This window comes from Spiroplasma endosymbiont of Nephrotoma flavescens, assembly GCF_964030835.1.
Taxonomy (GTDB): domain Bacteria; phylum Bacillota_I; class Bacilli_A; order Mycoplasmatales; family Nriv7; genus Nriv7.
The window spans coordinates 57,672-115,342 of the sequence record NZ_OZ034982.1 but is presented as its reverse complement, the minus strand read 5'-3'; the positions used below and the strand labels follow the sequence as shown (position 1 = coordinate 115,342).

Here is a 57,671-nt window from a genome sequence, read left to right as displayed (position 1 = left end):
AATCGGAGTTTTTTAGTTGCTTCTTCGCGAATTGCTTGGTCTTGCGAATTTTCTTTTAATCATTTTAAAATTTTGGGGTTTTGCATTTTACAAACGATAAATTCAATAATATCAGGATGTCAGTCGGCTAACATAATCATTTGGGCTCCGCGCCGACTGCCACCTTGCTCAACTAAGTGGGTTAGCGAAGATAAGTCGTTTAATCATGATACAGAACCTGATGATTTGCCACCAACACTTTTAGCACCGGTTCCTTTGGGTCTTAAAGTTGAACCGTTGCTACCAACCCCACCACCGTGAGACATAATTTCCATTACTTCTTTACGATGTTCAGAAATACCATTTCTTGAGTCTTTAATCATTGGCATTACAAAGCAATTAAAAAAAGTAACATCAGAGTTGCTTCCTGCACCGTAAAGAATTCTTCCCGCGGGAACAAAGTTAAGATTTTTTAATTGTTCATAAAACTTATTTTGTCATTGCTCTTTGTTGTTAGTTTCAACAGTTGCTAAGTTAGTAGCAACGCGAAAAGCAATTTGTTCATAAAATAATTCTAATGGTTTATCAAGTTCATGTTTTTGTTTAATAACAATATTGTTTATTGCTGAGTTTTGTAAAATATTCGGGTCAATACCGTTAATATATTCGTTTTCAATTAATATTGCATAGTAATTATTTGCTAATTGTTTGTGGACATATCCAATTGCTCGCGTGGGAAATGTGGCATCATCACGAACAATTGTAACTACTAAATCACCAACTTTGAGACTTGCTAATGTTTTGTCTTTTTGGGAATAACGGTCAAGCATTACCATTCGTGACACCCCACTATGAACAATGTTAAATGAATTGTCAATAGTTTTAATATGAGGGAAATATTTTTCAATATCACCATTTAATGAATTAATTAGTTTTTGACTATACATAAATAATTAAATTCCTTTCTTTATTTTATGACTGTATTATTTAGTATAGCGAATTATTTTTATAGTGCGAGATATATTTTAAATTTTTTCTCAAACAAAAACCACTGCTTCTGTTAAAACAAATGTAGATTGGGAAATTAAAGTGATGATTAGGCATTAACATAATAAAAATAAATAATAGTATTATTATGTTGAGGATTGTTATATAATTACTGTTGAATTAATAAATTCCCATATTAATTTCTTGTTCTGTTAAAAGAACCAATAATATTTATTGTCCAGAGGAGGTTGAAGTGATGAATAAGTACGAAATTATGTATATTATTAATCCAGAATGTAAAGATATTAAAGCATTGCAAGAAAAGATGCATAATATTTTAAAACAAACGGAAAAAGTTGAAAGTGTTACTGATTGAGGGTTAAGAGATTTAGCTTATCCAATTAATCATAAAAATAAAGCTTATTATACAATATTAAAAGTTACGGTTAATAAAGAAGCAATTAGTGAGTTTATGCGTGTTGCTAAAATTGAGCAAGATATCTATCGTCATTTAATTATTAATCTTGATACTGAACAAAATTATAGTGATAAAATGATTGCTGACTTAAAGTTAAATACTAATGAAAATGATGAGCGACCAAGTCATTATAACGGTGAAAGAAGACAAAGACCTTATGTACCGCGTGAAACTTATAAAAAACCTGAAAATAAGTAAATACCATAAAGGAATGAATATATTATGTTAAATAAAGTAATTTTAATTGGTAGAATTACTAATGATTTAAATTTACGGTCAGCAAAAAATAATAAATCATTTTTATATTTTACAATAGCCATTAATAATTTTAATAATCAAGCAGATTTTATTAATTGTGTTGCTTGAGAAAAGGTAGCAGACTCAATGTATAATAATCTTCGTAAAGGTTCATTAGTAGCGGTTGAAGGTCGCATTCAATCAAGAAAACAAGAACAAAATGGTGTGCTAACAACGATTACTGATGTTAGAGCGATTAGTGTTAAGTTTTTAGATTCAAGAGGTAGTGGTGCTGGGATTGGGAATTCTCGCAATGCTGCGACGCCGTCATTTGTTAATGATTATAGTTCTCCCGTTGAGAACCAAATTGATGAACAGACATTTAATCTTAATAATATGAATTTTGATTTTGTTAATAATGATGTTGTTGATAATAAGAAACAAGGGGAAAATAACGAAGGTGCAAATTTAACATTTGATAATAATAATAATGATGATGCTATTGCGTGAGGAGAGTAAATTATGGAAAATAAGCGTATAAATATAAATCGGTTTAAAAAGCGAAAAAAACCATGTTTTTTTACAAAAAATAAAGTTAATTACATTAACTATAGAGATGTTGAAGAATTAAAAAAATATATTTCTGCTAATGGACAGATTTTAACAAGAAGAGTTAGTGGTAATTGCTCTTTCCATCAAAGAATGGTGGCAATGGCAATTAAAAGAGCAAGAACCGTGGCTTTATTACCATATCTTGTAAAATAATTAAGGGTTGATTAGCATACTTAATACAAATATTAAGTATGCTTTTTATATTACAATTAGTAAGTAATGTATTATATATAATGCAAAAAATTTGTGATGTGGAGTGTTAACAAGTGAAAGTAATTTTATTGAAAGATTTAAAAAATTATGGTAAGAAAAACGATATTATTACCGTTGCTGATGGATATGCAAAAAACTATTTATTACCACAAAAAATAGCAATTGTGGCTTCAAGTCAAGCTTTAGTGCAGTTAGGAAAACAACAACAAAAATTTGATAATGAAGTTAATGAAAAAAAGCTTGAAAATGAAGCATTAAAATTAGAAATTGAAAAGATAATTTTAAATTTTGATTTGAAAATTAATAAAAATAAGGTATTTGGAACAATTACTAGTAAACAAATTATTGAAAAATTAAGTCAAGAGTATAATATTCAAGTAGATAAAAAACAGTTAGTTAATTATCAAAATATTAATACTATTGGTATTAATGATATTAATATTAAATTATTTAATGATATTTTTGCAATTTTGAAAATTCAAGTTGTGGGTAAAAAGTAATGACTATTACTAATAATTTTTTATTAGAAGATGCTGAAGTTAGTGTTTTAGCGGCAGTTATTAATTCTAAAAATGCTAGTGATGAGGTTGTTGCTCTGCTTAATGAGAATGATTTTATTAATTCCCGTCATAAATTAATTTTTAAAGCCATTATTTCGTTATATAATCATCAATTACCAATTGATTTACCAATTTTAACTGATATGTTAGTTAAACAACAAAGTCTTAATCAGGCTGGCGGGGTGGAATATTTGACTTTGATTACGCAAAGTTATATTAGTGATGCTAATTTAGATGATTATTTAAAAATTATTGTTGAACGGACAATGTTAAGAAATTTGCAAGTAGTAACCCAAGATATTACTAAGAAAATTAATACTGAGATTAGTGTGTGAGAACTTTTAGGAATTGCTGAACGACAGATTTTGGAAATTGCTAATAATCGTAAAAAAAATGAGTTTAAAAGTACTAAGGATGTTGTTGATGCGACATTATCTAAGATTGAAAAGTTGCAAAATAGTGATAATCAATTAACAGGTTCAGATAGTGGTTTTATGCAATTAAATAAGATTACTAATGGCTTTCAAAATGGTGATTTTATTATTTTGGCAGCGCGACCATCAATGGGGAAAACAGCTTTAGCATTAAATTTTGCTGTTAATTGTGCACGAGTTTATAAAGATAGTGCTGTGGTCATTTTTTCTTTAGAAATGCCAACTGAACAACTAATTTTAAGAATTTTAGGTTCAGAAACAAAAATTGGTTCAATGCAAATTAAAACGGGAAAAAATTTAACAAGTCGTAATTGACAAGATTTAACTAGTGTTGGTAGTAAATTAAAGCAAAGTAATATTTTTATTGATGATTCGCCGGGATTACGAGTGATTGAGTTAATTTCTAAATTAAGAAAATTAAGTCGTAATTATGACTTAAAATTGGTTGTTATTGATTATTTACAATTATTAGCTGGTGATGGTGAGAATCGACAACAAGAAATTTCTAATATTTCTCGAAGTTTAAAGGCATTAGCAAGAGAGTTAGAAGTTCCAATTGTTTGTTTGTCACAATTATCGCGAAAAGTGGAATCAAGAGAAGATAAACGACCATTAATGTCTGATTTGCGTGAATCAGGTGCAATTGAACAGGATGCTGACTTAATTATGTTTCTTTATCGTGAAGATTATTATGAAAAGAAAGAAGATAGTTTGAATGAAGAATCACATAAAGCACAATTAATTATTTCTAAGCATCGTAATGGTCCCACTGGCATAGTAGAATTACTTTTTTTACAAAAGTATGGTAATTTTATTGATTATAATAAGACTGTGAATAAAAATGAAAAGAAAGAAGGAACACAATATGAAAAGAATGTTTTCAGTAATTAGTCATTTAATGACTAGTTTTGTAACGGTATTTACTATTGTTGCTTGTAGTATGAAGACTCATCCGATTACGATTAATATTACTAATGCTGCCAGTGAATCAACAATATTTGATAAGATTTTTCGTGCTGAGGCAGTTACGAAGACAATAAATAGTTTATTTTATACTTATAAAAAAACTGGTAAAACAGCGTGAGTAGAAACTAATAAAGAGAAAGTAAAACAATTAAATAGTGAATTAGCAACGCAATTTTATGCTGATTTTTATACAAGGTCAGGAGATACCTATTCATATCAGTTTGATATTAATAATTCGTTTGTTAACGATAAATTAAATTTTAATGGGGCTGAGATTAAAGTAATTGAGGGTATTAAGGCAGAAGTAACCGATGATAAGACAGCACCTAAAGAAATTGCTTTTGATGTTTTCTTTCAAGGTATTGCTCAGAAGTATAAGTTTAGTGGTACTGTTAATTGAAAATATAATATTATGAAACTTAATCCGAAGGAAGAAACAACTGATAAGTTGATATTTTTTTGAGACTATCAGAGTGATTTAGCAGACATTAAGATTAATAATTTTGTAAAAGTAACTTAATTTAATATTTAATTATTATTTCCATAATTCTTTTTAAGAGAAGAGTTATGGAAATTTTCTTAGTTGATGCTAGGTTTGCTTCTTTGTGATAAATATGTTATAATTAACTAGGAAAAGGTATAAACTAGCAATAAATGAGTTACTATTATTTTTAGGTAATTTTAGTTTATATTGAGTAAAAATGAGGTATTTAAAGCGATGAATAAAATAATTAAATTAGTAATAACATTTATTTTAGGTATTGGTGCTGGAGCAGGAATTGGTATTGGAACATTAGTTGCTTGTTCGGGCTCTTGAATTACGGAACAAGAAATAAAAATTGAAGTTCAAGATCAAAAAATTAAGCAACTAATTGCTAATCTTGAAGCAGAAATTAAAATTAAAACAGAACAGTTAGAAGTAGCAATTAATGATTTAAAAGAAAAAGCAATTAATTTAGGATATAAAGAAGTTTTAAAGGATTTAAAAACTTTACAAGAACTTGTTGATGACATTAATCATAAAGATAAAGCGATAATTTCTGATGAGGAAAATGAAATTGTTAATCTTAAAAAAGATATTGATGTCCAAAAAGGTGTCCTTGATCATTTAAAAGAGAAACTTAACGATTTAATGACTATAAAAGGTGATGCTAATGTTTAAGCAATGATTGAATATGTTAGTTGTGACTTTTTTTCGTTAGGAATTGGTACTAATTTAGTTGCTTGTTCTTCACAAACAATGACAAAAGATTTCATTAAGGAAGAAATTACGAATAATCAGTTATTAAATCAGGAAGTCAGTGCTTTAAAAAGAAAAATTACGATTTTAGTAAATGATTTTCAGGAGTTAGCTAAAAAAAAATAATGTGACTAAAGAAAGAATTGAACAATTAGAACAAAAATTGCGAGAAAAAATTGTCCAACAAGAAAGCGAAATCGCGCAATTAATTGAATATGTCAACGAATTAACTAAGTTAGTAAATAGTTTTGGTAGTGCTGAATTAGCAGATATTGCTAAGTTGCTTAAAGATAATGTAACTTTGGAAGATAAACTGCATCATATTAGAACAGAAATGGCAAGATTATTAAATAAAGAAGGATTAATTGGTAAAAATGATGCTTTAAAAGTAAAAATTGTTTCTACATATTTAGAACAATTTAATAACAATAATCGTTTTGATTTAAGGGGATTAAATACTTTACATAAAAGAACTGATGCTCTTAATAAAGTAGAAGAAGCTTTAAAAGTGAAGTTTCCCAAGATTTTTAAACATATTGAAAATCTTCGTGTTTGAGACGAAAATAAATTTTTAAAAGATAAAGGTTTTGATAAATTTCAAGATGGTCAGATCGGATTAAATATTAGTTTTAAAATTGGTAATAAAGAGTCTGATTGAATACGCGTGTATTTTAAAAATATTGAAAAATCTGATGATGATTTGTTTAATGAGGTTAAAAAATATTTAGAACAATTTAATATGGAAAATCCTTTTGCTTTACAAGGTGTGGAATCAACTAGTAAATGAACTGATGTGTTGAAAAGATTAAAGAATAATTTAACTGAAAAATTTGGTGTTGATGCTAAGAGAATTGAATTAACAATTGATAAGCTTTATGATGTTGTAAGTAATGGTTTAAAAGATGGTAAAAATAATAATAATGTTAGTTTTAAAATTGGAAGCAAAGGTTTACAAAATATCCGAATTTATTTTAAAGATATTAAGAAAACTAATATGGATTTAATTAACGAAGTTAAAGAATTTTTAAAGAAATTTAATGAAAAAAATCGATTTGATTTAAAAGGTATTAAATCAACTGATTCTTGAAGTAAAGTGCTTGTTAAAGTAAAAGAAACATTAGATAACGAATTTGGTAATGAAATTCGTGGAATTAATTTCACAATTGATGATTCATCGGCAGAAATTGATGACGGGTCATTAGAAGATGGTGAAAGTGCTGCGTGGATTAGATTTAATATTGGTATTGAAAAGGGAACAGTTGAAGTGTATTTTAAAAATATTGAATAAAATAATAAAAAATTATATTAGCTGAATTATACTTGTAAGTGCAAGTAAATAAAATTGCAAAAGATTTCATATAAAAATTTCATGATGCTAAGTTTATTTTAGAAAAAGTAAATTTAAGGAATTTTTATATGGGATACAAACATCTTGGCATAGATGAAAGAATTTATATTGAGAATCAATTGAAATTTAAAGTAAAAATTAGTGAAATAGCTAAAAATCTTAATCGAAGTATTAGTACTATTAATCGAGAAGTTAATAGAAATAAAGATAATAATCATTATTTTTCATTAATTGCACAAAATAAAGCAGAAAATAGAAAACAATTACATGTTTATTTTCATAAATTTAAAAATAGAGAATTAGTAAAATATGTACAACAAAAATTATTATTAGGTTGATCGCCTGAACAAATTTATGGCAGAATTAAAAATTTTCATCAAGAATGAATTATTAGTTTTAAAACAATTTACAATTGAATTTATTCTGGATTACTTGAAAAGGTTACTAGTAAAAATTTAAGAAGAAAAGGTAAGAAACGAAAATCTCAAGAAAATCGGGGTAAATTTAATGGTAAATCCATTAAAGAACGAAATGTTAATAATCGCATAACTCTTGGCCATTGAGAAGGTGATACTGTAGTATCATCACGAGGTAAAAGTAAATCATGTTTAATAACTTTAGTTGAAAGAACATCAAAATTTACTTTAGCAATATTAGTTGAAAATAGAACTACTAAAGTTATTAACAAAAATATTAGTCATTATTTATCAATTCTTCCAAATAATCTTGTTAAGACTATAACATTTGATAGGGGTAAAGAATTTGCTAATTGACAACAACTTGAAAAAAATTTAAATGTGAAAATTTATTTTGCTGATGCATATTCACCTTGACAAAGAGGTACTAATGAAAATACTAATGGTTTAATTAGAGAAAAATTTCCTAAAAAATTTAATTTTTCAAACACTACTAAAAATGCAGTTCATAAATTTATATTGTCTTTAAACCAAAGACCAAGAAAAATACTAAATTATCTTTCGCCAATCGAATATTTGGTTAGAAAAATAATTTAGTTGCACTTAACTTTACAATTTGGCATTAAAACTTGATGAAGTTTTGTTAATATTTTTTTTATTAGTTATTTTTAAAATTAATATTAAATTTTCTTAATTATATATTTAAATATTTGTTATAATTAAATTTTACACCATTCTTATATTTAAGAATGGTGTGCTTTTGCTTTTTTTAAATTTGTGATATAATTCAAAATATATTTATATTAATTTTTTACGGAAAGGACAGCGTTGTAATGTATATTTTAGTGGAACAACGAGGTTATGTAGTTTATAACCTATATGATCAAGAAGTAGCAATTTTTATGCTAATGCCAGAAGCTATTGCATTTATTAAAAGACAATATCATATGTCACAACAAATAACAATATCACATAAACAACATTATCCTGCTTTACCAATAATAAATAATTATTGTCCAAATCAAAATGCACCAATATTACAAAATCCGTATCATCAACCACCAATCGGTAGACAACATCCATATCCATATGGAACATCAATGGTAAATGGTAATATGTATCCAAATAATAGCAATTTTGTTGTTAATGACCCCCACCTACAACCACAGCAAGGACCTAATCCTAATCTAGTTGTTAGAGAAAAATTTGAACCAACAATTAATATGACTAATAGTATGTTAAATGAGCAGTTATTTAATGAACAAGAATATCGATCACAATTGAATGGTCATAGTTTACAACAATCAGAACAAAAAGTTGATGAGCGAAAACTTAAACTTGATAAGTTTCGTCAACATTTGGATGATGTCGTTAAAAAAAAGCAATCACAGAGTAATGGAACCGAAAATAAGTTGGGGGTAAATAGTAAACCAAGTAGTTTTGTATTTAATAACGCTAAGCAGTCAAAGATTAATTCATCAGGAACTATTGATTTAGAAAAAGCTGATGTTGAACAAAAATTGAAAAGTGGTTTTACTATTAGTAATATGGATGCTTTACAACAAGGTAATGAAGAAGGTTTTATAGATAATAATAAAAAGATTAAAACTTGAGTGTGGGTTGTGCTTATTATTTTGGCAGTGGTCATTGTTGGTTTTGGTATTTTAGGGGTTTTAGTCGGAATAAATGTTGGTGGTATTAGTGATAAAATTAAAGAATTATTTAGTGATTAATTAAAAATATGTTCCAAAATATTCATCCTAGTTGGAAAGATTTTCTTATTAGTCAAACTACTCAACCTTATTTTATTGAATTAGTTAGCAAAGTATCATTAGCATATAAAAATAATCAATGTTATCCACAGTCACAAGATATTTTAAGGTTATTAAAAATTGTTAGTTTTAATGATATTAAAGTAGTTATTTTAGGACAAGATCCGTATCATCAACCAAACCAAGCTAATGGTTTGGCTTTTGGTGTTAATCAAGGTGTTAAGTTGCCACCAAGTTTAAAAAATATTTTTGTAGAATTGGAAAATGATTTAGGAATTATTGTACAAAATGGTGATTTAACTAAATGAGTCCGAAGTGGTGTTTTTCTTTTAAATACTGTTTTAACAGTACAAAAAGATCAACCATTTTCACATGCTAATTTTAATTGGCAACAATTTACTGATAATCTCATAAAATATATTGACAATTATCATAATAATGATATTTTTGTTTTATGAGGTAAAAAAGCACAAGCAAAGATTAATTTAATTAATGACCAAAAGCATCTTATTCTTATGGGAGCACATTATGGGTTTTTTAATCAAAAGTATTTTAGTAAGATTAATGAATACTTGATAAAGCATAATAAGAAGCCGATTGATTGGCAGTTATAGTTTTTCTTTAGAAAGGAAACTAGATTAATGATTTTCTTTAATAGTAATAAAAATGGTTTGTCGTTATTTGATATTAGAACAGCGTATATTGTTGCGGGAGCATTAGTTTTAGCAGCATTGTCTTATATTTTAATGACAGGGCTTTCAATGTTTATAAAAAAAGAACGATATCGTGGACTTCGTTTAACAACGAAAAATATTGCTTATATTGCGATGTTATCAACGGTATCGGTAGTAACAACTGTTGTTATTGCATTGTATATGCCAGCAGCGGTTTTACCGCCGATTAGAATAGCTATTGAAGGTTTGATGATTAAGATTACGGGTTATATTTTTGGTCCCGTAATTGGTATTTTGTGTGCTTTGATTACTGATATTTTAGTAATGATGTTTGTTCCGTCATATATTCATCCTGCGTATATTGTGACGGTTATTGGTTTTGGTTTTATTTCTGGTATTGCTGGTGATTTGCGGCGAATGTTTCATCAAAAGTCATGAATTTTAATTTTAATAACTAATATTTTTATTATTGGTTTTGGAACCGCTGCTTTAGTAATGACTTATTATGCTCCGCAATTTGCTGATTTTGCTGTTGATGAAGTTCCTTTTACAAAAAATGTTCCGATTAAGAAATGAATTATGATGCTAATTATTAGTATTGGGACAGTTTTAATTTTAGTTGTTGTTTGGGCAACTTGAATGTATTTTCGTTTTATAAAAAAGGATACAAAAGGTTTTAATGATTTAGTTCCGATTATTTTGTTAGCAGTTATTAATGAATATATTGTTACGGTGTTAATTGCATCTTGGGGGGATGTCAGTCTGTTAACTAATCGTACTGAGGATTATGGTTTAGCAATGATTCCACGATTGGCGATGGCCCCGATTAAAATATTTTTTAATACGGTAATTATTTATGTTACTTGAAAAACTATTAGACCATTAATTAATGAAGATCGTTAACATTTATAAGGAGTGTTATTTAGATGAAAAGGCTAAATGTTTGGTTACAAATTACAAAGTATTATTTTCGTAAAAATTTTTATTCAATTTTAAAATATTTAAAATTGGATTTTAATAAAAATTTCAATACTCGTAGTATTGCCTTAGCAGCTGTAATGTTAGCATTAACAATAGTTATTGTTAAATTTTTAGGTTTTAGTTTAAAATTGGGTGTTGGTGGTAAAGGAACAATGGTAATTGGTTTTGGTTTTATCCCTAATGTGCTTTTTAGTTTTTTACATGGACCATTTTTTGGTTTTATTTTTGGTTTTATTTCCGATACAACATTGTTTATCTTAAAACCTACATTTTATAGTCCAATTATGGCAATTCAAGAACCCATTGTTGGGGTTCTTGCAGGAATTGCGGGAATTGTTTATAGTAAACTTCGTAATTGTCAATTTAATTTTAAGAAGTATTTGTTATTTTTTACTGTAATGCAATTTATTTTGGTTGCTTTATTAATTTTAAGTTTTTATTTAATATTTTTCTCTGATTTTGTTTACTCTTTTTCATTGAAAAATAATAAAGTTTTTAGTGTTAAATGAGATTTACTTTATATGGTAATTTCTGGGATTTTTATTTCTACTTTATTTATGGCTGTGGAATTAGTTTTAATTTTAATTTTGTGAATAACTTGAAATAATCAAAAACAAAATAGTGTTACTGAGAAATTTAATAATGCATTGATTTTCATTATTATTATTTTACAATTATTTTTAACATTAATTAATTCGTGAATTTTATCGCCATTACATTTTTTAGTATTTTATGATATTGATTATTTAGTTTCTTTATTACCACGATTAGTTAAAGAATTATTATTAATGCCATTACGAATTGCAATATATTTTATAATTTTTAAAACAATTTTAAAAATTTATTATGATAAATATTTTTTGCAAAAAGAACTTAATTCTCATCAAGAAAATGTAGAGTAGGGATATAATGAAGAATTTTTTTAAACGATTTTTTAGTAAAAGTAAAATATTGTTTTTTACTAGTGTTGCTAATGCCTTAGTTTTGCTAAAAGATTGAAAATTTGTTTATAAGTTAATGACATTTTTAATTTTATTTAGTTTCTTTTTAGCTGGTGTCGTTTATGGGGTATTTGTTGAATATTGATATATTAATCCTAAAACTTCACAACTTGATATACCACGGTTATATAATTTTAATGTTTTAGTTAGTTTTTGGTCGGTGCAAACTAATATATTAGCTTGTTTATATTTCTTTTATGCTTTACTTTATCATAATAAAACGGCAACTAATAAGTTTACTAATTTGACAACCCAAACTAGTATTACAATATATATTACAGTAACAATGGTTTTATTTTGGTTGTTAGTATTTTATGGTGTGGGAACAGGGTTATCGTATGAATTTGCTTCCAATGCTGATCGGGTTATTGGCATTACAATGCATGCCATAACACCATTATTAACATTAATTTACTTATTATTATCGTTAGGGAAAACTCAGATTTTATATAAAAAATATTTTACTCGCCAAATATTTTGAATGCTAGGATATCCGATTGGTTATCTCATATTTATTAATTTAAGGGCTAAGTTATTATATGATGATGGTATTAGGATTTTTTTATTTCCTTATGAGTTTGTTGATTTTTATCATCCGATATTTCCTTTACCAGTAGTTTGAAATAATATTTTGTTAGTAGGATTGGGAATATCATTTTTAGTAGGGATAAATGTTATTTTGATTGTTATTAATAATTTAATTTATAAGAAGACAAAACATATAAGTAAAAAGTAAGTTGATTAAACAAATCATCAGATAATAATTTTAAAGATATGGCGATAACAACTTTATCAGTCCAATTTATCCCCGCTATTTTTATTTTTCAGATCAATATCAATACTTAGATTTTCACTTATATTCTGCTTACCAAAATCGATTCTACAAAACAAAATATGGTAAGAATTTCAACTATGATTTTTCAGTAAAAAATAGCTTTAAAATTAATGGTAACGAAGAATATGTATTACCAAATAAAAAAGATATATATGCTTTGAAACAGTCAAATCGGATTGAAAATAAAAAAGTTGGTTATAATATTTTTGAATTACAAGCTCAAAAAATTGATAGCAAGTATAAATATTATGATTTTAATTTTGGCATTTATAATTGACAAGAAATAACAAAAGACGGAATAAACCCAGACAAACAATGATGAGAATATAAACCAGAAAGTTGTAGCTGATATAATGTAGCTTGTCATATAAAAAATGGCGTTATATGGATTATCAATAATATTCCAGGCGTTAAACAAACAACTGAATTAGCTAGTGGTATTGGAAAAATTCTTTATGTAACTAAAGAACTATTTACTGGTATTTTTGAAATGTGAAAATTCAGCCCAATGCTATACAATACGATAATTAATATATTATGCCAAATTGTAAAGTTAAGTGCAACTAAATTATTTTTCTAGGTCGCGTTTAGTTTTCTTAGGTATTGCTTTGAAGAAGTAAAACAATCAGCTAATTATATTATTTAATTACTAAACTAACCCTGCCTTTCTTGTTATTGTCATTTTTATTCATTACCATTTTATCATATTATTGAATTTTTACACAATAAAAATTATTAATATTATTAAATTTTCACTAATATATATTAATTTTATATTTTTACTTACTTAAATCTATTATATTTATTTGTTACAGCATTACCTTTATAATTAATTCAACTATCATCATTTTTATTATTATATTTATTTCATAATGAATTTTTATATATTTGCCAAATTGTAAAGTTAAGTGCAACTAAATTATTTTTCTAACCAAATATTCGATTGGCGAAAGATAATTTAGTATTTTTCTTGGTCTTTGGTTTAAAGACAATATAAATTTATGAACTGCATTTTTATTAGTGTTTGAAAAATTAAATTTTTTAGGAAATTTTTCTCTAATTAAACCATTAGTATTTTCATTAGTACCTCTTTGTCAAGGTGAATATGCATCAGCAAAATAAATTTTCACATTTAAATTTTTTTCAAGTTGTTGTCAATTAGCAAATTCTTTACCCCTATCAAATGTTATAGTCTTAACAAGATTATTTGGAAGAATTGATAAATAATGACTAATATTTTTGTTAATAACTTTAGTAGTTCTATTTTCAACTAATATTGCTAAAGTAAATCTTGATGTTCTTTCAACTAAAGTTATTAAACATGATTTACTTTTACCTCGTGATGATACTACAGTATCACCTTCTCAATGGCCAAGAGTTATGCGATTATTAACATTTCGTTCTTTAATGGATTTACCATTAAATTTACCCCGATTTTCTTGAGATTTTCGTTTCTTACCTTTTCTTCTTAAATTTTTACTAGTAACCTTTTCAAGTAATCCAGAATAAATTCAATTGTAAATTGTTTTAAAACTAATAATTCATTCTTGATGAAAATTTTTAATTCTGCCATAAATTTGTTCAGGCGATCAACCTAATAATAATTTTTGTTGTACATATTTTACTAATTCTCTATTTTTAAATTTATGAAAATAAACATGTAATTGTTTTCTATTTTCTGCTTTATTTTGTGCAATTAATGAAAAATAATGATTATTATCTTTATTTCTATTAACTTCTCGATTAATAGTACTAATACTTCGATTAAGATTTTTAGCTATTTCACTAATTTTTACTTTAAATTTCAATTGATTCTCAATATAAATTCTTTCATCTATGCCAAGATGTTTGTATCCCATATAAAAACTCCTTAAATTTACTTTTTCTAAAATAAACTTAGCATCATGAAATTTTTATATGAAATCTTTTGCAATTTTATTTACTTGCACTTACAAGTATAATTCAGCATTTTTTAAAGGCAATCACTTTAATTGGAACAAGTACAACAATTTAATTTCTTGTGAAAAATAAGAAAAATATTCAAACCAGTAATTTTAATTAATTACTGGTTCCTTATTTTATTAAAATATAAAAAATGAAAAGTTGCTTAGTTGTTTAAGAGTATTGTCATCATAGAAAATCACCTTTTAAGGGGATGATTTTAACGGTTTTTAAATTTAGTTATTACGGATGATTTTCAATTTCAAAATCATTTGTACTTCTTAATATGTAATCTATTTTATTATCATCATAAGCAGGACTAATATTTCCTAAACTATCATATTTGCAGTCATCTAAATTTGTACCTTGTGCTTTAATTGTTATTTTTTTATTAATTACTCATGTATTTCGCATGGCGGTTTCTTGGCCGTCTGTATTTATTAGTTGTCTAATCTTATCTTGTTTGCTCTGATTATTTTGTAATTTTTGTGTAAATAAGAAACTAAGGTTTTCTAAATTTCTTAATTCTGGTAATTTTTCATTTAGATTGTTATTATCTATTTTATTTATTTGAACTTGTGTAATATTATTTGTTGAATTCGAAATTCAAAACCTCACTTTTTCTAGATTTCTGATTTCAAAATCATAAACTTTATTTTTTTGTTCTATTAATTCATTTGGTTTTTTAGAACATCCAATCGTTGGTAATATTGTTAATCCCAAAAGAGCTATTTTATTTAAAATTTTCATTATTTTAATTCCTTTATTACTTTATTTTTCAATAATATATATATATATATATATTATAGCATTTTACATGAAAATCCTTAAAATCATTAGGAAAATGGCAAAACCGATTAAAAATTGAAAGGTGTAGTAAAAGGCAGGTACTGTTTTAAAAACCGGAAAAATGGCGGTTGAAAAGTTAACTGTCGCTTTTGCAATAATTGCTAATGGTCGTAAAATGGTAATAATTTGTGAGGCTGTCAACATTCAGTTTAGCATTTTAATACCAGCATTTTGAATGGCACAGCCAATATCGTTAAAAGTAGGTATTCATCGTCCGGAATATTTACAATTTGCTGGTGGAATTAGGTCGTCTCATTCTGAGTTGGTGGAACCATCAGGGATAAAGGCTGTGGAGTTAAGAACATTAAAGTCATAAATTTTAAAATTGTAATTAGAGATATTACCTTTGTGATAAAGTGGAAAGGTTAAGGTAAAAATATTAATACCATATCGAATATCAATGTCGGTGTTAAGATAATTAATACTATTAGCAGTGTTGCTTGCTGACAATTTAATCAGTTTATTGTCGTAAGATTTAAGAACATTAAAATCAATTTGATAAATGTTATTGGTGTTTTTAATAGCATTGTAATTTTCTTGGTGCATTTTTTTGTCAAAAGTAAAGAAATAACTTCTTAATAATAATTCTGAATTACCAGTAACATTGATTAAATATTTTTTAGGATAAAAGGTAATTAATGAGCGATAAAAGAAACCTATTTGAATAAAATAATCTTTGTTGTAATTATCCACACCCTTAAAATCAATTTCGGTATGAGTTTTTTCGTCCATGTCAAAAGTAGCATAAAATAAACTGGCAAAGAAGTTACCAAGTATTTCATAGATTTCCTCAAAAATTTTTTTTATAATTGTTATTGTTAATATTAGGGATGTTGTTTTTAAAATATAGGTAAATATCATTTCGTAAATCGGGGTCATATCGTAGAAAACTAAATTTAACATTGAGGTAATTTAAGGTTCCAAAAAGGTACTTAATTAGGTAATAATCGTTAGCTCTTGTGGTGTCATATTTTCATATTTCATTTTCACCGTGTAATAATTGTAAATAGTTATTTCCAGCAATTAGGGTTTTATTAAATGCCTTAATTTTAAGGACATTATCGTTGTTATCATCTTGTTTTGGAATGACCATTTTAATCGTATTTGTTCCTTGCAATTGTGTACTCGTTTCAATTGCGGTGAATTTAACGGTAAATGTTCTGTCAGCGACATTGTCTGTTGTTAAATCAAAAGTAGTGCTATCGTCTAAGTAATTGTTGTCATTATCTTTAATTTCTGTATTATAATCGATGCCTTCAATTGCATTATTTACGCCAGCGAGATTGTTAATTGTTTCATTAAGTCTTTTTTTAATTTTTTTTATAACTTCAATTTTGGTTGCATTTGTAGGGTCGATTATTTCTGAATTTGGTAAAATAGTTGAAGTCTTATGATAAAAATAGCTCTCGTCTTTAAAACCGTGATTTTTAATTGTAAATTCTTTGTAATAACCTTTTTCTAGGGTGTTAATGAAATTAAATACGGGTGTTCAGTAGAGATACGAGTAATTAAATTTATCAAAATCACCACGGTGAATCATTAAATAATCAAGATTATCAACAACATCGTTATAGTTATGGTTGCCATCAAATTTGGTGGTTGTTTCTGGTAAATCAATATCAGTGCTATCTTTTTCAATTTCAATTTCAAAATCATTTGTACTTCTTAATATGTAATCTATTTTATTATCATCATAAGCAGGACTAATATTTCCTAAACTATCATATTTGCAGTCATCTAAATTTGTACCTTGTGCTTTAATTGTTATTTTTTTATTAATTACTCATGTATTTCGCATGGCGGTTTCTTGGCCGACTGTATTTATTAGTTGTCTAATCTTATCTTGTTTGCTCTGATTATTTTGTAATTTTTGTGTAAATAAGAAACTAAGGTTTTCTAAATTTCTTAATTCTGGTAATTTTTCATTTAGATTGTTATTATCTATTTTATTTATTTGAACTTGTGTAATATTATTTGTTGAATTCGAAATTCAAAACCTCACTTTTTCTAGATTTCTGATTTCAAAATCATAAACTTTATTACTTTGTCTTTTATTTCTAATTAGTGATTGTGATGTTGCTTTGTCATTGTTAATGTTTTGGGGAATAGTAAAAATGTTATTGAAACTAATAATTAACACGGTAAATATTTTCATAAACATTTTTATCACTCCTTTTTAAAATATTTTATTTTTCATTGTTCTTTTTTCTTTAATTTTTTTAATAAGTCACTCAATACCACAATTTATAATTACCGCTATTGTCATGCATATATCTAAATACCCTAATATCATAAGTGAAATTAATGCTTCAAATTTTTCATATAATAATTTCAAATCATTAATTTCCAATTTTAAAAAGGGGGCGAAAAAGATAGTAATCATAAAAATGTAAGGTAAAATTCTCCATCAATATTTTTTTAAAGAACTAATGATTTTGTTTCATTTCATTTTTCAAGGCTCTTTTTGTTTTAATTTTTTGAATAATAAAGCGGATTAATTTTTCAAATTTAATTGCAAAATATATTGCTCCACCCCATCAAAAAACAAATATTCCCGCTAGCATAATACCACTATTAAATTTGCCAAAGAAATCAACCATTTCTTTATTCATAAAATTATTAAATTCATTACTTGTTCCAGTTATTCATTTAGTATCGATTGCTGTTAATGCACAAATTAATAAGCTTATAAAGATGAAAATGATACTTAATCATATTTTTAACCACTGCTTTTTAAAAGAATTTTTAATTTTTAATCTTAATGGTGTTTTTTCTTTTGAATTATCTTTTTTAAATAATTTTACTAAAAGTTTTTTCATTTTAATTCTCCTTTCATGTTTTTTATCGTCCTTTAATCACAATAAATAAAGCAATCAGTACACAAGTGACACCAATAATGGTAAAAATTGGGTGTTGCGAAAATGTTCGGGCCATTGGTTTAAACAGTTCTAAAATTGTTAAATTGCTAGTAATAAACTTTTGGAAATTGGCAAGACCTTCGCTAATATAGTTTGTTAAAATTTCAAAATGACTACCAGCTAATAGTCCAAGAACAGTTATTAAGATAAAAATAATAATTAGTTTAAACATTTTTAGTTACCTTGTTTTGTTTTTATCGGTTTTACTTGTTTTTTAACTTTTCCTCAGGCACTTAAACGACCTTTATTTTTAACGGCATATTGGCGTTGTTTTTCTAAATTAACTTGTTGACTACCAAATCCAAGAATAATTGCCATAAGAAATTCTACAGCCAGCGTTAAGAATAGAGGAAATATTAGTTGAATATTCGTTCCTGGCACTTCTAAACTTCAAATTAAGTCAAAAACTTTATAAAGCATTTGGGCGAGAAAGTCGGCCATTTTTGCGAGATTCTCCATTTTTTATTATTCCTTTTCTTTCATTTTTCTTAAAAATTTGCTAAATTTATCCATTTTTAAGTATTCTAAGTCTTCTAAATCAATTGCCGTGTCAGGTATAGTATTTATCTTCATAGTCAGGATTTACTTTTGCATTTAAGTAATCTCTTAAAAATGCTAGGTAAAAAGAATTGTAAGTGTTTAATATTGGTAAAGGAATTTTTAGTTTAAAAAAATAAATATCAAGTTCAGGAATATCACGATATTTAATGCGACGCCCCCTTTTACTATTTTTCGCATCAATTAAGGTGTTTCGTCAGCGTTCATATTCTTCAATGCTCGTAAAGGTGCCGTAGATGACTTTTAAGTAGGGACGAAAAATATTAACGGGTTTTTTACGAATGCCCACAATCACATTATTGGCAATATCGCGAACTTTAACTCAAATATGTTTATCTCTTTGACCGCTAGCGAGAACAATATGACCAAAATGCCGCGCCAGAGCGAAATATTCTTGAATACCGGTTTCTTCGTTTTTGGTATTATTTTTTTCTCAATCAGTTCCTTCTAAAAATAAATTGGTTTCATCTCATAACAGTAAGGTTTTGTCTGGCAATACCGGATAATCAAAGTCTAATAATCCCATATGTCCTAAACTTAATTTTTGGGTTTCTAGTAATGGAAAGGTTGATGCGATATGATATTTCTTCTTTTTTAGTAATTTTGATGCGTATACTAGAAAGGCGGTTTTTCCAGTTCCTAATGAACCAATCACACTATTTAATGGTGAGTTTTTTAAGAAATTAATAACTTTGTTAATTTGTGTTAAATTAACGATTTTGAAAAGGAAAATTAAAATACAACCCGCTAAAAATAAATAACTCATAATGTTTTTAAAATAACCGTTGTAAATGTATCAAATTGCTCCTCAATGTCATAAAATTAAAAATGAGGTGCGATTCAATTCAATAAAATGGTTATTTTTTTCTACTATTCATTTGCAAAATTTCATCTTGCACCTCACTTTATTTTTTGTTAGCGGACTGCGCCAAGTAATTTTTCAAACATTTTAAAGCAAATAAAGAATATTGCCAAAATAAATGGAAAAATGAATATTCAGTAGTCAGCAAAGAAGTTACCGACTTGTGGCATATTAACAGCAATAATTTCTCACATTTTAGTAAACGCTGTTATAATCGCATTTCATAATTTAGTCATCGCATCGCTAGCTGTTATTTTTGCTGGTGCCTCGGCGAAAAAAGTTCCAATCATATAATCACCCCCTTTCTTTTTAAAACATTCATCATTTATATTCAAAATTTTTCTTAAAATTATTAAGAAAGTTGTTAACCTTAAAACGATTGTATTTTTTCCTAATTAATTTTGATTTTCTTCGAGAATGCATCACGATGTAACTTCTTGACATTAATTTTGTATTTATCTAAATACTGATATGGTTTTTCAAAGTAGCATTAAAATAAATCACACCATAATCGCTGTTAAGAATCAAAAAGCAATGTTTGCTATTAAAAGTCAAAGTGTTTCTTGGGTTAAATCAATTTCTTTGCCACCACTAATATGAGCCGGAATAGTTGTAATTTGAATAAATAAATCTCAGAAAGTTTGTTTGATTTGTTCTCAATCAAATTCTTTTAAGTTTATTGTCATTTTTTATCTCCCAAAAATCATTTTTATTGGTAAATATATAATTGAAATTAACGCGAAAAGAAAAGTAATGATAATAATTAATCCGGCAATAAACGCAACTTGTGTAGGCATTTTTTCTATCGGAACAAACAGTTTTAAAAATTCCATAATAATTTCTCAAAACATTATTTTTTATCCGCATTATTTTCTTTTGAATTAGGGGTTTTAACTCATTCTTCAAAGCGAGCAATGAACACTTTTTCGTCTTTTGTGAAATTACCAGTATTATTTTTAATGGCATTTTTATATTTAATTCGCATTTTTATTTTGGCATAAATTTTATAAGCAAAATATGCCAATAGCATGATGCTGATAATAATAAATATTAGTCCAATTGCAATATTCATTTTTAAGCTCCTTTAAAATAGTTATAATTTATATCTTTTTTGTTGTTTTCTTTTTCGGCAATGAAGAAGCCTAATAATTCTTGTCCTTTAATTAACTTGGTTTCTTGCTCTTGTTGATTAATTGAAATTACTTGATATTTACTATCTTTTATTATTCCAATACAAATCGAATTTTCATATTTTCCTTTATAAACAAATCGCTTTGGAAACCAAATGCCGATTTGTTCATTAAATCATGGAATTTTAGGTGCTTTAATAAACATTGCGTTTTGGGTTTCTTTTAAGAGATATTTTTTAGTATTTAAGAAAATGTTTTCAATGTTTTTCATAATAAATTACCTTTCTTATTTGTTATAAACTAAGTTACATTAACTAAGTTAGTTGACTCAGTTTTTTAAACACTTATATATCGCAGATTTAAGTGTTTAACAAGCTTTGTTAGTAAATTTTGTTTTTTTAATTAGATAAAGATTTTAATAATTTTAAACTTAATATACCCCTATATAGAAATTTCTACACTTTAACATCCGCATCCTACCCTTGGAACTAATTTAATAGCGTGTATATTTTTAGGAAATCCACCCATTCATTTTTTTATTGCAAAATGAAACAAATTGCTATAGCTAATAGGATGTTATCTATCAACTGGTAAACTTCTTTTGGTTATGGCGACCACCCACAATTTATCGTGCTTTAATATATACCAACATTATTAATTCACTTGTATTTAATTTTCAAAGAACAAATTTTTAACACCTTATAAAATAAAAAGACAATCATTGCTGACTGTCTTAATACTTATTCAAATCTTTTCCTACCTAACAAAACTTTATGCGCCCATGATACTACAGTATCACCTTCTCAATGGCCAAGAGTTATGCGATTATTAACATTTCGTTCTTTAATGGATTTACCATTAAATTTACCCCGATTTTCTTGAGATTTTCGTTTCTTACCTTTTCTTCTTAAATTTTTACTAGTAACCTTTTCAAGTAATCCAGAATAAATTCAATTGTAAATTGTTTTAAAACTAATAATTCATTCTTGATGAAAATTTTTAATTCTGCCATAAATTTGTTCAGGCGATCAACCTAATAATAATTTTTGTTGTACATATTTTACTAATTCTCTATTTTTAAATTTATGAAAATAAACATGTAATTATTTTCTATTTTCTGCTTTATTTTGTGCAATTAATGAAAAATAATGATTATTATCTTTATTTCTATTAACTTCTCGATTAATAGTACTAATACTTCGATTAAGATTTTTAGCTATTTCACTAATTTTTAATTTAAATTTCAATTGATTCTCAATATAAATTCTTTCATCTATGCCAAGATGTTTGTATCCCATATAAAAACTCCTTAAATTTACTTTTTCTAAAATAAACTTAGCATCATGAAATTTTTATATGAAATCTTTTGCAATTTTATTTACTTGCACTTATAAGTATAATTCAGCAAAATTAATATATATTAGTGAAAATTTAATATTAATAATTTTTATTGTGTAAAAATTCAATAATATGATAGAATGATAACGAATAAAAATGACAATAACAAGAAAGGTAGGGTTAGTTTAGTAATTAAATAATATAATTAGCTGATTGTTTTACTTCTTCAAAGCAATACCTAAGAAAACTAAACGCGACCGTCCCGCATTTAATTCTTGACATAGATAGAAAAATCTAGTAATATTATTGTTAATATAAAAAGAATGACATCATTGGTTATTCATTTTATAAAGTGTGCTTTCTAAACAAATAATTGGCACACTTTTTTATAAAAAGTTTGAGGTTATAAGAAAAAATATGAAAAGAAACCTACTTAAAATAATTTTATCTAAAATAACAATAATAAATTCAGTATTATTTTTAGTGGCTTGTAATTCAATGTCGCTTAATTTTGTTATTGCTCAAGCGGATGCCATTAAATCATTGAATTATTTAAAATATGATAAACATAGTTATAATTCGCAATATTTATTTGCTTTTATTGAAGGATTATTTCATAATGCTCCGGCTGATCAAAAATCAAGTAATGAAGTGTTAGAAATGACAAAAGTAAATGGCAATCAGGGTGTTGTTATTAAGGAAATGGATATTAATAATGAAAATTTAGATTTAGATAAGGTTTTAACAAATCCTAGTCAATTAAATCAGCAATTAAATGCTATTGCTAATGAAAGTACAAGAGTAATTTCTAGTACAACTGAATTTTGGTATGGCGTTGCGAAAGATATTTTTGTTGTTAATTATGGTGATAAAGTAAATAATAATGAATCACGAAAATTTAAAGAATTTATTATCAAACTAAGATATGCATCATTTGCTAATAAAGATTTACCTTATCGCGAAAATGGTCAAGAGTTTTTTCAGGAGCGACCAGCATTGTGACATGATGGCAAAAATGTTTTGGCATCTGATTTTGTTAATAGTGTTCGTTATGTTTTGGATGCTAGTAATGGTTCTGCTAATGTTGATGATTTAACGGATACTAGTAAAGTGGGAATTAATAATGCTAAAGCATATTTAGACAAAAAAGTTAGTGAAGATAATTTGGGGATTAAAGCAATTGGTAATGACTTATTATATATTAATTTTGCAACTGGTTTTAATCCGACAGCAGTTGCAAAGTTAACGGCAGATTTTATTAAAAAGTTGTTTTCTCCGGCGTTACTTCCTTCAAGAAAAGATGTTATTGCAAAATATGGTAATCTTTGAGGTACTTCTAAAGATACGGTTTTAGGTAATGGTGCTTTTAAAATTTATCGTACTGATTTTGATAATGATACGGTTTTTCTGAAAAATGAAGATTATTGAGATCGTGAAAGAATTTCGGCTAATGCTTGAAAGTATAAAGTAGTCCAAGATACCGTAACATCATCAATTTTATTTGAATCGGGTGTTGTTGGAAAATCAGATATTCCCAAAGAATTATTACCACGATTTTTAAATAATCCCGTTGTACGCCGGTTTTTATTTCAAGGAATGTCCACAAGAGATTCAGAATATTTAGCTTTTAATAATACAAGTAATAAATTTGATAATGAAAAAGGACGGTATTTACGAAATGCGATTCAATATGGAATTGATCGCCATGAGTTTTTGCTTAGTCAAAATGATAATGGGGGTATTCCGGCTGATACTTTAACAACTTTATTAAGTCGTAATGATGGTAATGATATGGCTTTTAGAGAAACTTTAGTAACTGATAATGGACAACCAAAGTATGAAGTGGATGTTGTCGGTGATAATGCAAAACAAGATCGAGTACCGTTAGCGTATTATCGTTTTGATCAACGAGTGTTTTATGATAAAGTGCAAGCAAATATTGATCGTACTGATCGTTTACATAATAAAGCAATTGCCCAAAAATTTTATAATAAATATCGGTTAATGAGTAGTGGTAAAGAGACATTAACATTATTATATGATTTATCAGCATCAACAACTGCTAGTGATGCGATGTTGCTTTTAAAACAAAAAATTGAACGCAATTTTCCAGAAATTAACATTAAATTGGAAGGGCAGGCGCGGTCAATCTTTTTAAGCAAATTAGGCGTTGGTGAATATGATTTATTATACACTAGTGTGAAAGGTAAAAAAATTAATGCTTTTGATTATTTAGAAATTCTTGCTAAGGTTTATTGAGATCAGGGTGATTTACGATATGTACAAAATCCAACCGGAACATGAAATTTTTATGAAAATTTTATTAAAAAATTTAATTCTGTAACAGAACTTAGAAATTCTAATTCATTTTTTAAAGACTTTGAAGTTACCCCATCTGAATTTTTGTGGTTAAATGCTTTATTTACACCGTATGATACTAATGGTAATAACTTTGCTGTTAATGGTTTAGTGAAAAATAGGGAAAATAATATTGATAATTTTCAGCAATTAAATGCTATTTTACAAAATAAGTTTGGTGATGGCTTAGCGAGTTTATTTGATAAAGAAACTGGTTTTAAAATGCCCCAAGATAAAGATTATGCTATTAGTGGTTTAGCAACTTTTGCCCCTCATATTGCTTTTCGCATTTATGCGATTTTAGAAGCGATAATTAAATTAGAATCACCAGTTATTATGCTAAGTAATTCTAGTGCTGGATGGGCGGGAGAAAGAATTTTGGGTTATTCACAAGCAGCAGGGACAAATATGCCTGAGGTGCAATGAGGATATAATTGTCAAAATAAACCAAATAATTCAATCTTTCCTTTAAAAGGATGTGAGGCATTTAATAAAGATGATTTAAGTATCTAGAAATTAGTAAGGAGAAAATAAAATGTTATTAAGTTATAATTTGCAACAGTCTATAAAGAAATATGTGTTTTTGATTGTTGAATTTATTGTTATTGCTTGAATCGTGTTAACAATTGTTTTCTTTTTAATGAATGCGATTCGTGGTAATGAAGCAGCTGTTGATCCTAGTTTATCTAAAGATGCTCAAAAAATAATTCGTGACCAGTTAAGTTTAGATCTTAGTATTTGAGTAAGATATGGGAAATATTTTGCTAATTTAGTTACTAAAGGGCAATTAGGAATTTCAACATTTTTGTATCCCCAGCAATTAGTAGAACAATTTTTATTTCAAAAGTTATTGGTTTCCTTTCGCGTTGGTTTTCTTGGTTTAGTTATTGCTTTATGTATTGGTATTCCTTTAGGGATTTTTGTTGGTAGAAGACCAGGGACATTAATTGATAGTTTAGCAACAGTGTTTATTGCTGCCGGTTTTGCAATCCCTTCGTTTGTTTTTGCGATTTTGCTATTATTATTTGCTTTTAAAGTTCATATTCCATATATTTATGACCCCTTAAATCCGATAACTTTAATATTACCTTCATTAGCAATTGCGCTTCCTAGTGTTGCTGGGTATGTGCGTTATTTACGAACATCAATTCAACAAGAGTTTAGTTCGCAGTATGTTCAATTTGCAAAAATTAAAGGTTGTAAAAATCGGCGAATAACTTGAAGACATGTTTTAAAACCAGCATTTTTTCCCATTGCCACTTTTTTACCGTTAGCAGTTTTAGCATCAATGATTGGTTCAATTATTATTGAAACAGTGTTTGCGATTCCGGGAAGTGGACAAATTCTAATTAGAGCGATTCAAGCTAAGGATTATGATGTTGTTATGGGTGTGGTTTTAGTTTTAAGTTTTATTACGGTTATTGGTTTCTTTATTCGTGATATCTTATATACGATATTAGATCCACGGACAAGAATTGGATAGGGGTTATTATTATTAATGAAAAAAACAAATTCTGAAGATTTTAAAAACTTTAAATTAGTTCGTCAAAATTTTCTGACAACAGAAAAATTGGCAACAAAACCGATTAATCGTTCGCGAGAGTTTTATTTAGCAATTATTGCTAATCGTTTTGCTTTAGCAGGAATAATTATTTTTGGTTTGTTAATTTTACTTTCTTTAATTTTTCCACTAATATGAACTGATGCTAATCTTTTAAAACCTGAACAACAACATTATGGGTTTTTAAAAAACGGATATATATTTGGTACTGATGGACAAGGAAGAGATGTTTGAGCGATGTTATGGCATGCTACCAGATATTCTTTAGGTTTGGCATTTGTTGTTGTTATTGTTGATTTAATTGTTGGGGTTACTTTAGGTCTATTAATGGGTTATTATCGTAAAGTTGATAAAATTTTGCAGTTTATTATTAAAATTTTAACAAATATTCCCAGCATTTTAATTTTAATAATTGTGGCAACAGCGTTGCAACCAACTTTTTGAACGATGGCATTAGGGTTAACATTAACGGGATGAATTAATATGAGTTTGCAAGTAAGAGCACAAGTATTAAAAAATAAGCAGTTAGATTATTTTGTTGCTTCAAAAATTTTAGGAACGCCGTGATATCAACAATTAATTAATTTTATTCCGGTGGCCTTGCCAATTATTATTACTGGTTTAGTCGCAACAATTCCGATTGCAATTATTAGTGAAGCTTCATTAGGTTTTATTGGTTTATCAGTGCCGGATGCGATTACTTTAGGTAATATGATTAATAAAGCACGATTAACGGCATTAGTATATCCGCGACAAATTATTGTTCCTGTAATAACTTTAATGGTTATTACGATTGCAATTCAATTAATTGGTAATGGCATTCAAGATATTATAAGGAAGTCACAATAATGAGTAAAAAAGAGAAAATTATGGTTAAAATTGAAGATTTAAAGGTAACTTTTTACAATAAAGCTAAAAAAACTCATAATACAGTTATTCGTAATATGGGATTTGAACTTTATGAAAAAGAAGTTTTAGCAATTATTGGTGAATCTGGTAGTGGTAAGTCAGTTATTACTTCAACATTAATTGGATTATTATCAAATGCTGCTGTTATTGAAGAGGGCAGGGTAATTGTTGATGGGATTGATGTTACTAAATTTGATGAGTCAGATTGAGAAGAATCAGAATTACGAGGCAGAGTTATTTCACAAGTATTTCAAAATCCAATGACTGCTTTAAATCCGACAATGAAAATTGGTTTACAGTTAATTGAGGGGGCATTAATAAATTTTCGTTCCGCAAGTAAAAAAGATGCTAAACAAGATGCAATTAATTTAATGTTAAGAGTGGGTATTACTAATGCTAATCAAGTAATGAAGTTATATCCTCATCAATTATCGGGGGGAATGCGACAACGAGTGTGTATTGCCGCAGCTCTGTTATGTCAACCAAAGATTATTATTTTTGATGAACCAACAACAGCGTTAGATCCAACAATTCAAGCAGAAATTTTGGAATTAATTCGTGAAATTAAAGATGTTTTTAATGTTTCAATTATTTTTATTTCCCATGATTTAGGGGTTGTTGGTTCAATTGCTGACCGGATTGCTATAATGTATGCTGGAAAGATTATTGAGTATGGAAAAAGTAAAGAAGTATTATATAACAGTAAACATCCATATACTTGAGGGTTAATTCAGTCAATGCCAGATGTTAATTTAGGGCAAAAGTTATATTCAATTCCGGGAAGTGTTCCTTCTAATTTTAATAATATTATCGGTGATGCTTTTGTTACTAGAAATGAGTATGCTTTGGATATTGATTTTGTTGCTCATCCACCATTTTTTAAAATTAGTAATACGCATTTTGTCGCATCTTGATTGTATGATTCGCGGGCAATAAAAATTAATGTTCCCGATATAATTAAAAAACGCCATCATCAGTTTAAAAAACAACATTAGATAATAAACTAAAGGAGTAAAATAATGTCAAATTCTACGGATACAATTTTAAAAGTTGATAAGTTAGCTGTGATTTATAGTCAACAAGGTAAACCTTTTATTGCTGTTAATAAGGTAAGTTTTGACATTAATAAAGGTGAAATTTTTGGTTTAGTTGGTGAATCTGGTAGTGGGAAGACAACAATTGGACGAACTATATTAGGTTTAAATAAGCATGCTTTAGGACATATTAAAATAAAAGATAAACGATTACCACATAATCCTGCCGATATTAAAAAAACAACTAATGAGTGGTTATCGAAAAATGTGCAAATGATTTTTCAAGATCCAGCAACGAGTTTAAATCCTTCTAAGCGGGTGTTGGATATTGTTTTGGAAGGATTTAATAACTATAATTCATATTCTGCGGAAGCAAAATGGTTTAAAAAAGAACGCAAAATTGCTTTGATGTGATATCGGAAATTAACTTCTTGTGATGAGGAAATTATTAAGCAATATGATTTATTAGTTGCCCAATTAATAAATATTTATCAGCAGTGGTATCGTACTAAAGAGAATATGATTAAAAGTATTAGTTATGAATCACAAGATATTGTTTCATCTTATCGTTATTCTTTAAAAGGTGCTAAAACTAAGCACCGCTTATTAATTGCTACCAGAAATGATGTGTTAAAGAAAGAACAGTTATCTTATAAAAATGATTTACAAAATTTATTAGGAATAAAAAAATGAAATCGGAAATGAGATAAGATTTTTAATAAGAAAATTACTCCTTTAAAAGATAAAAAGGAACTTATTGAAAAAGAAATTTATCAAGTTGAAACAATTTATAAAGAAAAATTAAATGAAGCTTTAATTCATTTGAATGATATTCAAGAGCGCTTAACTTATGAAAATGATAATAATTTAATGCGAATTACTAATTTAATTAATTTTCATCAAGAAACTATTAATAGTAATTTACAACAATTACAAGTAAGAAAACAAGAGATTGATAGTTTTTATACTAAAGATATTCGGATTGCGGAAAAGAAAAATAATCTTAAAGAAGTTAAGAAATTAAGAAATATTTGAAAAAGTGATTGAAAAGTTACTAAATTAGAAATTGATTTACAAAATCGCGAAGAAAAAAATAAAATTAATCTTTTACAAAAAGAAGGAACACGATATAAGTATCAGTTATTGTATGATACAAGAAATGATGTTTATGAGGCAAAACAAGAATTAAAACAAATTAGAAAACAAGAGCGCATTAAATTAATAAAAATTTCGCAAGATTTACAATCATTAATGAGTAAATTAAATAAGCAAAAACAAACTGATCGCAAAAATTTTATTAGCGAAGCAGAACAGGAAATTATTTTTAAAAACTATTATAATCGGGTTAAAGATATTAATGTTAATTTTAATGCTAAAATTGAATTTGATAAAAAGCAAATTGATGTTTTAAAAACCCAAGCTTGACAGCGAAAACTAGCTCGGAAAAGGGCTTTAAAAAATATACGTAATGATTTCAAACTTTTAAAAATAAAATTTGGTGCTGATATTAATACCGTGACAACTAAATTACAGCATCTTTTGAAATTACCAACTAAAACAATTAATAAAGAAAAAACTCAGCAAATTATTAAGAAATATAAAAGTAAGTTAAGAGTTTTAAAAAAAGGATATGTTTTTAAAAATCAAGATATTAAAAAAATATTATTACATGAGCGAAATAAAATTAATTCTCGTGATAATAATTATGAAAAAATTAATGAAAAATATCATAATGAAAAATATCAAGGGATAGTTGCTAATAAAAAAACATTTGTTAGTCAATTAAAGGAATTAGTTACAACTTATGAAGCCAAGTTATATGGTGTTAACTTGTATAAAAGTAAAAAACTTTTTTTAGATTTTCAGTTAGCGAATGAATATAGTCGTGGTGCTGTTAAAGCTAAAACTCATCAATTAGCTTATGACACCTTACAATCAGTTGGTTTACTGCCAGAACATGGTAGTAGATTTTCCGGTGAGTTTTCTGGAGGTCAAAAACAAAGAATTGGTATTGCGCGAACATTAGTAATGAAACCAGCATTATTAGTTGCTGATGAACCGATATCAGCTTTGGATGTTTCCATTCAATCACAAGTAATTAATATTTTAAAAGATTTACGAGAAAAATATCAACTTTCAATTTTATTAATTGCCCATGATTTAAGAATGGTGCATTATATTTGTGATCGGATTGCTGTTATTAAAAATGGTAAAATTTTAGAAATTGGTCTTGCTGATGAAATATTTTATCATCCCGTACATCCATATACTAAGTCATTAATTTCAGCAATTCCTTCAATCAATAGGGTAGGTGAAGTCATTAGTACAACTAGTTATAATCCGTTAATGCATAACTATAATGAGAAAATAATACCAATGTGACATAATATTACTAATACTCATCAAGTATTAGCAACAGTTAAAGAATTTAAGAAATGAAGTAAGTAAGAGAAAAGGATAAATACTATGAAGTGAAATGTTACAATTTGAAAATATAGGTTTCTTGAATGATGAAATGGTGCTTATCGCAATCGTGTTATTTTAGCATTATTGTCGCTAATATTTTTCTTTTCGCTAATTATTCCCTTTATTATTACTTTAAGTCGCAGTACAACTATTAACTATGAGGGTCAAACAACACTTAACTTACAAACACGATTTAATGCTGAAACTATTAAATGTGAAGAAAATATTACCGAAAAAGGGACGGTTAGTTGTCGTCGTGGTCCTGTTGTTATTGCGGCGACTGATAATTTTGTTCGTAAATTATTAGAATATGATGCTAATAAGTTTACTAATGATGCTAGGTCCTCATTAAATGTTCCCATTAAAGTTAGTGATTTAAAACAAAATACGCATTTAGCTAATGTTTATCGAAGTGGCTGAGGACTATTACCAGATTTGGTAAATTGATTCTATAATAATGTTCCTTGAGGAATAGAAATTTTAACTTTTGAAAAAATTTCAATTGTTGGTGATAGTCCGCCCCCTTGGGTACCAGATTATAGTTTACGAGGTATGCCAATGGGTCGTTTATGAGGTAAAAACTTAATGAGTGTTAAAGTTTTATTACAAACTATTTTAAGTGATGTAGAAAATGAAATTGCTGACTTTTTTGCGAGAAAAGGCAATAATCCTTTAAGAAATAAACTTGATTCATTAAAAAATTATTTGTTTACTACTTATACTACTTACAAAATGGCTTGATATGCTAATGATGAATCTACTAGTTATCATTATGGTGGTTGAGTTGAAAGTCGGAGATTTCGCGAAAGAATTAATAAAACTGTTACTTGAAATTATTTAACTAATCGTTTTGGTAACATTAATAAAAAAGAAATTACGATTCCTAAGGTTTACAATCGTGAAGTTGCTTATAGTTATTTGGATGAAATATACGAAAAACAATTAGCATTGGTAGGAAAAACAACGCTTGATAAAAATGAAGATAAAACAAAATTATCGTATTTAGATTTATTTGTGTTAGCAAATGATATTAAAAAATTAAGTACTACCAGTTCATTTGCGATTAAAAATGAAAATAATAATTGAATTTTTGATGGGATTGATACTTATAGTAATGTTGAGAAGGAGTTAACGCTATTTCAATTAAAAAATTCTGATTTGTTTACGCAATTTAAAACGATTGAAATTTTTTTACCACAAAGTAATCAGAAAAAAGCAATTGGACAATTAACAAGGAATGATGTTAATGAGGCAATGCGTGTTGCTAATGGGAGAATTAATCGTTTAATTGATTCAACAATTAGTTTTAATGGTTATTTAACAAGTTGAATTCAACAATACTTTTTAAAGTTTATTATTCCAATTTTGTGAACGAATGATGAAAATTTTAAAGTTGCGGATTTTGATTTTTCAAAAATTAATTATGATGAGTTAATTGCAACTTATAATGAAGAAAAAGTCAAAAAACCACTGTGGGCGTCGTTAGCAATTAAATATTCTGAATTTGAGGATGATAATTTTGAAACATCAAAAAAAGTTACTATTGGTTTACAAGACAAACTTTCTCATTTGGATTATTTTAATCAAATGCGAATGTTTCTAACTCGTGATTGATTACCGTTAACACTTAATAACAGTTTATTTACGCAATCTTTTCATGGAAAACAACAAACTAGTTTTAATAACCATAATCTAATTTTTAAAGAATTGGCGCTTTTAAATGCGATGGGTGCTAATCCTTATGTCTTAGATGAAGATAAACAAATAAGTAATCATATTAAAGTTGATACTGGTTTAGTAAATGCTTTGCAAAAAGTTTTAAGAATGGATGAAGATGTTGTCATGGGACATTTGTCATCATATAGTGAACGAAGTATTATTTGAGGATATATGGATGCTAATGCTGATTATGATTATTTAAAACTAACTAATCGTGATGGTACTTCACGATTAGTTAAGATTACAACTCAAGATGATTTGGATAAAAATTATAATTGCATTGTCACTGATGAGTCGTGTAATGAACAAGATCGGCATTCACTAATGAGTAATGAATATATTAATAATAAACAAATTAATGAGCAGAATATTGATGGTGTGCCATCACGAACATTGTTAAGTAAAATTACGAGTAGTGATAATAAAAATATTGCTTTAAAAAAGTCCCGTAAATTATGAATGACTGATTATGCATTAATCGCTGATTATGCTAATGCTGTTGTTGGGGTTGGTGATTATGCGGTAGCGTTTTTTAATAGTCATTCGCAAAAAGAAAAACCTCTTGTTGTTAGTGAACAAAGAAAACACGATGCTGAAATTAAAAATAATGAATGACATATTTTAAATAGTAATGGTGATATTATTGCTTATGCGGGATGATGATTTTATTCTCGTAATAATGATAATAAACTATACTTTAAGGTTTTAGAACAGTCGTGAATTAATAAATAAGTTAGCACCAAAAAGTGAGGTTATTCAACCTCACTTTTTAAATGGTACTAAATATAATACTAATACTAATTGCAAATGCTAAATTTAGTATCGCAATAAAGAAAGTTAGATTTAATAGTTTTTTTACTTGTTGTAAATATTTTTCGTATTTGTCTTCATTATGGTGATAACCAAGATAATCTTTAGCAATTTCTTGGTCAGTTAATACTAAATTAACCGTTTGTGTTTTGTGATGTAAACGAGATTTGTTTACTTTAAATATTAAATAGAAAATTATTTTTATTGTTAAAAGGCTAATAGCAATTAAAAAATATATGTTACTTATTTTTTGAAAATTAGTTTTTTGTCAATATAGTCATAAAAATCCCATAATTTGTGCTGTCAAACCGATAAAAGCTATCGTTATTATACTTCAAACATGTTTTTTCATATGGTAATCTTACCATAATATTTTAAGTATGTTATAATATTTTTTAGATTATATAGGTGAATTTAATGCAAATATGAGATAGTAAACAACAACAAAAAATTAAAATCAATGACTTGATAGTTACAATGTATGTTTGTGGGCCGACAGTTTATGGTGATATTCATATTGGGAATATGCGACCAATTGTTATTTTTGATATCTTGCAGCGATTATTTATGGTTACTAAACAGAAAGTTTTTTATGTGCAAAATATTACTGATATTGATGATAAAATTATTCATCAAGCTCATTTAGAAAAAATAACGGAAAAGGAATTAACAGAAAAGTATACTAAAAGTTATTTTGAGGTTTTAAAACAGTTAAATGTTTATGAACCAAATTTATTTGTCAAAGTAAGTGATAATATTGCTGATATTATTAAATTTATTGAACGGTTAGTTAAAATTGAAGATGCTTATGTTAAGAATGGTAATGTTTATTTAGCAATAGAAAAATATTTTCAATCTTATGGACAATTATCAAAGAAAAATTTAAAGGATTTGCAAGTAGGAATTAGAGTTGCAATTGATAGTAATAAAAATTATGTTAATGATTTTGTTTTATGGAAAAAAACCGATCAGGGACAAAAATGAACTTCGCCTTGAAGTGAAGGCAGACCGGGGTGACATACTGAATGTGCGTTATTTATTAATAAATATTTTAAACACCCGATTAATATTCACGGTGGCGGTATTGATTTAATATTTCCTCATCATGAAAATGAAAGAATTCAATTGTTGGCATTAAATAAGCAAGAACCTGTTAAAATATGACTTCATAATGGTCATCTATTTTATGATGATGTCAAAATGTCAAAATCTCTTAAAAATACTATTGTTGTTAAAGAATTTTTGCACCATTATGATGCTAATGTTTTACGATATTTATTAACGCTAACCCATTATTCTAAACCATTAAATATTACTAAAAATTTTATTATGCAAGGAAAAGAAAAAGTTGCAAAAATTCATCAAATATTAAAAGAAAGTTTAGTAATCGCATTTTTAAATGGCGAGGTTAATACTAATGAAAAAAATGAACAACTTGTGATGCAAGTGGTAAATTATTTACAAGATAACCTTAACTTTGCTAATGCTTGAGTAATAATTGAACAAATTATTAAGGAAATTAATAATATTTTAAAAGGAAAATTGCGAGCAATTTTGCCATTGTTTAATACCCTGCAACAATGTTTATTTCTTTTAGGTTTACAATTTTCATTAGTTTCGTTTGATGATGATGTGAAACAATTATTATTATCTTGACAAAATGCGCGTAAACAAAAAAAATATAATTTAGCAGATAAAATTAGAGAACAATTACAAGCGAAAAATATTTTATAAAATATGTTCAAAAATAATTTTCTTTATTAAGGAGTAACAAAAATGGCAAATTATATTTATGGTAAAAATCCTTTAAAACAATTGTTAGCTGATGACCGTCAACGAATTGAAAAAGTTTTTATTTTACCACAAGAAAAAGTTATTATTGAACAATTAAAGCAGGCGAATATTTCTTATGTTATTAGTAATAAAGAACAATTATTATTATTAGTTAAACATTCAAAACATCAAGGAATTGTCTGTTTAATTAAGGAATATGTGTATTCTTCTTTAGAAGGAGTTTTACAAAAAATAAAAACTAAGAAATACCCTTTAATTTTAATTTTAGATCAAATTGAAGATCCAAGAAATTTTGGAGCAATTTTGCGAAGTTGTGATGCAGTTAATGTTGATGCGGTTATTATTTTGAAGCAAAGACAAGTAGAATTAAATGCTACGGTTGCAAAAACTTCTGTTGGTGCGATTAACTATGTGCCGGTTGTGAAAGTAACTAATCTTAGTAATACTTTAACGACATTAAAAGAAAATGGTTTTTGGATTGTTGCTAGTGCTTTAAATACCGAAATTAATTATTATAATGTTGACTATAAAAAACCGATTGCTTTAATTGTTGGTAATGAGGGTAAAGGTGTTAGTCAGAAACTTTTAAATAATTCTGATTATATTGTTAAAGTACCCATGCAAGGTCATATTAATTCTTTAAATGTTGCTGTTGCTAGTGCTTTGCTATTATATCAAGTTCGGAATAATCAAAATAATTAAGGAGTTTAAATGGAAGATAATGAATTAATATATCAATACCAAATTGCCTATCAACAACCAGTGTTTATATTTTTATGAAAAAAATATTTTAATTTAATTGAAAAAATTACTTTTATAACTTTTCGAAAATTTTCAGCAATTCCTCTAGAGTTAAGTGATTTTAGTTCTTTACAATATTTTTCATTTTATAACAGTATGAAAACTTATCGGGAGACAGCAAATAAAAGTTTTTCTAATTATATGCAACAAAGATTAAAATGAGATTTATTACAATATATTAGAAAATACATTAATAAGAAGCATGCTGTAATGAATTATGCCATTAGTTATGATACGCAATATGAGAGAACAACGGTTGAACAATCATATTTAGTAGCTGAACCTAAATGGATTAATTATGGTTTGTCATTTTTAACTAAATTAGAAAATGAAGTTATTTTATTAAAGTCACAAGATTATTCTAATGAAGAAATATCTCATAAATTAAATATTAGTTATAAAAGTGTTGATAATGCTTATCAACGAGCAAAAGTTAAATTACAAAAAAATCGTGATTGTATGTAAGGCAAGGTTAAAAATATGAAACAAGGATATTATCAAAGTCCGGTGGGATTAGTAATGGTTACTAGTCAAAATAATAAAATTACTAATATTAGTTTTATTTTAGCTTGTCCTTTGTTTTCATCATTATCAAAAGAAATAAAACAATGTTTACAAGAAATTGCTGAATATTTTATTAAACAAAGAAAAGCATTTTCGTTTGATTATATGTTAAATACAACTAAGTTTAGTCAAAAGGTATTAGAAGCAACAAAGCAAATCCCTTATGGTGAGACAAGAACTTATAGTGACATTGCTAAAATGATTAATCATCCATTAGCAGTCCGAGCAGTGGGGTCGGCATTAAAAAGAAATCCGTTAGCAATTAGTATTCCGTGTCATCGGGTTATTAATAAAAATAGTAAGCGGATTAATTATCTTTATGGGGTAGAAATTAAATTAGCATTGTTAGCATGAGAAGGTGTGATATAAGTGTTGTTTGTTTAAGAATATATCGCTAATAACTTTACACCACCCTAATATAAGGGCGCATAAAGTTTTGTTAGGTAGGTAAATATTTGAATAAGTATTAAGGCAGTCAGCAATGATTGTCTTTTTATTTTATAAGGTGTTAAAAATTTGTTCTTTGAAAATTAAATACAAGTGAATTAATAATGTTGGTATGTATTAAAGCACGATAAATTGTGGGTGGTCGCCATAACCAAAAGAAGTTTACCAGTTAATAGATAACACCCTATTAGCTATAGCAATTTGTTTCATTTTGCAATAAAAAAATGAATGGGTGGATTTCCTAAAAATATACACGCTATTAAATTAGTTCCAAGGGTAGGATGCGGATGTTAAAGTGTAGAAATTTCTATTATAGGGGTATGTTAAGTTTAAAATTATTAAAATCTTTATCTAATAAAAAAACAAAATTTATTAACAAAGCTTGTTAAACAGTTAAATCTGCGATATATAAGTGTTTAAAAAACTAAGTTAACTAACTTAGTTAATATAACTTAGTTTATCTATAAGAAAGGTAATTTATTATGAAAAACATTGAAAACATTTTCTTAAATACTAAAAAATATCTCTTAAAAGAAACGCAAAACGCAATGTTTATTAAAGCGCCAAAAATTCCGTGATTTAATGAACAAATCGGTATTTGGTTTCCAAAACGATTTGTTTATAAAGGGAAATATGAAAATTCTATTTGCATCGGAATAATAAAAGATAGTAAATATCAAATAATTTCAATTAATAAAAAAGAAAATGAAACCAAGTTAATTAAAGGACAAGAATTATTAAGCTTCTTCATTGCCGAAAAAGAAAACAACAAAAAAGATATAAATTATAACTATTTTAAAGGAGTTTAAAAATGAATATTGCGATTGGACTAATATTTATTATTATCAGCATCATGCTATTGGCATATTTTGCTTATAAAATTTATGCCAAAATAAAAATGCGAATTAAATATAAAAATGCCATTAAAAGTAATACTGGTAATTTTACAAAAGACGAAAAAGTATTTATTGCTCGCTTTGAAGAATGAGTTAAAGCTCCTAATTCAAAAGACAATAACGCGGATAAAAAATAATGTTTTGAAAAATTATCATGGAATTCTTAGAACTGTTTATTCCGATAGAAAAAATGCCTGCACAAGTTGCGTTTATTGCCGGATTAATTATTATCATTACTTTTCTTTTCGCCTTAATTTCAATTATGTATTTACCAATAAAAATGATTTTTGGGAGATAAAAAATGACAATAAACTTAAAAGAATTTAATTGAGAACAAATTAAACAAACTTTCTGAGATTTATTTATTCAAATTACAACTATTCCAGCTCATATTACTGGTGGCGAAGAAATTAATTTAACCCAAGAAACACTTTGACTTTTAATAGCAAACATTGCTTTTTGATTCTTGACAGCAGTTATGGTGTGATTTATTCTAATGCTACTTTGAAAAACCATATCATTATTTAGATAGAAACAGAATTAATGTCAAGAAGTTACATTGCAATGCATTCCCAAAGAAATTCAAAATTAATTAGGAAAAAATACAATCGTTTTAAGGTTAACCATGGTTTTAATAAGTTTAAGAAAAATTTTGAATATAAATAATGAATGTTTTAAAAAGAAAGGGGGTGATTATATGATTGGAACTTTCTTGGCCGATGCACCAGCAAAAATAACAGCTAGCGATGCGATGACTAAATTGTGAAATGCAATTATAACAGCGTTTACTAAAATGTGAGAAATTATTGCCGTTAATATGCCGCAAGTCGGTAACTTCTTTGCTGACTACTGAATCTTCATTTTTCCATTTATTTTGGCAATATTCTTTATTTGCTTTAAAATGTTTGAAAAATTACTTGGCGCAGTCCGCTAATAAAAAAATAAAGTGAGGTGCAAGATGAAATTTTGCAAATGAATAATAGAAAAAAATAACCATTTTATTGAATTGAATCGCACCTCATTTTTAATTTTATGACATTGCGGAGCAATTTGATATATTTACAACGGTTATTTTAAAAACATTGTAAGCTATTTATTTTTAGCAGGTTGTATTTTAATTTTTCTTTTTAAAATCGGTAATTTAACACAAATTAACAAAGTTATTAATTTCTTAAAAAATTCACCATTAAATATTGTGATTGGTTCATTAGGAACTGGAAAAACTGCTTTTCTAGTATATGCATCAAAATTACTAAAAAAGAAGAAATATCACATCGCATCAACCTTTCCATTACTAGAAACCCAAAAATTAAGTTTAGGACATATGGGATTATTAGATTTTGATTATCCGGTATTGCCAGACAAAACCTTACTTTTATGAGATGAAACCAACTTATTTTTAGAAGGTACTGATTGAGAAAAAAATAATACCAAAAACGAGGAGACCGGTATCCAAGAATATTTCGCTCTGGCACGCCATTTTGGTCATATTGTGTTAGCTAGCGGTCAAAGAGATAAACATATTTGAGTTAAAGTTCGTGATATTGCTAATAATGTGATTGTGGGCATTCGCAAAAAACCTGTTAATATTTTTCGCCCCTACTTAAAAGTCATCTATGGCACCTTTACTAGCATTGAAGAATATGAACGCTGACAAAACACCTTAATTGATGCTAAAAATAGTAAAAAAGGGCGTCGCATTAAATACCGTGATATTCCTGAACTTGATATTTATTTTTTTAAACTAAAAATTCCTTTACCATTACTTAACACTTACAATTCTTTTTACCTAGCATTTTTAAGAGATTACTTAAATTCAAAAGTAAATCCTGACTATGAAGATAAACACTATACTGATACGGCAATTGATTTAGAAGACTTAGAATACTTAAAAATGGATAAATTTAGCAAATTTTTAAGAAAAATGAAAGAAAAGGAACAATAAAAAATGGAAAATCTCGCAAAAATGGCCGACTTTCTTGCCCAAATGCTTTATAAAGTTTTTGATTTAATTTGAAGTCTTGAAGTGCCGGGAACAAAAATTCAACTAATATTTCCTTTGTTCTTAACGCTTGCTGTAGAATTTCTTATGGCAATTATTCTTGGATTTGGTAGTCAACAAGTTAATTTAGAAAAACAACGCCAATATGCTGTTAAAAATAAGGGGCGTTTAAGTGCGTGAGGAAAAGCTAAAAAACAAATAAAACCAATAAAAACAAAACAAGGTAACTAAAAATGTTTAAATTAATTATTATTTTTATCTTAATAACTGTTCTTGGACTTTTAGCTGGTAGTCATTTTGAAACTTTAACGAACTACATTAGCGAAGGTCTTACCAATTTCCAAAAATTTATTACTAGCAATTTAACAATTTTAGAACTATTTAAACCAATGGCCCGGACATTTTCGCAACATCCAATCTTTACCATTCTTGGTGTCACTTGTGTACTTATTGCTTTATTTATTGTGATTAAAGGACGATAAAAATATGAAAGGAGAATTAAAATGAAAAAACTTTTAGTAAAATTATTTAAAAAAGATAATTCAAAAGAAAAAATGCCATTAAAATTAAGAATTAAAAATTCTTTTAAAAAGCAGTGGTTAAAAATAGTATTAAGTATCATTTTCATTTTTATAAGCTTATTGATTTGTGCATTAACAGCAATCGATACTAAATGAATAACTGGAACAAGTGATGAGTTTAATGATTTTATGAATAAAGAAATGGTTGATTTCTTCGGCAAGTTCAATAGTGGTATTATGCTAGCAGGAATATTTGTTTTTTGATGAGGCGGAGCAATATATTTTGCAATTAAATTTGAAAAATTAATCCGCTTTATTATTCAAAAAATTAAAGCAAAAAGAGCCTTAAAAAATGAAATCACACAAGCTCATTAATTCTTTAAAAAAATATTGATGGAGAATTTTACCTTACATTTTTATGATTACTATCTTTTTCATTCCATTTTTAAAATTGGAAATTAATGATTTGAAATTATTATATGAAAAATTTGAAGTATTAATTTCACTTATGATACTAGGGTATTTAGATATATGCATTACAATAGCAGTAGTTATAAACTGTAGCATTGAGTGACTTATTAAAAAAATCAAAACCAAAAGAACAATGAAAAATAAAATACTTTAAAAAGGAGTGATAAAAATGTTTATGAAAATATTTACCGTGTTAATTATTGGTTTCAATAACATTTTTACCATTCCCCAAAACATTAACAATGACAAAACAACAGTACAATCACTAATTAGAAATAAAAGAGAAAGCAAAGAAACTTATGAATTAAACTTAAAAAAAGGATTTGTTTACTTAGTAAAAAATAGATGAAAAAAACCTACTACTGATATAAAATGAGATTTATATATACATACACAACAATGACCAATAAATATGCCAAACTGAATAAAAATTGATACAATATCTCCAATTAAGGAAGAGACAATACATAGCATAATAGATAATTACCATGCAAAAAATGAAAATATCCTTGATGAACTTACAAAACTCAACTTTAATATCAAGTATGAAGAAATTGAGAACGGTAATATTCAAAAAAAGGAAATCTTTAATCTAAAAGTAACAATATTAAGAAATCCTACTTGAACACAACTAATAACAAAAATTGAAGGTCAAATAAGACCATCAACTGATATTGATTTACCAGAAAAAACCACCAAATTTGATGGCAACCATAACTATAACGATGTTGTTGATAATCTTGATTACTTAATGATTCATCGTGGTGATTTTGATAAATTTAATTACTCTTATCTCTATTGAACGCCAATATTTAATTTCATTAACACCTTAGAAAAAGGTTATTACAAAGAATTTATCATTAAAAACCATGGTTTTAAAGATGAAAGCTATTTTCATCATAAGACTTCTAGTAGTGAGAATGAAATTAATAAGAATGTTTTAAAAATTAAAGCTTTTAATAAAACCTTAATCGCAGGTAATAACTATTTACAATTATTACATGGTGAAAGTGAAATATGAAAATATGATACGGCAAATACTAACGATTATTACCTAATTAAGTACCTTTTTGGTACCTTAAATTATCTTAATGTTAAATTTAGTTTTTTGAGATACGACCCTGAATTAAAAAATGACATTTACCTATATTTTAAAAATAACATTCCTAGTATTAACAACAGCGATTACAAAAATGTTTTTGACGAAATCTATGAAATCCTTGGTAACTTCTTTGCCAGTTTATTTTATGCTACTTTTGATATGGACGAAAAAACTTACACCGAAATTGATTTTAAGGGTGTAGAAAATTATAAGAAGGATTATTTTATTCAAATCGGTTTCTTTTACCGTTCATTAATTACCTTTTATCCCAAAAAATACTTAGTAAATATTATAGGAAACTCAGAATTATTACTAAGAAGTTATTTCTTTACTTTTGACAAAAAAACGCATCAAGAGAATTATGATGCCTTTAAAAACAATAATAGTATCTACCAAATTGATTTTAATGTCTTAAAATCCTATGATAATAAACTAATTACCTTGCCAACCAGCAAGACTGCTAACAGCATCAATTACCTAAATACCGATATTGATATTCGTTATGGTATTAATATTTTTACTTTAACCTTTCCACTTTATCACAAAGATAATATCTCTAACTACAATTTTAAAATTTATGACTTTAATGTCTTAAATTCAACAGCCTTTATCCCTGATGGTTCAAATAACAGTGAATGAGACGATTTAATTCCACCAGCAAATTGTAAATATTCTGGACGATGAATACCAACTTTTAATGATATTGGATGTGCCATTCAAAATGCTGGTATCAAAATGATAAACTGAATGCTGACAACATCACGAATCATTACAATTTTACGCCCGTTAGCAATTATTGCAAAAGCAACAGTTAACTTTTCAACCGCGATTTTTCCAGTTTTTAAAACAGTACCAGCTTTTTACTATACCTTTCAATTTTTAATCGGTTTTGCCATTTTTCTAATGATATTAAGGATTTTCGTGTAATATATATATATATATATATTAGACTTGGTACATAACCTTTAATTTTATCTACTATTTTGATAATATTATCTTCTCGGTGAGGCAGAAATATTAGATAAATACAAAGATGAAAATGAATTTTATAATCTAGTAGGCACAAAATGTTATAGTTATGTACCAAGTCTATTGAAAAAATAAAGTAATAAAGGAATTAAAATAATGAAAATTTTAAATATAATAACTCTTTCGACATTAACAATATTACCAATAGTTGGCTGTTCTAAAAAAACAAATGAACCAATATTACAAATTGAGAATGAATCATACGAATTAAACTTAAAAAAAGGATTTGTTTACTTAGTAAAAAATAGATGAAAAAAAACCTACTACTGATATAAAATGAGATTTATATATACATACACAACAATGACCAATAAATATGCCAAACTGAATAAAAATTGATACAATATCTCCAATTAAGGAAGAGACAATACATAGCATAATAGATAATTACCATGCAAAAAATGAAAATATCCTTGATGAACTTACAAAACTCAACTTTAATATCAAGTATGAAGAAATTGATAACGGTAATATTCAAAAAAAGGAAATCGTTAATCTAAAAGTAACAATATTAAAAAATCCTACTTGGACACAACTAATAACAAAAATTGAAGGTTAAACCTTTAATAACTAAATTTAAAAACTGTTAAAATACTACCTTTCTAAGGTGATATTCTATGGTGACAAATAACCGCGCCCTTAAACAACCAAACAATTTTTTCTTTTTTTTATTTTGTCAAAATAGAAAAGCAGTATTTAAACTTAAATACTGCTTTAGTAAAAATATTTTTAATCTTAATTTAAATTAGATAATTAACAAATATATTAAAATTAAAATTTGAAGTCGGGTTATTTATGCACAACACATATAAGAAATATTTTAATTTTTTAATTAATAATGTTAAATTTTATTCTATTCCTAGTCAATCGCCTTCAGTGTTGGTTATAATGACAAAACCATCATTTTCATTATCTAATATTTCAAAATAACCATTTATTTGTTCAAAATGAAGCAGCATTACTTTTACGAGAGTATTGAAATCTTCATTTGTGACACTCCCGCCTCAGCCAGAATGGTCATTTATAATAAATTTATTTTTAATAATTTTAGTAATGGTTGCTTGTGAATTTTTATTTTGTTTAATTTCATTTCATGTGTTTTTGTTAATTTTAATTTTTAATTTATCATGGGCGAGAAATTTATATCATTTTTCAATGTTATCATAAACATTATGATGAATTGAAGCTGGCAACGCAATATCAGATGTTGAATGATGATGAAAAGCAAAATACATTCATGTTCCTGCAATTGCTAATCCTCCAATTACTACGGATAATCCTAGGGTTTCTGGAGCCAGAGCGGCAGCAGTACCGGTTTCCCCTGCTATAATTCCACCTTCAACCGCTGCTGTTTCAGCAACAGTAATTGTTTCCGCGGCGGCTAAACTTTCTGTTGTACTTGTTGATAAGAGTGGGGTCATTTCCATTGCTTCTGCATTTGTGACACCAGTAGCAGCAGTACTACTAACAGTCATTTTTGTTCCATAAGCTGTTAATGCACCCCCACTTAAAGCTGCTAATCCAGTATTTGTTAATTTTTCTTTAAAAGTTTTTTTATCATTTTCAGATAATGTTTGATAATAACGATTAATTTCATTTAATTTTTTTAATTTTTCTTCTTTTGAAAGAGCGTTGTATTGATTTATTGCCTTGGTAGCTGTTATTTGTGCGTTGATAATATTTTTGTTTATTGGTTTATTTACTACAGGTACATTTTGCTTGATTTTAATTTTATTATTGTTTTTAATTAAGTTAATTTCTAAATTTTCATCATTTTTTAAACTTTTTTCTTCTGTTTTTTTATCTACAAAATGATATTCATCTTTTTGTAATGGGGTTGTTGGTGGTAAATTATCTGGTCTTTTTGTTGTATCAACTACCGGGATATTTCCCTGATTGTCATTAATAGCAATAGATTGATTTGTTCGATTTTCTTCTGGTGTCAAAGCAAAATTATAATGGTTTCTATTTACATAAGATAGATTTATGGTATTACTTGAATTTGGATTAATTGGTTGATAAGATCCGTCATTATTTACACTAATGTTAGAATTTAAAATATTACTCATTGCTATTATTTCTGGCGTACCACCTCATGTTGATTGTTGTCTCATTCTTTCTAAATAGTTAATATCAATATCATTATTTTCTTGAATAATAATTGAAAATGTTAATCTACTTAGTGGATTTAAAATTATATCTAAATTTGATTCAATATAATCAACAACACGATTACGAAAAACAACTCTTACTAATCTATTTATTGTAGCATCTTGATATAAAATTTGTGTAGAACTATGATTTTCTAAATCAAATTGTTGGAATAAAGTTTGAACATATGATAAATAACTTAATTGTAATTCACCAAATAATTGAATAAATCGGTTTCTAAATTCTTCATTGTTATTTCGGATTGGCAATAAGTAAGATGTTGCTACCGACCAAAACAAACAACTTCCATCTGCTGACACATCATAAAGATTAGTTTGTTGTCTTTGTTTAGGATTTTGTTGTTGCGCGCCACTCATTCTCGGGCGTTCGCCAACAGACACTCTTGGAGTACCGCCACCGGAATTATCACCACTAGAATCTTGCTTTGTTACATAATTATTTCTATTTATTTCACAAACACTATCATCATCATTATTAAAATTAGTAAAATAGTTTTGAGTTGAACCTTTACTGTCTTCTCGTTTATCAATGATAAATGTTACTTTCATTGAATCACCATTATAAACATTATGATCAGTTGATTTAATAATTGCAGTCGTATCAGTAATGCTATTTTCTTGTACTTTAACTTGATCAATATCTAAGTTAGAATTTAATTCTCTAACACAATTTAAAATTGTTTGTGGACTATTATCTGATATTTTTCTTAACTCATTTTTTGTAATGACATCTGATAATTTAATTATTAATAATTCTTTTAATCTATCTTGAAATTTTTTTAAATTGTTATTGTTTTCTGTTTTTTGTTTTTCATCTTGTGCGTTTTTTAAAAAATTACTATATAAATTTATTTTATTATTTAATTCAATATATTTTTTTAAAAAAAGGTTAATTTTATTTTCTTCTTGTTTATTAAAATTTGGTCAATTTAAAATTGAATCATATAAAGTGTTTTTATTTTTATTATTGTTAATATTTATATCATTTTCTTTTTTAAATAGTAATTTAATAATTGCTATGTTATTGTTATTTACTGCATCACATAAAGGAATTATGCCAAGAACATCCTTTGCATTAACATCTGCTCCATTATCAAGCAATAATTTAACAATTCCTATTTTATTATTATTTGCCGCCATATGTAAAGGGGTGTTTCAATCATTATCTTTTTCATTAATATTAATTTTATTTTTACTTTTTTTGTTTGTCAATAATTGGTTAACAACTTTTGTGTATCCTTTTTCTGATGCGATATGTAAAGGGGTGTTTTCTTCAACATCCTTTGCATTAACATCTGCTCCATTATCAAGCAATAATTTAACAATTTCTATGTTATTATTATTTACCGCCATATGTAACGCAGTTTCAAAATAAAAATTTTTTTCGTTTATATTAACAAAACCAATAAATTGTTTAAATAATTTTGTATTTCCTTTCTTTGCACATATATGTAAAATATTATTTCCACAATTATCTTTTTCATTAAAATTAAAATTTTTTTCTAATATTTTTTTTGAAATATTTAAGCAGTTATTTGTTATTGCTTTAATATTTAATGCAATAAATAAACTAGATATTTTTTCGTTATTATCTTTTGCGTTGATGTCGGCACCATTATCAATCAAAAATTTTGCAGCTCTTATTTGATTATTAAACATAGCAACGTGTAAAGGAGTGCGCATTTTATTATCTTTTGCGTTGATGTCACTACCATTATCAAGCAATAATTTAATAATTTCTGTATTACCATGTCATGCCGCTATATGCAAAATACTAACTCCCTCATTATCTTTTGTGTTGATAATTTTTTTAAATTCTTCAGGCTTATTTTTGTAAAATTCTTGGGATTTGTAAAACAAAAGTTTAAAAACATCAATATAATCAAAAATTGTTGCTAAATGTAAAGGTGTTAAGCCTTCGTCATCTTTTGCGTTGATGTCAGCACCATTATCAAGCAATAATTTAATAATTTTTAAATTACTATTAACTATTGCTCAAAATAAAGATTTTGAATAATTTTGATTATTAAAATATGGTTTTTCTTTGTTTTTATAAATTAATATTTCAATAATATCTAATTGATTTTTAATAGTTAATACATCTAGTAAATCTATATATTTGAAATTATTAAAATATAATATTGGAAAATTAAACGGTTTTTTTAATTTTTCAATTTTTTTGTTAATAATTTTTGTAATTTTATTTGTATTAAAAACATTTTTAATCGATTCTTTAATTGAAGTTTTATAAAATTCATATTTGTCATTTTTTTATCAAGTTCTTTTTCAATTTCTTGATCAAATTTTTTATCAAGTTCTTTTTCAATTTCTTGATCTAATAATGTTAAATAGTTTTTAAAAATGTGATCCAGTTCTTTTTGTTTTTTATTATAAAAATCACTGATAACAATTAAAAAATTTATTTCATCAAATTTTTTTTCCTATTATCATCAAAATATTCACTAGATTTTTTTCATCCACCTATTAATTGTTCAGAATAATCTTTTCATTTAATTTTATCATCTTTTTTAGAATTAATAATATTTTGGATATCTTTTGAAATATTTTTGCTGAATTATACTTGTAAGTGCAAGTAAATAAAATTGCAAAAGATTTCATATAAAAATTTCATGATGCTAAGTTTATTTTAGAAAAAGTAAATTTAAGGAGTTTTTATATGGGATACAAACATCTTGGCATAGATGAAAGAATTTATATTGAGAATCAATTGAAATTTAAATTAAAAATTAGTGAAATAGCTAAAAATCTTAATCGAAGTATTAGTACTATTAATCGAGAAGTTAATAGAAATAAAGATAATAATCATTATTTTTCATTAATTGCACAAAATAAAGCAGAAAATAGAAAACAATTACATGTTTATTTTCATAAATTTAAAAATAGAGAATTAGTAAAATATGTACAACAAAAATTATTATTAGGTTGATCGCCTGAACAAATTTATGGCAGAATTAAAAATTTTCATCAAGAATGAATTATTAGTTTTAAAACAATTTACAATTGAATTTATTCTGGATTACTTGAAAAGGTTACTAGTAAAAATTTAAGAAGAAAAGGTAAGAAACGAAAATCTCAAGAAAATCGGGGTAAATTTAATGGTAAATCCATTAAAGAACGAAATGTTAATAATCGCATAACTCTTGGCCATTGAGAAGGTGATACTGTAGTATCATCACGAGGTAAAAGTAAATCATGTTTAATAACTTTAGTTGAAAGAACATCAAGATTTACTTTAGCAATATTAGTTGAAAATAGAACTACTAAAGTTATTAACAAAAATATTAGTCATTATTTATCAATTCTTCCAAATAATCTTGTTAAGACTATAACATTTGATAGGGGTAAAGAATTTGCTAATTGACAACAACTTGAAAAAAATTTAAATGTGAAAATTTATTTTGCTGATGCATATTCACCTTGACAAAGAGGTACTAATGAAAATACTAATGGTTTAATTAGAGAAAAATTTCCTAAAAAATTTAATTTTTCAAACACTACTAAAAATGCAGTTCATAAATTTATATTGTCTTTAAACCAAAGACCAAGAAAAATACTAAATTATCTTTCGCCAATCGAATATTTGGTTAGAAAAATAATTTAGTTGCACTTAACTTTACAATTTGGCAATATTAATTCAGAAATAGAAATCAGAAAAGAAATATATAAAAATTCATTATGAAATAAATATAATAATAAAAATGATGATAGTTGAATTAATTATAAAGGTAATGCTGTAACAAATAAATATAATAGATTTAAGTAAGTAAAAATATAAAATTAATATATATTAGTGAAAATTTAATAATATTAATAATTTTTATTGTGTAAAAATTCAATAATATGATAAAATGGTAATGAATAAAAATGACAATAATAAGGGAAGGCAGGGTTAGTTTAGTAATTAAATAATATAATTAGCTGATTGTTTTACTTCTTCAAAGCAATACCTAAGAAAACTAAACGCGACCCTAATATAATTGTTATTTGACAGCATATTTTTGTTATTATATAATGTATATGGATAAAAGGGAGAAAGATAATGCAACAAAAAATTATTTTAGTTTGCGATCAATGTCTGTCAAGAAACTATAATACTTTTACTAATAGTTCTAATCAAACTGTTAGATTATCTTTAAAAAAGTTTTGTAAGCACTGTAATCAACATACAATTCATAAGGAAACAAGATAATATTTAGAGAGGAAATAAATATTGATGGCTAAAGAAAAGCACAAAGTAAAAAAGGTAAAATCGGAACATAAGGCATTAAAAGTTAAAAAAACTAAACCGATTTTAGGACAAAGAAAAGTTAGTTCACAAACTAAAGAGGCGATTATTAAAAAAAGTATTTTAGATTCAAAAATAAATGGAAATCGTGGTCAGAGATTTAAAAAATCTTTACTGGATTTACCATTATTAATGACTAGAGAAATGCGTCGTGTTCGTTGAGCAAAAAGTTTGCAGTTAAATAAAAAATTTTGATTAACTGTTGGATTTATTACTTTCTTTGCAATTTTCTTTGCAATTGTTCAAACATTATTACAATTAATTTTAGAAGTTAGTAAAATTTTAGTTATTTAATAAGGAGTAGAAAAAGATGATAAAAGAAGATATTAAACAAGAAAAGGATTCTAGTGATTTATTAGGTAAGTGATATACAATTAATTGCTATAGTGGTCATGAAGAAAAAGTTAAAGAAGATTTATTACAACGAGTTGAAACTTTAAATATGAAAGACTTTATTTTTGATATGCGGATTGTGAAACAGCAAGAAATGTCAAAAAAAACAAAATCAATGATTGGCAAAAATCCATATCCGGGTTATTTGTTTGTTAATATGATTATGAATGATGATGCTTGATTTATTGTTAGAAATACTCCTGGTGTTACTGGGTTTATTGGGTCTAGTGGAAATTGATCCAAACCGTTTCCATTATCGCGTACTGAAGCTAGAGATATGTTAAGACGCAGTGAAGAAAAAAGTAATATTAGTAGTAAAAAAGTTCAACAAGTATTTGTTGCTGATTTTAAAGAAGGAGACCTAGTTAAAATATTATCAGGAGCTTTTGAGAATAAAGAAGGTGAAGTTATTGGTATGGATTATAGTAAAGGCGTAGCAACAATTAATATTGAAGTTTTTGGGGGAAGATATGTTCCTGTGGAAGCTGAATTTAGTTATTGTGAGAAAGTTAATTAGTTTTGTAAGTAAGTAGTTAGTATTTAAAATACTAACTACTTTTTTTATTTTAAATTTAAAAAATTATAGTGTTTCTTGGCAAATATTTGATACAATGTAATTAATCAAAGGTATTACTAAATACTACTTAGGACGCATAAAGTTTTGTTAGGTAGGTAAAGATTTGAATAAGTATTAAGACAGTCAGCAATGATTGTCTTTTTATTTTATAAGGTGTTAAAAATTTGTTCTTTGAAAATTAAATACAAGTGAATTAATGATGTTGGTATGTATTAAGACACGATAAATTGTGGGGGGTCGCCATAACCAAAAGAAGTTTTACCAGTTAATAGATAGCACCCTATTAGCTATAGCAATTTGTTTCGTTTTGCAATAAAAAAATGAATGGGTGGATTTCCTAAAAATATACACGCTATTAAATTAGTTCCAAGGGTAGGATGCGGATATTAAAGTGTAGAAATTTCTATATAGGGGTATGCTAAGTTTAAAATTATTAAAATATTTATCTAATTAAAAAACAAAATTTACTAACAAAGCTTGTTAAACACTTAAATCTGCGATATATAAGTGTTTAAAAAACTAAGTTAACTAACAACTTAGTTAATATAACTTAGTTTATTTATAAGAAAGGTAATTTATTATGAAAAACATTGAAAACATTTTCTTAAATACTAAAAAATATCTCTTAAAAGAAACACAAAATGCAATGTTTATTAAAGCACCTAAAATTCCCTGATTTAATGAACAAATCGGCATTTGGTTTCCAAAAAGATTTGTTTATAAAGGAAAATACAAAAATTCAATTTGTATTGGAATAATAAAAGATAGTAAATATCAAATAATTTCAATTAATCAAAAAGAAAATGAAACCAAATTAATTAAGGGACAAGAATTATTAAGCTTCTTCATTGCCGAAAAAGAAAACAACAAAAAAGATATAAATTATAACTATTTTAAAGGAGTTTAAAAATGAATATTGCGATTGGATTAATATTTATTATTATCAACATCATGCTATTGGCATATTTTGCTTATAAAATTTATGCCAAAATAAAAATTAGAATTAAATATGCTGAATTATACTTGTAAGTGCAAGTAAATAAAATTGCAAAAGATTTCATATAAAAATTTCATGATGCTAAGTTTATTTTAGAAAAAGTAAATTTAAGGAGTTTTTATATGGGATACAAACATCTTGGCATAGATGAAAGAATTTATATTGAGAATCAATTGAAATTTAAAGTAAAAATTAGTGAAATAGCTAAAAATCTTAATCGAAGTATTAGTACTATTAATCGAGAAGTTAATAGAAATAAAGATAATAATCATTATTTTTCATTAATTGCACAAAATAAAGCAGAAAATAGAAAACAATTACATGTTTATTTTCATAAATTTAAAAATAGAGAATTAGTAAAATATGTACAACAAAAATTATTATTAGGTTGATCGCCTGAACAAATTTATGGCAGAATTAAAAATTTTCATCAAGAATGAATTATTAGTTTTAAAACAATTTACAATTGAATTTATTCTGGATTACTTGAAAAGGTTACTAGTAAAAATTTAAGAAGAAAAGGTAAGAAACGAAAATCTCAAGAAAATCGGGGTAAATTTAATGGTAAATCCATTAAAGAACGAAATATTAATAATCGCATAACTCTTGGCCATTGAGAAGGTGATACTGTAGTATCATCACGAGGTAAAAGTAAATCATGTTTAATAACTTTAGTTGAAAGAACATCAAGATTTACTTTAGCAATATTAGTTGAAAATAGAACTACTAAAGTTATTAACAAAAATATTAGTCATTATTTATCAATTCTTCCAAATAATCTTGTTAAGACTATAACATTTGATAGGGGTAAAGAATTTGCTAATTGACAACAACTTGAAAAAAATTTAAATGTGAAAATTTATTTTGCTGATGCATATTCACCTTGACAAAGAGGTACTAATGAAAATACTAATGGTTTAATTAGAGAAAAATTTCCTAAAAAATTTAATTTTTCAAACACTACTAAAAATGCAGTTCATAAATTTATATTGTCTTTAAACCAAAGACCAAGAAAAATACTAAATTATCTTTCGCCAATCGAATATTTGGTTAGAAAAATAATTTAGTTGCACTTAACTTTACAATTTGGCATATAAAAATGCCATTAAAAATAATACTGGTAATTTTACAAAAGACAAAAAAGTATTTATTGCTCGCTTTGAAGAATGAGTTAAAGCTCCTAATTCAAAAGAAATTAATGAGAATAAAAAATAATGTTTTGAGAAATTATTATGGAATTCTTAAAACTGTTTGTTCCGATAGAAAAAATGCCTGCACAAGTTGCATTTATTGCCGGATTAATTATTATCATTACTTTTCTTTTCGCATTAATTTCAATTATGTATTTACCAATAAAAATAATTTTTGGGAGATAAAAAATGACAGTAAATTTAAAAGAATTTAATTGAGAACAAATTAAACAAACTTTCTGAGATTTATTTATTCAAATTACAACTATTCCGGCTCATATTACTAGTGGCGAAGAAATTAATTTAACGGAAAAACCACTTTGACTTTTAATAACAAACATTGCCTTTTGGTTACTAACGGCGATTATGATGTGATTTATTCTAATGCTACTTTGAAAAACTATATCAGTATTTAGATAGAAGCAAAATTAATGTCAAGAATTTACATTGTGATGCATTCCCAAAGAAATTCAAAATTAATTAGGAAAAAATACAATCGTGTTAAGGTTAACCGTGGTTTTAACAAATTTAAGAAAAACTTTGAATATAAATGATGAATGTTTTAAAAAGAAAGGGGGTGATTATATGTTTGGAACTTTCTTAGCCGACGCACCAGCAACAGTAGAAAAAATAACAGCTAGTGATGCGATGACTAAATTGTGAAATGCAATTATAACAGCGTTTACTAAAATGTGAGAAATTATTGCTGTTAATATGCCACAAGTCGGTAACTTCTTTGCTGACTACTGAATATTCATTTTTCCATTTATTTTGGCAATATTCTTTATTTGCTTTAAAATGTTTGAAAAATTACTTGGAGCAGTACGCTAATAAAAAAATAAAGTGAAGTGCAAGATGAAATTTTGCAAATGAATAATAGAAAAAAATAACCATTTTATTGAATTAAATCGCACCTCATTTTTAATTTTATGACATTGAGGAGCAATTTGATACATTTACAACGGTTATTTTAAAAACATTGTAAGCTATTTATTTTTAGCAGGTTGTATTTTAATTTTCATTTTTAAAATCAGTAATTTAACACAAATTAACAAAGTTATTAATTTCTTAAAAAATTCACCATTAAATATTGTGATTGGTTCATTAGGAACTGGCAAAACGGCTTTTCTAGTGTACGCATCAAAATTATTAAAAAAGAAGAAATATCACATCGCCTCAACCTTTCCATTACTAGAAACCCAAAAATTAAGTTTAGGGCATATGGGATTATTAGACTTTGATTATCCAGTATTGCCAGACAAAACCTTACTTTTGTGAGATGAAACCAACTTATTTTTAGAAGGAACTGATTGAGAAAAAAATAATACCAAAAACGAAGAAACAGGTATCCAAGAATATTTTGCTCTGGCACGACATTTTGGCCATATTGTTCTCGCTAGTGGTCAAAGAGATAAACATATTTGAGTTAAAGTTCGTGATATTGCCAATAATGTGATTGTGGGTATTCGTAAAAAACCTGTTAATATTTTTCGCCCCTACTTAAAAGTCATCTATGGTACCTTTACGAGCATTGAAGAATATGAACGCTGACGAAACACCTTAATTGATGCTAAAAATAGCAAAAAAGGTCACCGCATTAAATATCGTGATATTCCTGAACTTGATATTTATTTTTTTAAGCCAAATTGTAAAGTTAAGTGCAACTAAATTATTTTTCTAACCAAATATTCGATTGGCGAAAAATAATTTAGTATTTTTCTTGGTTTTTGGTTTAAAGACAATATAAATTTATGAACTGCATTTTTAGTAGTGTTTGAAAAATTAAATTTTTTAGGAAATTTTTCTCTAATTAAACCATTAGTATTTTCATTAGTACCTCTTTGTCAAGGTGAATATGCATCAGCAAAATAAATTTTCACATTTAAATTTTTTTCAAGTTGTTGTCAATTAGCAAATTCTTTACCCCTATCAAATGTTATAGTCTTAACAAGATTATTTGGAAGAATTGATAAATAATGACTAATATTTTTGTTAATAACTTTAGTAGTTCTATTTTCAACTAATATTGCTAAAGTAAATCTTGATGTTCTTTCAACTAAAGTTATTAAACATGATTTACTTTTACCTCGTGATGATACTACAGTATCACCTTCTCAATGGCCAAGAGTTATGCGATTATTAACATTTCGTTCTTTAATGGATTTACCATTAAATTTACCCCGATTTTCTTGAGATTTTCGTTTCTTACCTTTTCTTCTTAAATTTTTACTAGTAACCTTTTTAAGTAATCCAGAATAAATTCAATTGTAAATTGTTTTAAACCTAATAATTCATTCTTGATGAAAATTTTTAATTCTGCCATAAATTTGTTCAGGCGATCAACCTAATAATAATTTTTGTTGTACATATTTTACTAATTCTCTATTTTTAAATTTATGAAAATAAACATGTAATTGTTTTCTATTTTCTGCTTTATTTTGTGCAATTAATGAAAAATAATGATTATTATCTTTATTTCTATTAACTTCTCGATTAATAGTACTAATACTTCGATTAAGATTTTTAGCTATTTCACTAATTTTTACTTTAAATTTCAATTGATTCTCAATATAAATTCTTTCATCTATGCCAAGATGTTTGTATCCCATATAAAAACTCCTTAAATTTACTTTTTCTAAAATAAACTTAGCATCATGAAATTTTTATATGAAATCTTTTGCAATTTTATTTACTTGCACTTACAAGTATAATTCAGCATATTAGTGAAAATTTAATAATATTAATAATTTTTATTGTGTAAAAATTCAATAATATGATAAAATGGTAATGAATAAAAATGACAATAATAAGGAAAGGCGGGTTAGTTTAGTAATTAAATAATATAGTTAGCTGATTGTTTTACTTCTTCAAAGCAATACCTAAGATAACTAAACGCGACCTCTAATAGTAGTTATGTTGAATTGTGACAGTAATAATGTTATTATATTATAAGCCTGAAAAAAATAGGTTAATGTGGGAGAGATATCGTTGACCACAGCGAGAACAATTATGTATAGGAGGTGTTGCTCGTGGCTAAAAAAATTAAAAGAATTGCTAAATTACAGTTTAATGCGGCACAAGCTAAGCCAGGTCCGGAATTGGCTTCATTAGGGATTAATATGCCACAATTTTGTATTACTTTTAATGATGCAACAAAAACAAGAATGGGTGATGTTGTCCCTGTTGTTATTACTGCTTATGATGATAAGTCATTTGATTTTGTTTTAAAAACAACGCCAGCAGCTGTTTTATTAAAAAGAGCAGCTAATATTGAAAAAGGTTCAAGTAGTAGTAAAAAAGAAAAAGTAGCAACGATTACTAAAGATAAAATCAGAGAAATTGCTGAATATAAAATGGTTGATTTAAATGCTAATGATATTGAAAAGGCAATGAAAATTATTGAAGGAACAGCAAGAAATATGGGAATTGTTGTTGAAAAGCTATCAAAAGGGGAACAAAAATAGTTATGGTAATTGTTAAAAAGAGTCGTTATTCTAAAAATTATCAAAAAGTATCCCAAATGTTTGATAAAACTAAAATATATTCAATTGATGAAGCTGTTTCATTAGTTAAAAAAACTTCAATAACAAAATTTGATGCTACGGTTGAGTTAGTTTTTCTTTTAAATGTTGATCCAAGACATGCTGATCAACAACTTCGTGGAGCGTTAGTATTACCGGCAGGAACTGGTAAAAAACAAAGAATTTTAGTATTAACTAATAGTATGAACCAAGTGGCGATTGATAATAAAGCTGATTTTGTTGGTGGTAAGGATTTAATTGAAAAAATTCAAAAAGAAAATTGATTTGATTTTGATGTTATTATTGCAACACCAGATATTATGGCTGAATTAGGAAAGATTGGTAAAATATTAGGACCTAAGGGTTTAATGCCAAATCCAAAAACAGGAACGGTAACTACTGATGTGCAAAAAGCAATTGCAGAAATTCGTAAGGGTAAGATTGAATATCGTGTTGATAAACAAGGTAATGTTCATGTAATTATTGGTAAGGTTTCTTTTAGTGAAGAGCAGTTAAAGGAAAATTATCAAGCGATTTATGAAACGCTTAGAAAAGTTCGTCCCGCAGCCGTTAAAGGTGCTTATGTAAAAAATATTAGTATTAGCACTACTATGGGACCAGCGATTAAAGTTGCTATTGAGCATTAATGATATAATATAATGTTTTAAAGTGGTAGAGAAGATTTTTCTCTACTATTTTTTTATATATTATTCTTATAATCTTTGCGATTAGTTAGTAGTATTGCTAATAACTGGTAATTTTGATATAATTATAATTAAGTAATTATTTTAAGGTAATGCTATTGAGGTGTACATTCGTAATGAAAAATAATCAAACGAAGTATGATGTTATTATTATTGGAGCTGGATTTTCTGGTTTAGCGGCAGCATTACGCTTAAAACCTTATAAGTTAAAAGTATTAATTTTAGAAGCTGATGATGATATTGGTGGTCGTAGTTGAAATAAAGTTTTAGATGATGGAACAATAGTTGAATTAGGCGGTCAATGAGTTGGTTGACAACATCAAAGGATGTTATCGTTTATTAATAAATATAAGTTACAAAAATATACAACACCGCCTTTTCCAGAAGGTAAAACATTATTTCAATATAATGGTAAAATTATTGATGAGTTTCCCGAAGAGGCAATGTTGTTAGTTAATAATTTTGATAACTTAACAAAAGAAATTGATTTAGAAAAACCGTGAATGCATCCTAATGCTAAATTATGAGATAATATTACCTTTGAACATTGATTAGAAATGCAAGATGCAACAGTATATGCTAAAAAAATGGTAGGAAGAATTATTGCTGGGGGATTATTATCTCGTGATACTAGTCATATTTCAATGTTGCAAGCATTATTTTATGTTGCTAGTAATGCTGGATTTGATGTTGCTACCAGTTCTGAAAAAGGTGCTCAGCATTATCGTGTTATTGGTGGTAGTTATAAAATTGCTAGAAAAATGGTTGGTGATTTAAAAGGAACAGATATTATTTTAAATGAACCAGTAACAGTTATTAATTATGATCAAGAATGTGCTACTGTTTTATCAATGAATAATAATGTTTATCAGGGAAAGTATTTAATTATTGCAATTCCCCCTGTGCTTGCAAGTAAAATTCATTATCATCCAAGTTTAGGTTCACAATACTATGGTTTATTACAAAATTTTCCTGGTGGTGATGCTCTTAAAGTTCATT

At 26.5% G+C, this 57,671-nt stretch carries 72 protein-coding genes (2 of these 72 cut by a window edge); 53 read left to right on the top strand and 19 right to left on the bottom strand.

The genetic code is table 4. The features are described from left to right. Nucleotides 1–926, bottom strand: the 5' portion of a protein-coding gene (locus AAHN02_RS00700; RefSeq protein ID WP_342277822.1) for a vitamin B12-dependent ribonucleotide reductase. Its footprint begins 1,606 nt before the window's first position; only the first 926 of its 2,532 coding nucleotides appear in the window; its start codon is at nt 924–926; the stop codon falls past the left edge of the window. A gap of 296 nt (nt 927–1,222) precedes the next feature. Here AAHN02_RS00700 and rpsF point away from each other — a divergent pair, with 296 nt between their 5' ends. The 16 genes from rpsF (at nt 1,223) to AAHN02_RS00620 (ending at nt 13,313) form a co-directional block, all read left to right on the top strand. Next, nucleotides 1,223–1,642 carry a 30S ribosomal protein S6 gene (rpsF, locus tag AAHN02_RS00695; RefSeq protein ID WP_342277821.1) on the top strand — a complete coding sequence of 140 codons (420 nt, stop codon included), beginning with the start codon at nt 1,223–1,225 and terminating at the stop codon, nt 1,640–1,642. Nucleotides 1,643–1,666: 24 nt separating this feature from the next. Further along, nucleotides 1,667–2,200 (top strand): single-stranded DNA-binding protein, encoded by a 534-nt coding sequence (locus AAHN02_RS00690; protein WP_342277820.1) that lies wholly within the window; start codon nt 1,667–1,669, stop codon nt 2,198–2,200. A gap of 3 nt (nt 2,201–2,203) precedes the next feature. Then, nucleotides 2,204–2,446, top strand: a complete 243-nt coding sequence (gene rpsR / locus AAHN02_RS00685; protein WP_425289501.1) for a 30S ribosomal protein S18 — start codon at nt 2,204–2,206, stop codon at nt 2,444–2,446. 113 nt (nt 2,447–2,559) lie between these two features. Beyond that, the gene (gene rplI, locus AAHN02_RS00680) at nt 2,560–3,006 is read left to right on the top strand and encodes a 50S ribosomal protein L9 (RefSeq protein ID WP_342277819.1); all 447 of its coding nucleotides are present in this window, start codon (nt 2,560–2,562) and stop codon (nt 3,004–3,006) included. Next, complete coding sequence (gene dnaB, locus AAHN02_RS00675; protein WP_342189801.1) at nt 3,006–4,391, top strand: replicative DNA helicase; 1,386 nt, start codon at nt 3,006–3,008, stop codon at nt 4,389–4,391. Before rplI ends, dnaB begins: the two co-directional genes overlap by 1 nt. Further along, nucleotides 4,366–4,986 (top strand): hypothetical protein, encoded by a 621-nt coding sequence (locus tag AAHN02_RS00670; protein ID WP_342277818.1) that lies wholly within the window; start codon nt 4,366–4,368, stop codon nt 4,984–4,986. Before dnaB ends, AAHN02_RS00670 begins: the two co-directional genes overlap by 26 nt. A gap of 198 nt (nt 4,987–5,184) precedes the next feature. Continuing rightward, nucleotides 5,185–5,628: a hypothetical protein gene (locus AAHN02_RS00665; RefSeq protein WP_342277817.1), complete on the top strand. Its 444-nt coding sequence runs from the start codon at nt 5,185–5,187 to the stop codon at nt 5,626–5,628. 3 nt (nt 5,629–5,631) lie between these two features. Further along, entirely contained in the window at nt 5,632–5,832 is a 201-nt protein-coding gene (locus tag AAHN02_RS00660) for a hypothetical protein (RefSeq protein WP_342277816.1), read from the top strand. Nucleotide 5,833: 1 nt separating this feature from the next. Beyond that, nucleotides 5,834–6,994, top strand: a complete 1,161-nt coding sequence (locus AAHN02_RS00655; RefSeq protein ID WP_342277815.1) for a hypothetical protein — start codon at nt 5,834–5,836, stop codon at nt 6,992–6,994. Nucleotides 6,995–7,122: 128 nt separating this feature from the next. Next, nucleotides 7,123–8,067, top strand: a complete 945-nt coding sequence (locus tag AAHN02_RS00650; RefSeq protein ID WP_338968880.1) for an IS30 family transposase — start codon at nt 7,123–7,125, stop codon at nt 8,065–8,067. Nucleotides 8,068–8,303: 236 nt separating this feature from the next. After that, nucleotides 8,304–9,203 carry a hypothetical protein gene (locus AAHN02_RS00645; RefSeq protein ID WP_342277814.1) on the top strand — a complete coding sequence of 300 codons (900 nt, stop codon included), beginning with the start codon at nt 8,304–8,306 and terminating at the stop codon, nt 9,201–9,203. Between the two features lie 8 nt (nt 9,204–9,211). Further along, nucleotides 9,212–9,856: a uracil-DNA glycosylase gene (locus tag AAHN02_RS00640; protein WP_342277813.1), complete on the top strand. Its 645-nt coding sequence runs from the start codon at nt 9,212–9,214 to the stop codon at nt 9,854–9,856. A gap of 27 nt (nt 9,857–9,883) precedes the next feature. After that, nucleotides 9,884–10,819, top strand: coding sequence for a hypothetical protein (locus AAHN02_RS00635; RefSeq protein ID WP_342262840.1), 936 nt, complete (start codon nt 9,884–9,886; stop codon nt 10,817–10,819). Between the two features lie 23 nt (nt 10,820–10,842). Beyond that, nucleotides 10,843–11,799, top strand: a complete 957-nt coding sequence (locus AAHN02_RS00630; RefSeq protein WP_342277812.1) for a hypothetical protein — start codon at nt 10,843–10,845, stop codon at nt 11,797–11,799. Between the two features lie 7 nt (nt 11,800–11,806). Further along, nucleotides 11,807–12,634, top strand: coding sequence for a Pr6Pr family membrane protein (locus tag AAHN02_RS00625; protein WP_342277811.1), 828 nt, complete (start codon nt 11,807–11,809; stop codon nt 12,632–12,634). Between the two features lie 55 nt (nt 12,635–12,689). Then, the gene (locus AAHN02_RS00620; RefSeq protein ID WP_425289504.1) at nt 12,690–13,313 is read left to right on the top strand and encodes a spiroplasma phage ORF1-like family protein; all 624 of its coding nucleotides are present in this window, start codon (nt 12,690–12,692) and stop codon (nt 13,311–13,313) included. Between the two features lie 334 nt (nt 13,314–13,647). Here the strand turns inward: AAHN02_RS00620 and AAHN02_RS00615 are convergent, their stop codons facing one another. The 13 genes from AAHN02_RS00615 to AAHN02_RS00555 all read right to left on the bottom strand — a co-directional run bounded on the left by AAHN02_RS00615 (nt 13,648) and on the right by AAHN02_RS00555 (nt 21,262). Further along, nucleotides 13,648–14,592, bottom strand: a complete 945-nt coding sequence (locus AAHN02_RS00615; RefSeq protein ID WP_342277809.1) for an IS30 family transposase — start codon at nt 14,590–14,592, stop codon at nt 13,648–13,650. Nucleotides 14,593–14,917: 325 nt separating this feature from the next. Beyond that, nucleotides 14,918–15,424 carry a hypothetical protein gene (locus tag AAHN02_RS00610; RefSeq protein ID WP_342277808.1) on the bottom strand — a complete coding sequence of 169 codons (507 nt, stop codon included), beginning with the start codon at nt 15,422–15,424 and terminating at the stop codon, nt 14,918–14,920. A gap of 63 nt (nt 15,425–15,487) precedes the next feature. Further along, nucleotides 15,488–16,255 (bottom strand): hypothetical protein, encoded by a 768-nt coding sequence (locus tag AAHN02_RS00605; protein WP_342277807.1) that lies wholly within the window; start codon nt 16,253–16,255, stop codon nt 15,488–15,490. Between the two features lie 34 nt (nt 16,256–16,289). Then, nucleotides 16,290–17,678, bottom strand: coding sequence for a hypothetical protein (locus AAHN02_RS00600; RefSeq protein ID WP_342277806.1), 1,389 nt, complete (start codon nt 17,676–17,678; stop codon nt 16,290–16,292). A 271-nt stretch (nt 17,679–17,949) separates the two neighbouring features. Continuing rightward, nucleotides 17,950–18,342 (bottom strand): hypothetical protein, encoded by a 393-nt coding sequence (locus AAHN02_RS00595; RefSeq protein ID WP_342277805.1) that lies wholly within the window; start codon nt 18,340–18,342, stop codon nt 17,950–17,952. A 22-nt stretch (nt 18,343–18,364) separates the two neighbouring features. After that, entirely contained in the window at nt 18,365–18,613 is a 249-nt protein-coding gene (locus AAHN02_RS00590; protein WP_342277804.1) for a hypothetical protein, read from the bottom strand. 2 nt (nt 18,614–18,615) lie between these two features. Beyond that, nucleotides 18,616–18,900 (bottom strand): hypothetical protein, encoded by a 285-nt coding sequence (locus AAHN02_RS00585; protein WP_338967899.1) that lies wholly within the window; start codon nt 18,898–18,900, stop codon nt 18,616–18,618. Nucleotides 18,901–18,946: 46 nt separating this feature from the next. Beyond that, nucleotides 18,947–19,891 (bottom strand): hypothetical protein, encoded by a 945-nt coding sequence (locus tag AAHN02_RS00580; protein ID WP_342277803.1) that lies wholly within the window; start codon nt 19,889–19,891, stop codon nt 18,947–18,949. A 23-nt stretch (nt 19,892–19,914) separates the two neighbouring features. Continuing rightward, the gene (locus AAHN02_RS00575; protein ID WP_342277802.1) at nt 19,915–20,151 is read right to left on the bottom strand and encodes a hypothetical protein; all 237 of its coding nucleotides are present in this window, start codon (nt 20,149–20,151) and stop codon (nt 19,915–19,917) included. Nucleotides 20,152–20,316: 165 nt separating this feature from the next. Next, nucleotides 20,317–20,547 carry a hypothetical protein gene (locus AAHN02_RS00570; RefSeq protein WP_338967363.1) on the bottom strand — a complete coding sequence of 77 codons (231 nt, stop codon included), beginning with the start codon at nt 20,545–20,547 and terminating at the stop codon, nt 20,317–20,319. A gap of 3 nt (nt 20,548–20,550) precedes the next feature. Continuing rightward, nucleotides 20,551–20,712, bottom strand: coding sequence for a hypothetical protein (locus tag AAHN02_RS00565; protein WP_342277801.1), 162 nt, complete (start codon nt 20,710–20,712; stop codon nt 20,551–20,553). Next, nucleotides 20,712–20,933, bottom strand: a complete 222-nt coding sequence (locus tag AAHN02_RS00560; RefSeq protein ID WP_342223528.1) for a hypothetical protein — start codon at nt 20,931–20,933, stop codon at nt 20,712–20,714. The genes AAHN02_RS00565 and AAHN02_RS00560 overlap by 1 nt, the downstream gene beginning before the upstream one ends. A 2-nt stretch (nt 20,934–20,935) precedes the next feature. Then, nucleotides 20,936–21,262, bottom strand: a complete 327-nt coding sequence (locus AAHN02_RS00555; RefSeq protein ID WP_338967359.1) for a hypothetical protein — start codon at nt 21,260–21,262, stop codon at nt 20,936–20,938. Between the two features lie 548 nt (nt 21,263–21,810). On the opposite strand from AAHN02_RS00555, the gene AAHN02_RS00550 reads away from it, so the two are divergent. After that, nucleotides 21,811–21,939, top strand: a complete 129-nt coding sequence (locus AAHN02_RS00550; protein WP_342277800.1) for a hypothetical protein — start codon at nt 21,811–21,813, stop codon at nt 21,937–21,939. A 155-nt stretch (nt 21,940–22,094) separates the two neighbouring features. On the opposite strand, the gene AAHN02_RS00545 is transcribed toward AAHN02_RS00550, so the two are convergent. Next, nucleotides 22,095–22,289 carry a helix-turn-helix domain-containing protein gene (locus tag AAHN02_RS00545; protein ID WP_342277799.1) on the bottom strand — a complete coding sequence of 65 codons (195 nt, stop codon included), beginning with the start codon at nt 22,287–22,289 and terminating at the stop codon, nt 22,095–22,097. A 457-nt stretch (nt 22,290–22,746) separates the two neighbouring features. Between AAHN02_RS00545 and AAHN02_RS00540 the strand changes: the two genes are divergently transcribed. From AAHN02_RS00540 to AAHN02_RS00515, 6 genes are read left to right on the top strand one after another with little or no spacing between them, the layout of a single operon-like run. Further along, nucleotides 22,747–25,200: an ABC transporter substrate-binding protein gene (locus AAHN02_RS00540; RefSeq protein ID WP_342277798.1), complete on the top strand. Its 2,454-nt coding sequence runs from the start codon at nt 22,747–22,749 to the stop codon at nt 25,198–25,200. A gap of 22 nt (nt 25,201–25,222) precedes the next feature. Further along, the gene (locus tag AAHN02_RS00535) at nt 25,223–26,170 is read left to right on the top strand and encodes an ABC transporter permease (protein ID WP_342277797.1); all 948 of its coding nucleotides are present in this window, start codon (nt 25,223–25,225) and stop codon (nt 26,168–26,170) included. Between the two features lie 15 nt (nt 26,171–26,185). Next, a complete protein-coding gene (locus tag AAHN02_RS00530) occupies nt 26,186–27,097 on the top strand; it encodes an ABC transporter permease (RefSeq protein WP_342277796.1) in 912 nt (303 codons plus the stop codon). After that, nucleotides 27,097–28,152 (top strand): ABC transporter ATP-binding protein, encoded by a 1,056-nt coding sequence (locus AAHN02_RS00525; protein WP_342277795.1) that lies wholly within the window; start codon nt 27,097–27,099, stop codon nt 28,150–28,152. Before AAHN02_RS00530 ends, AAHN02_RS00525 begins: the two co-directional genes overlap by 1 nt. 24 nt (nt 28,153–28,176) lie before the next feature. Further along, nucleotides 28,177–30,639, top strand: coding sequence for an ATP-binding cassette domain-containing protein (locus AAHN02_RS00520; RefSeq protein ID WP_342277794.1), 2,463 nt, complete (start codon nt 28,177–28,179; stop codon nt 30,637–30,639). Between the two features lie 18 nt (nt 30,640–30,657). Continuing rightward, nucleotides 30,658–33,108, top strand: coding sequence for a hypothetical protein (locus AAHN02_RS00515; RefSeq protein WP_342277793.1), 2,451 nt, complete (start codon nt 30,658–30,660; stop codon nt 33,106–33,108). A gap of 37 nt (nt 33,109–33,145) precedes the next feature. Here the strand turns inward: AAHN02_RS00515 and AAHN02_RS00510 are convergent, their stop codons facing one another. Next, nucleotides 33,146–33,538, bottom strand: coding sequence for a hypothetical protein (locus AAHN02_RS00510; protein ID WP_338968216.1), 393 nt, complete (start codon nt 33,536–33,538; stop codon nt 33,146–33,148). 65 nt (nt 33,539–33,603) lie between these two features. Between AAHN02_RS00510 and cysS the strand changes: the two genes are divergently transcribed. The 15 genes from cysS to AAHN02_RS00435 all read left to right on the top strand — a co-directional run bounded on the left by cysS (nt 33,604) and on the right by AAHN02_RS00435 (nt 43,372). Continuing rightward, nucleotides 33,604–34,920 carry a cysteine--tRNA ligase gene (cysS, locus tag AAHN02_RS00505; protein WP_342277792.1) on the top strand — a complete coding sequence of 439 codons (1,317 nt, stop codon included), beginning with the start codon at nt 33,604–33,606 and terminating at the stop codon, nt 34,918–34,920. 42 nt (nt 34,921–34,962) lie between these two features. Beyond that, nucleotides 34,963–35,682, top strand: coding sequence for a 23S rRNA (guanosine(2251)-2'-O)-methyltransferase RlmB (gene rlmB / locus AAHN02_RS00500; RefSeq protein WP_338968211.1), 720 nt, complete (start codon nt 34,963–34,965; stop codon nt 35,680–35,682). Nucleotides 35,683–35,691: 9 nt separating this feature from the next. Further along, nucleotides 35,692–36,246: a sigma factor-like helix-turn-helix DNA-binding protein gene (locus tag AAHN02_RS00495; RefSeq protein ID WP_342277791.1), complete on the top strand. Its 555-nt coding sequence runs from the start codon at nt 35,692–35,694 to the stop codon at nt 36,244–36,246. Nucleotides 36,247–36,261: 15 nt separating this feature from the next. Beyond that, nucleotides 36,262–36,714 carry a methylated-DNA--[protein]-cysteine S-methyltransferase gene (locus tag AAHN02_RS00490; protein ID WP_338968204.1) on the top strand — a complete coding sequence of 151 codons (453 nt, stop codon included), beginning with the start codon at nt 36,262–36,264 and terminating at the stop codon, nt 36,712–36,714. Nucleotides 36,715–37,274: 560 nt separating this feature from the next. Further along, the gene (locus AAHN02_RS00485; protein ID WP_342277790.1) at nt 37,275–37,601 is read left to right on the top strand and encodes a hypothetical protein; all 327 of its coding nucleotides are present in this window, start codon (nt 37,275–37,277) and stop codon (nt 37,599–37,601) included. A 2-nt stretch (nt 37,602–37,603) separates the two neighbouring features. Beyond that, the gene (locus tag AAHN02_RS00480; protein WP_342277789.1) at nt 37,604–37,825 is read left to right on the top strand and encodes a hypothetical protein; all 222 of its coding nucleotides are present in this window, start codon (nt 37,604–37,606) and stop codon (nt 37,823–37,825) included. After that, complete coding sequence (locus AAHN02_RS00475) at nt 37,825–37,986, top strand: hypothetical protein (protein WP_342277345.1); 162 nt, start codon at nt 37,825–37,827, stop codon at nt 37,984–37,986. Before AAHN02_RS00480 ends, AAHN02_RS00475 begins: the two co-directional genes overlap by 1 nt. 3 nt (nt 37,987–37,989) lie before the next feature. Next, nucleotides 37,990–38,220 carry a hypothetical protein gene (locus AAHN02_RS00470; RefSeq protein ID WP_342277788.1) on the top strand — a complete coding sequence of 77 codons (231 nt, stop codon included), beginning with the start codon at nt 37,990–37,992 and terminating at the stop codon, nt 38,218–38,220. Between the two features lie 165 nt (nt 38,221–38,385). After that, nucleotides 38,386–38,622 carry a hypothetical protein gene (locus AAHN02_RS00465; protein WP_338967064.1) on the top strand — a complete coding sequence of 79 codons (237 nt, stop codon included), beginning with the start codon at nt 38,386–38,388 and terminating at the stop codon, nt 38,620–38,622. Between the two features lie 24 nt (nt 38,623–38,646). Next, nucleotides 38,647–39,633 (top strand): hypothetical protein, encoded by a 987-nt coding sequence (locus AAHN02_RS00460; RefSeq protein WP_342277787.1) that lies wholly within the window; start codon nt 38,647–38,649, stop codon nt 39,631–39,633. A gap of 3 nt (nt 39,634–39,636) precedes the next feature. Continuing rightward, on the top strand, nt 39,637–39,921 hold the full coding sequence (locus tag AAHN02_RS00455) for a hypothetical protein (RefSeq protein WP_215826817.1): 285 nt from the start codon (nt 39,637–39,639) through the stop codon (nt 39,919–39,921). 2 nt (nt 39,922–39,923) lie between these two features. Continuing rightward, a complete protein-coding gene (locus AAHN02_RS00450) occupies nt 39,924–40,172 on the top strand; it encodes a hypothetical protein (RefSeq protein ID WP_338967070.1) in 249 nt (82 codons plus the stop codon). 21 nt (nt 40,173–40,193) lie between these two features. Then, complete coding sequence (locus AAHN02_RS00445) at nt 40,194–40,586, top strand: hypothetical protein (RefSeq protein WP_342277786.1); 393 nt, start codon at nt 40,194–40,196, stop codon at nt 40,584–40,586. 271 nt (nt 40,587–40,857) lie between these two features. Continuing rightward, nucleotides 40,858–42,711, top strand: a complete 1,854-nt coding sequence (locus tag AAHN02_RS00440; protein WP_342277785.1) for a hypothetical protein — start codon at nt 40,858–40,860, stop codon at nt 42,709–42,711. Between the two features lie 418 nt (nt 42,712–43,129). Next, nucleotides 43,130–43,372, top strand: coding sequence for a hypothetical protein (locus AAHN02_RS00435; RefSeq protein WP_342277784.1), 243 nt, complete (start codon nt 43,130–43,132; stop codon nt 43,370–43,372). Between the two features lie 289 nt (nt 43,373–43,661). Here AAHN02_RS00435 and AAHN02_RS00430 read toward each other — a convergent pair whose 3' ends face one another. Together AAHN02_RS00430 and AAHN02_RS00425 are read right to left on the bottom strand one after the other, a co-directional pair. Further along, nucleotides 43,662–47,042: an ankyrin repeat domain-containing protein gene (locus AAHN02_RS00430; RefSeq protein WP_342278172.1), complete on the bottom strand. Its 3,381-nt coding sequence runs from the start codon at nt 47,040–47,042 to the stop codon at nt 43,662–43,664. Nucleotides 47,043–47,468: 426 nt separating this feature from the next. Beyond that, nucleotides 47,469–47,603, bottom strand: a complete 135-nt coding sequence (locus AAHN02_RS00425; protein WP_342277783.1) for a hypothetical protein — start codon at nt 47,601–47,603, stop codon at nt 47,469–47,471. Between the two features lie 58 nt (nt 47,604–47,661). Between AAHN02_RS00425 and AAHN02_RS00420 the strand changes: the two genes are divergently transcribed. From AAHN02_RS00420 to AAHN02_RS00365, 12 genes are all read left to right on the top strand, one after another. Beyond that, complete coding sequence (locus AAHN02_RS00420) at nt 47,662–48,606, top strand: IS30 family transposase (RefSeq protein ID WP_342277782.1); 945 nt, start codon at nt 47,662–47,664, stop codon at nt 48,604–48,606. Further along, on the top strand, nt 48,607–48,768 hold the full coding sequence (locus AAHN02_RS00415; RefSeq protein WP_342277781.1) for a hypothetical protein: 162 nt from the start codon (nt 48,607–48,609) through the stop codon (nt 48,766–48,768). It begins immediately after the preceding gene. Between the two features lie 276 nt (nt 48,769–49,044). Further along, a complete protein-coding gene (gene rpmG, locus AAHN02_RS00410; protein WP_215826970.1) occupies nt 49,045–49,194 on the top strand; it encodes a 50S ribosomal protein L33 in 150 nt (49 codons plus the stop codon). Nucleotides 49,195–49,218: 24 nt separating this feature from the next. Then, nucleotides 49,219–49,584, top strand: a complete 366-nt coding sequence (locus AAHN02_RS00405) for a hypothetical protein (protein WP_342262855.1) — start codon at nt 49,219–49,221, stop codon at nt 49,582–49,584. Between the two features lie 16 nt (nt 49,585–49,600). After that, nucleotides 49,601–50,200 (top strand): transcription termination/antitermination protein NusG, encoded by a 600-nt coding sequence (gene nusG / locus AAHN02_RS00400; RefSeq protein ID WP_342277780.1) that lies wholly within the window; start codon nt 49,601–49,603, stop codon nt 50,198–50,200. A gap of 640 nt (nt 50,201–50,840) precedes the next feature. After that, nucleotides 50,841–51,167 carry a hypothetical protein gene (locus AAHN02_RS00395; RefSeq protein WP_342277779.1) on the top strand — a complete coding sequence of 109 codons (327 nt, stop codon included), beginning with the start codon at nt 50,841–50,843 and terminating at the stop codon, nt 51,165–51,167. Nucleotides 51,168–51,379: 212 nt separating this feature from the next. Next, on the top strand, nt 51,380–52,324 hold the full coding sequence (locus AAHN02_RS00390; RefSeq protein WP_342277647.1) for an IS30 family transposase: 945 nt from the start codon (nt 51,380–51,382) through the stop codon (nt 52,322–52,324). Between the two features lie 19 nt (nt 52,325–52,343). Then, nucleotides 52,344–52,472 carry a hypothetical protein gene (locus AAHN02_RS00385; protein ID WP_342277778.1) on the top strand — a complete coding sequence of 43 codons (129 nt, stop codon included), beginning with the start codon at nt 52,344–52,346 and terminating at the stop codon, nt 52,470–52,472. Then, nucleotides 52,472–52,633, top strand: a complete 162-nt coding sequence (locus AAHN02_RS00380) for a hypothetical protein (protein WP_342277385.1) — start codon at nt 52,472–52,474, stop codon at nt 52,631–52,633. Before AAHN02_RS00385 ends, AAHN02_RS00380 begins: the two co-directional genes overlap by 1 nt. Before the next feature lie 3 nt (nt 52,634–52,636). After that, entirely contained in the window at nt 52,637–52,867 is a 231-nt protein-coding gene (locus AAHN02_RS00375) for a hypothetical protein (RefSeq protein WP_342277384.1), read from the top strand. Between the two features lie 165 nt (nt 52,868–53,032). Continuing rightward, on the top strand, nt 53,033–53,278 hold the full coding sequence (locus tag AAHN02_RS00370; RefSeq protein ID WP_342189776.1) for a hypothetical protein: 246 nt from the start codon (nt 53,033–53,035) through the stop codon (nt 53,276–53,278). 24 nt (nt 53,279–53,302) lie between these two features. After that, a complete protein-coding gene (locus AAHN02_RS00365) occupies nt 53,303–54,115 on the top strand; it encodes a hypothetical protein (RefSeq protein WP_342277777.1) in 813 nt (270 codons plus the stop codon). Here the strand turns inward: AAHN02_RS00365 and AAHN02_RS00360 are convergent. Continuing rightward, the gene (locus AAHN02_RS00360; RefSeq protein WP_342277776.1) at nt 54,112–55,056 is read right to left on the bottom strand and encodes an IS30 family transposase; all 945 of its coding nucleotides are present in this window, start codon (nt 55,054–55,056) and stop codon (nt 54,112–54,114) included. The genes AAHN02_RS00365 and AAHN02_RS00360 overlap by 4 nt on opposite strands. A 420-nt stretch (nt 55,057–55,476) precedes the next feature. Between AAHN02_RS00360 and rplK the strand changes: the two genes are divergently transcribed. The 3 genes from rplK to AAHN02_RS00345 all read left to right on the top strand — a co-directional run. Beyond that, nucleotides 55,477–55,911 (top strand): 50S ribosomal protein L11, encoded by a 435-nt coding sequence (rplK, locus tag AAHN02_RS00355; protein ID WP_342277775.1) that lies wholly within the window; start codon nt 55,477–55,479, stop codon nt 55,909–55,911. Nucleotides 55,912–55,913: 2 nt separating this feature from the next. Then, nucleotides 55,914–56,615 (top strand): 50S ribosomal protein L1, encoded by a 702-nt coding sequence (rplA, locus tag AAHN02_RS00350; RefSeq protein ID WP_342262715.1) that lies wholly within the window; start codon nt 55,914–55,916, stop codon nt 56,613–56,615. Between the two features lie 173 nt (nt 56,616–56,788). Beyond that, on the top strand, nt 56,789–57,671 hold the 5' portion of the coding sequence (locus AAHN02_RS00345; protein WP_342277774.1) for a flavin monoamine oxidase family protein. The gene runs 518 nt beyond the window's last position; the window shows 883 of its 1,401 coding nt (coding positions 1–883); its start codon is at nt 56,789–56,791; its stop codon lies off the right edge, out of view.